Source organism: Microcoleus sp. D3_18_C2 (assembly GCF_036702395.1).
Classification (GTDB): Bacteria; Cyanobacteriota; Cyanobacteriia; order Cyanobacteriales; family Microcoleaceae; genus Microcoleus.
In genome coordinates this window covers 69,607-121,538 of the sequence record NZ_JAUBTG010000012.1, presented here as the reverse complement: position 1 = coordinate 121,538, position 51,932 = coordinate 69,607, and the positions used below count along the sequence as shown (strand labels likewise).

Here is a 51,932-nt window from a genome sequence, read left to right as displayed (position 1 = left end):
TGGTGAACCCGCCCCTACGAGGACTATGTACATGATGATTCTTAGTGGGTGGGGGCGGGTTTTTGAGATTGTCGATTTGTGGCAATTATGGTTGGTGAACCCGCCCCTACGAGGACTATGTACATGATGATTCTTAGTGGGTGGGGGCGGGTTTTTGAGATTGTCGATTATTGACGATTATGGTTGGTGAACCCGCCCGTACAGTTTCCCCGAAATCACCTGATCCGAGTAATTAACCCAACCCTTCAACTAACTGATTGCGAGCACTTTCCAAGGCTTCCTGCAACTTACTTGCATCGCGTCCCCCAGCTTGCGCCAAATTCGGTCGCCCGCCGCCTTTTCCGCCGCAAATTTGAGCAATTCCCCCGATAAACTTGCCAGCTTGCAATCCTTTCTTATTGACTTCTGGACTAAAAGCAGCCACCAAACTTACCTTATCCGGTTCAGGAATTGAGGCCAAAACAACCGCAGCATTTCCTAACTTTTGCTGCAATCTTTCCGCCGCAGTTTTCAGCGCTTCTGTATCCACATCACCCAATTGAGCTACAATGATTTTGAATTCGCCGAGCTCCTCAGCCGCACTCAGCAACTGGTCGGATTTTGCGATCGCCAATTCCGACTTCACAGCAGCCAAATGTTTCTGAGTATCCTTCAACTCATTCTGCAAATTAGTAATCCGGTTCGGCAATTCTTCAGGCTTCGCCTTAAATCGATCGCCCAAATCGCGCACCACCTTATCCCGCACATTCAAATAGTCCAAAACAGCTTGACCGGAAACCGCTTCAATCCTGCGAGTTCCCGCCGCTACCCCCGCTTCGGAAACAATCTTAAACAGCCCGATTTCTGCGGTATTGCTGACGTGAGTTCCGCCGCACAATTCCATCGAAACGCCGGGAAAATCGATAACCCGCACCACATCGCCGTACTTCTCGCCAAACATCGCAGTCGCGCCTTTTTCTCTGGCAAGGGCGATCGGCATTTCCGCAACTTCCGCAGCGTGGGCCTCAGCAATCCAACTATTAATTAAATCCTCAATTTTCTGCAACTCTTCTGCTGTGACAGCGCGCGGAGAATTGAAATCAAACCGCAATCTTTCTGACGATACCAGCGAACCAGCTTGCGAAATCGAATCGTCCACAATTTTCCGCAAAGCTGATTGTAATAAGTGAGTTGCTGTGTGGTTGGCCTGAATTCGGCGGCGACCGCTATTGTCAATCTTCGCAGTAATACTATCGCCAACTCTCAGCGTTCCCCGTTCCACAAAGCCGAAATGCACGAAGAAATCTGATTCCTTCTTCACATCATCAACTCTTACTAACAAACCATCACCATTATCTCCGCTTTTCAAATAACCTTTATCCCCAATTTGTCCGCCGGATTCTGCATAAAACGGTGTTTGGTTCAAAACAACTTGTACCTCAGTGCCTGCGGCTGCTTCTTCCACAGATTTGCCGTCAACTAAGATAACTTCCACCTCAGCTAAACTCGACAATTCAGCATAACCGACAAACTCAGTTCCCTGGATTGTTTCAGCCAACTTATCCAAAGAACCCTGCACAGTCAAATCGATTGTTTGGCGAGCATTTTTAGCGCGAGTTTGCTGTTCCTCCATCGCCGCTTCAAAGCCGTCCAAATCCACCGTAATTCCCTGTTCCTCAGCAATTTCTTGAGTCAGTTCTAAGGGAAAACCGTAGGTATCGTAAAGAGTGAAAGCATCTTGACCGCTGATTTGTTTGTTTGCTTGCTGTTTTGTGCGATCGACAATTTCCTCCAGCAGCTTCTCTCCGCGTTCCAAAGTCTTGAGAAACTGCGCCTCTTCCCTTGCCAATTCCGCCTTAATTTGAGCTTCCCGCCGCCGCACGTTCGGATAAGCTGCTTCCGAAAGGGCGATCGCACTTTCAGCTACCCGCACCGTAAATTCGCCCTGAATTCCAATCAGTCGCCCGTGGCGCACCACCCGGCGAATCAACCGCCGCAAAATGTAACCCCGACCAACATTCGACGCGCGAATTTCGTCCGCAATCATGTGCACCACAGCCCGAATGTGATCGCCAATTACTTTCAGCGAAACCTTGACTTTTTCATCGCTATTGTGGTAATCAATCCCGGCAATTTCTGCCGCCGATTGAATGATCGGAAAAATCAAATCTGTTTCGTAATTATTGGGGACTTTCTGGAGGATTTGCGCCATCCGTTCCAGTCCCAACCCAGTATCAATATTTTGATTTTGCAGCGGTGTTAAATTGCCCTCTGCATCCTTATTGTACTGCATGAAAACCAGGTTGTAGAATTCAATAAACCTGCTATCATCTTCGAGGTCAATATTGTCGCCTCTTTCTGGGTGGAAATCATAGTAAATCTCCGAACACGGGCCGCAGGGGCCTGTCGGGCCGGATTGCCAGAAATTGTCATCTTCTCCCATGCGCTGAATCCGATCGCCCGGAATACCAATTTCATCGCGCCAAATTGCAAAAGCTTCGTCATCTTCTCGGAAAACACTAACAACCAAATTCGACGCTGGTAAACCGAAAACTTCCGTGGAAAGTTCCCACGCCCAGGCGATCGCCTGTTTCTTGAAATAATCCCCGAAACTGAAGTTACCCAACATCTCAAAAAACGTGTGGTGGCGGGCGGTGCGGCCGACGTTTTCGATGTCGTTGGTGCGGATGCACTTTTGAGAAGTCGTGGCGCGCGGTGATTCGGGGGTGCGCTGTCCGAGAAATATCGGCTTGAATTGTAGCATTCCGGCGATCGTCAGCAACACTGTCGGATCTTCGGGCACCAAAGAAGCACTCGGCAATATCTTATGTCCCCGCTGGGCATAAAAGTCGAGGAATGTTTGGCGGATTTGGCTACCACTGAGAAACTTAGGAGAAATAGTCATGACAAGAACTGTTAAGAATGTAAAGATGTAGCAACAATAGAATTTATAGGACTTTTGCACGGGTGTCCAGAAACCGGGTTTTTCAACCAAAATACTTGCTTAAAATCCTCAATCTCGGTGAAAAAACCCGGTTTCTTTGTGGGCGAGTGCGTGAGTGCTAACTTACATCTATTTGGATATTCATATCATTATACTTAGTAATGTAAAGACCTATCAAGTTTTGCAAATAGTGCTTTACTCCTCGGAAAGCTCATGCTAACTTAATAATAGACACCGGGACAGGAAGAGAAAGGAGGTCGCTATATTTAGAAAGAAAGTTCGAGGATATAGACATGGTGTCTCCGGTCTAGATTCCCAGGCGCAGCAGAAATTAACCGAACACAACTTGAAATAGTGGCGAACTGCCGATCGAGCAGTCAAGCCAAACCGCAGTCGAGTCAGACGTAGTTGTAGTTGCGGATTAACAGTAAAGCTGCACAAGTTGTAAACCCTAGTAAGTAAAAGTTCTCCACCGGAAACACATCTCGTTTGTTAGAAAAAACAAAGCTCTCATATTATTGGGTCCGATCGCTGTCGATCGGGCCCTATGAATTTTTATAGGGCGATCGCAGGATTCGAGGATTCGAGGGGGAGAGCTCGGCCGAGTTCGACTTTATAAGTGCTTTCTGCTCAAAGGCAGCATCCCTCCGAGCCGATCGGCGATCGATCGGTGCAGGTTTTGAGTTATATATTATATATAATGGCACGTGGAGCGCGCCCGCCTGCTTTTTGCCGGGACTCCACCGCTGTCGTATGAGGCACTGTCAAGATGGGATATGATTGAGGATGTCAGTCAAGACATTAAAACCTACCCGCTGTGCTGTATAGCAGCAAAATCAACGCTTCTATGAGCTTGCTGCAAGCCAAGGATAGCCAACCGCCATTTTTGGTGACAAGACCAGGCTCAAAAATTTGAATCTCAGGATATTTAGAGTCAAGACTCTAAAAAATCCCATCCCCGACGCAGGGGTGAGAGTTCAAACAATAAAAGCCCGCCCACTCAAAAAAGCTAGTGCCACCAACAACGGTAGTAAATCACTAGCACAGTTCTTAAACTCACCATCTCCGGAGATTCCAGGTATTATGGCCGAAATAACTAAAGAAGAAATGCGCGAACGGCTGGGAAATATCGACCAGATTCGCGATATAATTTTCGGAGCGCAGCTTAGAGAATACGATAATCGCTTCGATAAAATAGATTCCGACTTGTCGATGATGCAGCAAGATATGCAAACTCGCATCGAACAAGTAAAAACAGTTCTTTCAGGAGAAATGAGGGCTGCAGTTGATTCGCTAGAAAAGAAAGTTAAATCGCTCACCTCAAACACCCAAGAAGAAAGCGCAGACATCCGCCAGCAAGTCGATCGCATTAACCGCAAATTCTCCAGCAGCATGGAAGCCCTCGACGAGGCTATAGACAATCAAACCAGTTCGCTGCGTGACGAACTCTCCCAAACCAGAGAGCGACTATCTGAAGAAACCCGCACTTTGAAAACACAGGTTTTTGAAGAACTCGATCGTCGCTTTTCTATGCTCAGAGATGTTAAAGTTTCTAGAGACGACATGGCAGAAATTCTGTTTGAACTCGGCATGAGGCTCAAAGGAACAGAATTTGTCCCCGAACTTAAAGGCGTTGCGGATAATAAGTTAAATACCGAGTTTCTGTTGCCGGAGCGCCACCATAACGGATAATAACGCATGGCTTTACCGAAAGAAAATCCGGCTGACGAAAATGAGTTAGAGGGTTTTGTTTCTCAACCTGACGAGTCTGCTTCCCATGCAGCAACCCAGCTAGAACCCTTGCTGAATCTGTTAGTCGATCTCAAAATTATTGCAGGCTCCAACCAGCAAAATGCAGAGCCCGAAGATGACAGCAGCGACAAAAATAATCAAGCTGGGGCCCTCGGCGGGTTGATGGATTTGTTGGGTATTTCTGAGCAAGCGCCAGAGGAAGTTGCAGCGAGTGTACCCGAAACTGGATCTCACCAACCGGAGTCTGGCGATTCGTGGGATGTTAAAGATGAGTTCAAAAGTTTGCTATTCGCTACTCAAAAACTCAACACTTCAGAACTGGAAAAAGACTATTCCTCAGCTAAAACTATAGATGTTTCCGCGATCGCCCAGCCGGATTTGGAGGAGGAATCACAGCCTGTCGAAGCATTGTCTAACTTGACAATAAAAGATTCTCTACATTACGTAGAGGCTCAAAAATCCCAGGGGTTCCATCCGCAACAAGATGTTTCCGCAACCGATTCCGAGTCAAAATCCTCGGAAATTTCCCATAATCCCATATTTTCCAAAGTCTCAGATCCACCATCAACTGCATATTTAGATCCGGTGGTTGCTTCTTCGCTTCAATCGATGCCAAACTTGGTAGAACAGCCGACAACGAGATCGCAGCCAGCAGAAATATTAGGTCAAATTAAACAGGATTTAAATGAAGCAGACAGCGCGATGGAAACGCTGCAAAATCTGATTTTTGGCTCAAAAATATCAGATATCGAGCAAGTCAAAAATCTGCTGGCAGAAAACGATTTGCCGGGTGTGCGCCACCTGATGGCAACAATCGACGATAAATTAGGAAAATTGGAGCACCAAATCTACGATCCCCAAGAGTTGATTGAGTTGATGTTACCTTGGATCGCAGAAATTCTCAGTCGCAAAGTCGCCGATTCCAGGGAAGAAGTTGTTAAGGCGATCGTGCCGATTATTGACGAAGTGATTAGGGCAAAAACTGTCGAAAACAAGTCGGCAATGAGTGCGGCAATAGCTGAGCTGCTTCCCGACGCACTTGCTCAACAAATAGTTAATTCGCCAGCGGATATTGCTAAGGCGATCGCCCCAGAAATTGGTCTGGCAATTAAAGAGCAAATTCGCCTTGACCAAGAGTCGATCGCTCAAGCCCTCGCCCCGGAAATGGGCAAAGCGATTACAGCCCAAATTGAACTCGAACGCGACGCAATGGTGGATGCCCTCTATCCCGTAATTGGCAATACTATTTCCCGATACATGGCAGAAGCTATCAAGACAATCAATGAAAAAGTGTCAAACGCCCTCAGCGTTGAAGGAGTTCAGCGCAAAATTAGATCCAAAGTACAAGGAGTCTCCGAAGCAGAATTAATCCTCAAAGAATCAATACCCTTTACCGTCCAAGCAGCATTCTTAATTCATAAAGCATCAGGCTTGATAATTTCCGAATTTCAAAACTCAGAAAGCTACCAGTTAGAATCAGAAATGGTAGCAGGAATGCTCACCGCTATTCGCAGCTTTGTTAACGAGTGCATCGTGCAGCCCGGAGAAGTTTCCGAACTAAATCAAATTGAATACGGCGACTCAAAAATTATGCTCGAAGTAGCGGGATATTGCTACATGGCAGTCGTGATTAAAGGAGAACCGCCACAGTCTTTCATCAACAAACTGCGGCAAACAGTTAGTAATCTCATCCTTAATTATGCTAAAGTAATTCACGAGTTTAACGGCGACCCCGGTACTATACCGGATTCGCTGCACCCCTGTATAAAAAGTTTATTCGACCCGCTGCAAAGGGAAAAATCAACAAAACCCCCGATCGCCCTAGCGGCTATCAGTTTAGCCGCCCTGAGCTTAATCTTAGTACCTTGGGGAATTTCTCAGTATCGCAGCAACATTTACCGTCGCCTCGAAGCAAATGCCATCGCAGCTTTAGCATCCACTCCCCAATTAGCAGTTTACCGCTTAGATGTTACAGTTGATGGCAAAACTTTAAAGCTAACCGGAAAGTTGCCAAATCAAGAATTGCGGGCACAAGCTGCAAAAATAGCCGCATCAACTGCACCGAAATTGCAATTAGATAATAGAATTCTAGCTGTAGATGTCCCCCCAGATCCAGTTTTGACGGCGGCTGAGGTACAGCGGATTACCGCTGTTTTGAATCAGAAAGAGGGCCTTTCTATTTCTACGCGGTATGGCGATCGTAAAGTGACAGTAGAGGGTAGCGTTAGAGATGGTGCAGACGCACAGAAAATAGCTCAGTCCCTGAAGCAAATTCCCGGTGTTCAATCGGTGATTAGCACAATTAAATTAGAGCCGCTGAAAATTACAAGCCGCATTTACTTCCAGCCAGGAACGGCAAAATTAGACCCTACATACGGAGAAATCATCGCCAGTGTCAAAAATTTCATGGATCAATATCCTCAAAAACATATTAAGATAATTGGGCACAGCGATCGAACTGGGGAACTTGCCACAAATCAACGGTTGTCACTCCAGCGTGCCACAGCAGTGCAAGAGGCTTTAGTGCGGCAAGGTGCTGACCCCAAGCGCCTTGTCGCGATTGGCAGCCCACATCCTCCTTCCGGCTTGGAACCCAATCAACCGCTACTTTTAAGCAGATGTGTGCTATTTGAACCAATAACTAAGACCATAAACAGCAACTAATTATGTCAGTTACTATATCTAAAAAAATGTGCATGATTGGGGATTTCGGCGTGGGTAAAACTAGCCTAATCCGCCGTTTTGTCGATCGGCAATTCAGCGACCAATACCTCTCCACAGTAGGAGTAAAAATTTCCAGCAAAATCGTAGAATTAGAAGGGATAAAACAGCGGGAAAACGTCACTGCAAAGTTGCTGATTTGGGACTTAGAAGGGCATACAAAATTCAAAGGAATAGCACCGACTTACTTGCAGGGAGCTAGCGGCGTTTTAATCGTTGCCGATGTCAGCCGCTCCGAAACAGTTGAGCGAATCTCCGAACACATTCAGCTTTTTTCTTCAGTCAATCCTAAAGGGTCAATTATCGTCGCTTTGAACAAAGTAGACTTGATTGACGAGGAAAAATTGGCGCTGCTAGTGGAAATGTCCCATTCGATAAGTCAAGACAAAGTAATAGGAGTTTACACAACATCTGCTAAAACAGGCAAAGACGTTGACGAAATTTTCTACAAACTAGCTTACACAATGGTAGAACAAGTATGAACCTCCTGTTAAGAAAGCTGTTAGGCCCGCGACAAACACAGTATTTTCTAGTAAATCACCATTTCATCATTCAGGAAACCTCCGCCGAAGTGCAGCATTATGCTGATATTCCGGACCAGGCTATACCCGGTGCAGATGCTCGCCTGAGTTTTCCCGAACTGATTGGCATTGAAAATATCCTCATGTCCATCATTATGGGACGGCTGCCCGGTTTTGAAGTCAAAGGTATCGCTCGGTTTGCCGACCCAAACCGCCCTTTATACTTTGATATGTTGGCTATCAAATATGAAGAAGAACAAGAAGATGTCCCAAGTAAATTGCTAATTTTGATTGAAGATACCACCGAAAAGATGGTCATGAAGCAATCGTTGATTCAGAGGGCGAATGAAGCTAATCTTTTGGTTAGTGCCTTAGCCGCTTCTAAAGATTATATAGATAAAGTTATTCGTTCGATGGGTGATGCTTTGTTGGTGACAACAACATTAGGAAATATCAAAAAAATCAATCAATCTGCCCAATGGTTATTTGGGTATAACGAAGCAGAATTAATCGGCAACCCCCTGTCCATAATAGTAGTCGAAGAAACATTAATTTACCAAGCTCGCCACCGATATATTTTGTCTCAAAAAGAGCTACGTAGAGAACTAGAAATAGTCTGCACTACTAAAGCAGGAGAAAAAATTTGGGTAGAATTTTCCTGTTCGGCAGTTCAGACAGAATTAGAGGGACTTTACGATTTCATTTATATAGGTAGGGACATCACAGAACGCAAACAACAAGAAATAGAAATTCGCCGCTCTTTGGCAAAAGAGCAAGAACTCAGACAGGTAAAATCTCGTTTTTTCTCGATGATTGCTCACGAATTTGGCAATCCTTTAAGTACAGTATTATTTGCTACTAAAATCCTCCAAGACTACGGCGACGATATCACCCACGCGGAAAAACAACAATACCTGCAACACGTTAAATCAGCATCTCAACAAATGGCTCAGCTATTAGATGACGTGCGGTTGCTCAGCAGCGCCGAAGCAGGAAAACTCGAATTCTATCCCGCACCAGTTGACTTAAAAAAATTTTGCAGCGAGTTAGTAGAATTCATTAAAATTAGTTATGGGAAAAATCATACAATTAACTTTATTTATCAAGAATTAGTTACGCCAGCGAAAAAAGATGATACCAACTTACAGGAAACGGAACAGTTGCCCGCACTAGATCCCAAATTGCTGCGACACATCTTGACAAATTTGCTGTCAAATGCAGTCAAATATTCGCCCCTCGACAGCAATATTTATTTTGAATTAAATTGTCAGAATAATGAAGAAGCCACATTTAAAATTAAAGACGCAGGCATTGGCATTCCTCTCGAAGACCAAGAACAACTCTTTGAATCTTATTATCGAGCCAAAAATGTCGAAAAAATACCCGGTACAGGACTGGGTTTATCCATAGTCAAGCAGTGTGTAGATTTGCATGGAGGTCAAATCGAGTTTTCCAGCGAGATAGGGCTAGGCACTACCTTTTTAGTCAGAATTCCATTTAATAAACAGAGATAAATAGATTGATTTTAGATAATTCAATCCCTAGGGCGCATTCAATAAGAAAAATCTCACATGAAAACCTTGTTAAAAAAACTGTTAGTTCCCCACCACTTGGAGTACCTAGCACTGGATAAAAACTTTTTTATCCAAGAAATCTCTCTACAAGTGCAGCAGTTTGCCGACTGTCCCGAGGAAGTAGTCGCCGGCAACGATGTTCGCATTCCCTTTCCCGAATTAGTGGGAACTGAAGAAATTTTAATCGATATTTTTGAAAAACGTTTGCCAAATTTTGAATTAAAAGCGATGACGCGACTATTAGAAAATGGTTCGCGGCTTTATTTTGATATGTATATCGTGGAGTTTAGCAATGACGAAAATTATCAGAGATTAATTATATTTTTTCAAGACGTAAGCGACAGGATGGCTTTAGAACAAACTCTAGTGCAAGCTACCAATGAAATGGATATTTTATTGAGTACCTTAGCCGCTACTAATAATTATGTTGAAAAAATTATTACTTCAATGGCCGAAGTTTTATTGGTAACAACAGCATCGGGAAAGATTAAAAAAGTCAATCAAGCGGCTCAAGATTTGTTCGGTTACAGCGAATCAGAATTAGTAGGCCAGCAAATAGACGCTCTTGCTGCTTTTGGCTCCTCTTTGCAAGCAGTTAGCCCAGATGAGCCTCAACAATCGCAAACTAATGCCGAAGTAATTTGCACGGCAAAAACCGGAGAAAAACTAACAGTTTCGTTTTCCTGTACGGCTATTTCGACTGACATTCAAGGCATTTCTAGTTCTTTGCCCACCCTTCAAGATTTCGTGTACATCGGCCGCGATGTCACAGATAAACAGCGCGCCCGCAAGCGACAAATAACTCAGTACATCGCTACTCGCATCCTGTCGGCATCCGAAACAATCAAAAAAGCTATAGCAGCAATTCTCCCTGTAATTTGCGACAGCTTGGGATGGGATACCGTCGAACTTTGGATGCCAGAATCCGGGGAAAAACTGCTGTCAGAAACTAAGAGAATAACTGCGGTTTCCGCTCCCAATTTGCTTCGCTGTGTCGCCAGTTGGACAAAACGCTCACTTTCGATCCCCAAATTTGCAGAATTTACCGAACAAATGACCTGTGCATTTGGCGAAGGATTGCCCGGTTTCGTTTGGGCTAGCGGTTCAGCTCAGTGGATTGCAGATGTCACAAAAAGTGACAGTTGTCTGCGCCGAGAAATCGCTGCTGAAGAAGGGCTGCACGGAGCTTTTGGTTTCCCAATTTTGGGTGGCTACGAGGCGGAACAATCGGCCCGGTCTGTTTTGGGCGTGATGATTTTATTCAGCAGGGAAGTGCAGTGTTTTGATGAAGAATTGCTCCAAACCATGGCAACAATCGGTAGCCAAATTGGTCAATTCATTAAGCGCAAGCAAGCTGAAATAGCTTTGCGGGAAAGCGAAGAACAACTGCGAGACTTATTTGAAAATGCTACTGACTTAATTCAAAGTATAGGAGCGGACGGTCATTTTTTGTATGTAAATCGGGCTTGGCGGGAAACTCTGGGCTACACCGAAGCAGAAATTGCTCAAATGACTGTTTTTGATATCATTCATCCGAACAGCTCGCCTGAGTCTCTGGATATATTCTATAAAGCTATTACCAAAAAAACGGTCAATGAAAATACATTGTATCCTGACTCTATTCAAACAATATTTATTACTAAAAATCACGAACAAATTTTGCTAGAAGGCAGCATAAGCTGTAAATTTGCGGAAGGTTCGCTAGTAGCGATTCGCGCTATTTTGCGAGACATTACTGCTCGAAAAATGGCCGAAGACGCCCTAGCAAAATCTGTATCCCTGCTGCAAGCAACTTTTGATTCTACTGCTGACGGTATTTTAGCTACTGACAGGAGCGGAAAAATAGTCACTTTCAATCGAGAATTTGTGGAAATGTGGGGCCTACCTAACGAAGTGATGGCACTCCGAAATGACGCCACAACGATCGCCTTTTTCCTGAATCAACTCAAAGACGCCCAAACATTTCAAGAGAGAATAGAATCGCTTTACGATCAGCCAGAAGCCGAAAGTTACGACTTGTTGGAATTTCAGGACGGCAGATTTTTTGAACGCTATTCGCAACCGCAGCGGTTGGGAGATAAAATTATCGGCCGAGTCTGGAGTTACCATGACATTACGGAACGCAAGCAAGCAGAAGATGCCCTGCGGGAAGAACAAGAAAAATCAGAAAAGCTGCTGTTAAATATCTTGCCCAAGGCAATAGCAGAACGCCTCAAGCAAAACGAAACTACTATTGCCGAATACTTTCCAGAAGTGACTGTTTTGTTCGCTGACATTGTGGGGTTTACTGCTTTGTCTGCCGTCATGAATCCGATCGAACTGGTGGATCTTCTGAATCAGATTTTTTCAGGATTTGACCTTTTGTGCGAACGGCATGGGTTAGAGAAAATCAAGACCATCGGCGACGCATACATGGCGGTTGGAGGGCTCCCTGAACCCAGGGCAGACCACGCAGAGGCGATCGCCCAAATGGCGCTAGATATGCAAGCAGAAATAGCCCGATTTAATGCTAGCCATAATAAATATTTTAGCATCCGCATCGGCATTCACAGCGGCCCGGTTGTGGCTGGAGTAATTGGCATAAAAAAGTTTATTTACGATTTGTGGGGCGACACAGTAAATATTGCTTCCCGCATGGAATCTCACGGTTTGCCTTGGCGGATTCAAGTGAGCGAAACTACTTATAAGTTATTGGAACACAAATATGTATTTCAGGAGCGGGGAACTATTGAAGTTAAGGGCAAAGGGGCAATGAAAACTTATCTGCTCCTTGGCCGAATATAAGGCAGGTCATCGGTCATCAGTCATCAGTCATCTGGCTGATGACTACAAGTGTTGCTAAAGTTAATTAACAATACTTTTTCACCAAGACTAATGGAACTTGCTAATTTGTCGGTCAATTTACGATCGCCCGACGAAGCTGTCGATCGCCATCCTGTGATGGTTGGGCCCTCAACTTCGCTCCCAGAGGCGATCGCCCTGATGCGTCGGACGAACAACCATTGCCCACTGCCTAATTCACCTGCATTTCCCGACTCAAACGAAACTGTAAAAGCATTTATTAGTTGCGTCTTAGTTGTCGATAAAAATCAGCTAGTCGGACTGCTAAGCCCGGAAGATGTGCTCAACTTAGCTGCGACCGAATATGGATGGCAAGGCATGAAAGTTGCCGACGCAATGACGCGGAATTTAATTGTTTTAAAAGAATCAGAATTTACAGATATTACTACCGCATTCAAGCTATTTTGTCAATACTCGATTGATTGCTTGCCAATTGTAGATGAACTGGGTCAGCCAGTAGGTTTAATCAGTGAAAAAAGTATTCGTCCAGCAATGTATAGCTGGAGCGAGGCACTGCACCAAGAAGTGGCAAAACTCCAGGAACAATGCGAACTGTTAGAGGGCAATTGTGAACTAGAAAAAGTCAGCGATCGCCAAAATGCCGAAAATACCCTGCGGCAGAGCGAGGCGCGCTACCTGGCGATTGTGGAAGACCAAACCGAACTGATTTGCAGCTACCTCCCAGACGGTAAAATAACTTTTGTCAATCAAGCTTATTGCCGTTATTTCGGCGTGCAGCCGATCGACTTACTAGGCAAATGCTTCATGTCGCTGCTGCCAGAAGCAGACCGAGAATTTTTTCAACAGCAATATACTTCTGTGTCTCCCGACAACCCTATTTTTACCTGCGAGCACCAAGTAATTTTGCCGAGCGGGGAAATTCGCTGGCACCAGTGGATCGATCGGGCTATATTTGACGAGAGCGGACAAATCGTCGAGTATCAAGCTGCAGGCAGGGATGTCACGGATCGCAAACAAGCAGAAATCGCTTTGCAGCAGCTCAATGCAGAGTTAGAACTGAGAGTGCAGCAGCGGACACAATGGTACGAACTGGCAGTATCGGCCGGCAAAGTGGGGGTTTGGGACTGGAATTTGCAAACCGATGAAATCTACATTGCTCCCTCTTTGAAAGCTTTGTTGGGCTATCAAGACACAGAGATTCCTAACCGCATGGAAAATTGGGCATCTCACGTTCATCCCGACGATCGAGTTGCCGTCGCCCAAGCAGTAAATGCTTATTTAGAAGGTTTGACAGAAATTTATGAAGTAGAACACCGGATGGTGCGTAAAGACGGCAGCACCTGCTGGATACTAGCCCGCGGCAGCGCGATTCGATCGGCTTCTGGCAGGGCTTTCCGCCTGACTGGCACTGACACTGACATTACCGATCGCAAATTGACCGAAGAAAAACTCCAAAACTCCGAAGCCGAACTGGTGGCGCTGTTTAACGCCATGACGGATATCGTGCTGGTTTTCGACACAAGCGGCCGCTACCTCAAAATCGCCCCCACGGCTCCCGAACTGCTGTATAAACCGGCTCCTGAAGTGCTGGGGAAAACCCTCGCCGAAATCTTCCCAGAAGCGGAAGCTAATTTTGCCCTAGCCCACATTCGCCAAACATTGGCATCTGGGCAAACCCACAGAGTTGAATACAGCATGGAAATTGGCTGCAAATTATTTTGGTTTGATGCGAGTATTTCGCCACTCGATTGCGATCGGGTGATGTGGGTAGCCCGAGACATTACCGCCCGCAAACACGCAGAAGCTGCACTGCAAAAGAGCGAGGAAAAGTTTCGCAACTTATTTGACGATGCTCCGATCGCGCTTGGTTTGGCAAGCGTGCGCGACTTCCGCACGATCAAAGTGAATGAAGCTCACCGCCAGATGTTGGGCTACAGCGATTCGGAGTTGGCTAGCATGACTTTTAGTGAACTCACGCATCCAGAAGATTTACACGCAGATGTAGAGGAAGTCAAGCAGTTGATCTGTGGCAAAATTTCTCGCTTCCAAAGGGAAAAACGCTTGATTAAGAAGAATGGCGAGCTGATGTGGGCAAACTTGACGGTGACGCTGATCCGCGATCGCGAGGGCATTCCTCTCTACAGCATGGGGGCGATCGAAGATATCAGTTATCGTAAGCGAGCAGAAATGGAATTTCAGCAGTTAAAAGAACGCCTGCAATTTTTACTGGGTTCTAATCCGGCGGTAATTTTTACAGCCGCACCGATGGGGGACTTTTGTACTACTTACATCAGCGACAACGTTCAGACAATCGTTGGCTACGACCCCCAAGAATTGTTAGCAGATTGTAAATTTTGGTCGAGCCGGATTCATCCTGAAGATCGGCCACAATTTTTAGTAAATTTTTCGGATTTGTCTGAGGAAAAAAATTGCATTTGCGAGTATCGTTTTCTACACCAAGACGGAAGTTACCGCTGGCTAAGGACGGAACTCAAACTATTGGTTGATAGCAGAGGTGTTCCGATCGAAATTATTGGTTATGCCGCGGATATCAGCAATTCTAAATATGCCGAACTCGCTAGGGGGCAGCAGTTCGAGCAAGAAAGGCTTGTGGAGGCGATCGCCCGTCGTGTGCGCCAGTCTTTGCAATTAGAGGAAATTCTCAACACTACCGTTGCCGAACTCCAGCAAGTATTATTAGCCGATCGAGTTTTGGTTTATCAACTTTTACCCGAAAATGGCGGGCGAGTCATTGCTGAAGCCGTTGCAGAAGGATGCAGCCAACTGGTGGATAAATGTTTTGGCGAAGAGGTTTTTCCGACCCAAAGTTCTCAGCTTTATTTGCAGGGGCGAATTTGTGCGATCTCCCAACTAGATGATCCCTCCCTTACACCTTGTATGGCCCAGTTTATGACACAGATTCAAGTTAGGGCAAAGTTAGTAGTGCCGATTATTCAGCACAGCAAACTTTGGGGATTGCTAATAGCCCACCAATGCGATCGCCCTCGTGAGTGGCAAGAATCGGAAATCAATTTATTTCAGCAGTTGGTAAATCAATTGGCGATCGCGATTCAGCAATCTCTACTTTACCAGCAACTGCAAGCTGAACTGAGCGATCGCAAACAAGCAGAAGCAAATTTGAAAAACTCCCTCAGAGAAAAAGAAATTTTGCTCAAAGAAATTCACCACCGCGTCAAAAACAACCTCTGTGTAGTTGCCAGTCTGTTAGAATTGCAATCGAACACAGTTGCCGACCCCCAAGTCAGCAAAATGTTTGAAGAAAGTCAGAATCGCCTTTATTCTATGGCTCTGATTCACGAAAAACTGTACCGTTCGACTAACCTAGCGCAAATTAATTTTGGCGAATATCTCGAAGACTTGGTAAGTAACTTGTTTCACTCTTACAATATTAGCAACAACCGAATTCAGTTGCAGGTATTAGCTGAGCCAATATCCCTAAATCTTGAAACTGCTACTCCCTGCGGTTTAATTGCCAATGAATTGGTTTCAAATACGCTGAAACACGCTTTTCCTGATGGCACAACAGGTACAGTTAGTGTAGAATGCTATCAAACGGGCGATCGAGAAATCAACCTTTTAGTTAAGGACAACGGCATTGGCTTTCCTCAAAACTTAGATTTTCGGAAAACTCACTCGATGGGGTTTCAAGTTGTCTGCACTTTAACCGAGCAGTTAGAAGGAACAATCGAAATATCCAGAGAAGTTGGTACATCCTTTCACTTAAAATTTAACGAGTTAAACTACTTTCAAAGATTGTAACAATATGAGCTTGGTCGAAAAACCAATTAAGATTTTGATTGTCGAAGACGAACTGTTAATTGCTAAAAACTTATCCCCTAAATTAGAAAAATTGGGATATCAAATTGCCGATATCGTTTCTTCTGGAGCGGATGCCATCCAGCGCGCCCGCGAACTAAGACCAGATTTAATTTTAATGGACATAGTTATCAAAGGCGACATTGACGGCATAGAAACAGCAGCAATAATTAATCAAGAATTAGATATACCAATTATCTATACAACTGCCTATGCTGACGACGAAACTTTGCAGCGAGCCGAAAATACGGGTTCTTACGGCTACCTGCTCAAACCTTTTAAAGAAAGAGAAATGCACGCCACTATCAAGATAGCACTGAGCAAACATCAAGAAGCAGTGAGTTTGAAAAATTTAATGGCGTTAGCAGCAGAAAAAAGCGAAAATAGAGCCCGCTTTATTTCAATGGCTTACCACGATTTAAGCACTCCTTTAACTACCATACAATTATCGGCGGAAATGCTAGAAGATAGCGACTTGCAGAGAAGCGCCGGAACCACCCATAAAAATGTCGATCGCATAAAAAAAGCCGTCAGTAATATGAGTGGGTTGCTGGAAGATATTTTAATGCTTAGCAAAGCCGAATCAGGCAAAATTTCCTTAAATTTAAATCCGATTAATGCGACGGATTTATGCAATTCTATTTTAGAAGAACTGCAACCTATCGTCACCGACAAACACCTAATACATTTCCGCAGTCACACAAATCCGCTGCACGCCAATCTTGACGCCAAACTACTGCACCACCTTCTGACTAATTTGCTTTCCAACGCCATTAAATATTCTCCAAACGGTGGCAATGTCAGTTTAGAGTTAAGCTGCGAAAACCAACAAATAATTTTGTGCGTTCGAGATGAGGGAATTGGGATGACAGCGGAATATCAAGAAAAACTATTTCAGCAGTTTGAACGGGGTGCTAATGTAGGCAACATTAAAGGATCGGGTTTGGGACTCTGCATTGTCAAACACATAGTTGACCTGCACGGCGGTACAATAAGTGTGGAAAGTGCGATCGACAAAGGTACTACATTTATTGTCACTCTGCCTTTTTTAGTTAGTAGTCAGTAGTCCGTAGTCAGTCGTCAGTAGTCATTAGTCATGTCCGGTAAAATAAGCACAATACTTGTAGGGGCGGGTTTCACCAAAAATCTATCATCCAGACTAACAATCTACATAAACCCGCCCCCACCACGCGACAGAATTTCATCGCGGACAATTCAACGGAGAGGAGATAAAAGTATCGGGGGGGCGGGTTTATGAGATTGTAGATTATAGGCAATTATTGTTAGTGAACCCGCCCCTACAAAATTCATACAAGTCTCAATCAGGCCGGACATGATATCATTTTTAAGCAAATCGATCGGGAGACAAAAGCTCGATCGCCCTATCTTCTTCTCCCCCCGCCCAATTAGCAAATCGCTCAGCCAAAGCAGGTACAATAGCCAAAGGATTGCTGAGACCCGAAAAAACGTTCAATCCAGGGCGATCGGCGATCGGCCCCACTACAGGCAAATTATCAGCGCTAAATGCCACACTACACTCGTGCCAAGTTGCAGGTAAACCTGCCAAATCAGGCAAAACCTTGCCGATTCCTGCACGAATTGCCGTTTCGCTGGTTTCTCGATCGACTTTAGCATTCAAATCGCTCAAAGTGCGCGACAATTGCCCGATCCGCAAACTGCCATCATTAAATTGAATGGCACCCGAATCTAAAATCGGTGACAGCAACTCTTTACCAGGTTCATCCCAAAGAAAATCCACCTCATTTCTACTCGATTCAGCTTCCAATTCAAAACGTTTTAATACCGCAGGCATCACCAAAGTTCTGAGTTTCAAATCCACAGGTGCAGTTTCCAAAATCTCCGTGCGAGTAAAATAAACTCCCACAGAAACACCAGCGGCTTTCAGTAAACTCCGACTCCAACCTCCAGCACAAATAACCGTATTTTCGCAGGCATAACTTTCCTGTACCGTCTTAACTCCCGAAATCCGATTTCCCTCTTCTATAAACCCAATTACTTCAGCAAATTCTATAGTTCCTCCCAACCGCAGAAACCCTTGACAATAAGCTTTATTTGTGGCAGTCGGCGAAATGTGACCGTGACGCACAGTCAGAGCTCCGGCGATCGCACTTTTATTCAACAAAGGTTCCAACTCGCCAGCTTCTGCAACACTCAAAAGCTGCGGAACGATCGCAAATTGCGCGTAATTAGCCGCCACTTTTTCTACATCATTGCCCGCATCAATTGTCAGCAACAAATCTAACTCGCGAAACTCAGTATCAGCATCTAATTGGGCCGATAAATGGCGGTGGCGTTCGATACCTTCCCGACACAATTGCCGAGTTAAATCAGTCGTTCCCGACCAATAAGCCAAGCCGCCATAACTAAAACGAGTAGCATTTTGCATGGTAGCATCTCGTTCCAAAAGCAGCACAGCAAAACCTTTTTTTGCCAGTTCGTAACTCAGTGACGCACCCGTAATGCCACCGCCGACAACAATCCAATCGTAACTTTTCATGGGCAACTCAAAGGGAAGGAAAATATCATGCTTAGATTTTAGCTTAGTTTTTTCGGAACAAATCGAAAAACCTCTACCTACAGGAAGAGGCTGTCTGCGATCGCCCTAACTGAAACTTCCACCCGTCGGGAGATGTTTGCGTAGAGATATTTTTCGTTCAATAGTAGGAATTAGAGTCAGCAAAAAATTAGAAATACCAGAGAGGTTTTTATGAGTATCGACAAACCAGGCAAAGATATGGAGCGCACGGTCAATCCGGGCGATCGTATTTCCGACCAACCGCAAACCATTGAAGAAAAAGCCCAGCAACTAGCGGTAGACCACGTACCCGACATCGTGGGAGATACAGTTACAGTTCCAACTTATGTAATCGTCGAAGAACCAGACGGGGAAAAGAAAGCTTTGCACCACGTCAAAGACGCCGACGAAATTTCTGACGTAATTCGGCAGGCCCGCGTTGACGAAAATGGCGAACGGGTTTGGGATTAAGTTCAATCCAATAAAAACGGGTTTTTTTGTACAAAAGTTATCGTAGAAATCATGGAAACAAATCCCAGAAATAGTACGCCCTATCCCAATCTTCCGCCGATTCTAGAAAGTCACGATACAGAGTACCGCGACGCCGGTATTACGAGTACGCTTTCAGTTGCAGGCCATCCCATCCACCCCATCATCGTCATCTTTCCGGTAGCCTTTTTAGTAGGAGCCGCCGGCACGGACATCGGTTATTGGCTGACAAGCGATCCGTTTTGGGCGAGAGCTTCGGTTTGGCTGATGGGTGTGGGTTTCGCTGCGGGGATTTTGGCCGCAATCACGGGCTTTTTAGATTTTTTCAAAGTTAAAAGAGTGCGCGATCGCAGTGCCGGTTGGTTGCACATGGGCGGCAATGTGGCGGTTATGGTACTTACCCTGATTAACTTGCTATTGCGACAAGAAAATCCGGCGGAGCCGATCGTATACACAGGTTTAGCAATATCGATCGTCGTAGCAACTTTGCTGGGCGTTACAGGCTGGTTCGGCGGCGAACTAAGTTTTCGCCACAAAATCGGCGTCATCGGCCCTACCAGTCATAATTCCTAGGTTTCTGACCATTTTTAGTAGGGAATTCCGTCCCTCTTCATTGGATAATTTAGGACTAAAATCTTGACTACAAACTTAAAGATTGTCCCAGCCAATTGAGATAAGCATCGCTGCCAGCGATAATAGGAATAGCAATAATTTCGGGAACTTCATAGGAATGGAGTTCCTGAACTTTTGTTTTTAAAGCCTCAAATTTAGCCAAATCAGTTTTAATCAGCAACTGCCACTCTGACTCGGAATGAATCTCGCCTTGCCAACTATAAATCGAGCGAATTGGTGACAAACTCACACAAGCAGCCAGCTTGTTTTCAATTAGAGATTTCGCGAGATTCTCCGCTTCCGCCTCCGATGCCGCAGTTACCAGCACCACCCCAAAATTAATTGTCATAGTAATCAGTGAACAGTCAATCGATTTTAGATTTTAGATTTTAGATTTTCGATTTTCGATTTTAGCATTGACTTGCGCGAGATAAATTCGGGGGATCCTTTATCGGATACAGGTTTTTTATTTCTGGACAGATGAATCACGTGGCGGGTATCCTGGATGCGGGAATTGTCAACAGTCAACAGTCAACAGTCAACAATCAACCGTTAATCTCATTAACTTCCCAAGAATTGACTCTGCCAGCCCCAGCTAAGGAAAAATAGCGCCTAGTAGATTCCGGCAAAATAGCTCCCGTCAACAAAGCATTATCTAAATTAGTTCCTATTAACGTCGCCTCGCTCAAATCTGCCGCCATCAAATCTGCTTGAGACAACTTTGCCCAATTCAGATTTGCCCCTCTCAAACAACTTCCCCTCAACTTAGCCCCGGTTAAGTTTGCACCCGCCAACTTCACCCCACGCAACTGAGCCGCGCTGAAATTCGCCCCCGCCAAATTCGAGCCTTCCAAATTAGCTCCCATGAGTTTAGCTTCGCTCACGTTGACGCCGCTCAAATCTACACCGCAAAGATTCACCCCTGTCAACTGCGCTCGTCGCAGACTGACTCCGGTTAATTGAGCTCCAAAAAGTTTTGCACTATTGAGCCTTGCACCGTAAAGGTTGGCCCACTTAAAATTAGCTCCCGTCAGATTCGCGCCCAGCAAGTTAACTAATTGCAAGTCGGCGCTGCACAAATTGGCATTCCACAACACAGCACCCCGCAGGTTTGCGCCAGTTAAAGTTGCGCCGCTTAACTTTACCTTGGGCATTTTTGCTTTTACCAAAAAAGCTCCACTCAAATTAGCTTTTGTCAAATCTGCACCAGAGAGTTGGGTTTCACCCATTTTGGCAAAACTCAGATTTGTTCTGTGCATCTGTGCATCTTTGAGTGTTGCTTTGGTGAGAAACGCCCTACTGAGGTTCGCCCCGGAAAGATTAGCTCGCGAAAGGTTGACTCCGATTAAGATTGCTCCGCTGAGGTCTTTCCCGCTGAGGTCGGCTCCAGTAAAGTCTCTTTCTCCTTTTTCGTAATTGTTGAGCAGTTCGCTAACTTCCATAGGGCATCATACCTTCTATGATTGGGGGGTTTCGATCCAGAAATCTTTACTGTTAAGGTTGTTTCAGAAAGGAAACTGTTTCAGAAAGGAAACTGTTTTAGCGTTTGCCTCAAACGGTATAAATTTCATTAACATCACTTTCTGTTTAAAGGCAATCTCTTAATAAAGATTTTATATCTTCCTCGCGGTAGCGATCCCAGTTTCGGTATTTTTGAATTAAAAATTAATGTTTCTTGACATAGATAGTCATTCCTTAACGATCGCCTGTAATTCGCAACTTCAGGCGCAGCGTGCCCTTGAATCCTGCAGGAGGTTGCCAGGAACTCAAGGCCCTCTTGAGAGTTTCTACGGCGTCTGTTGCTTGCAGCGTCGAGGTTTTAGTGTCGAGCGCCAATCGGGCAACGCGGCCGTCTTGTACCAATAACTTCCACACCGTTTCACCGCTAACCCCCGCCGGGAGATTAACAGATTGCAGGTATTGACTCAAAGCCGCGATCGCCCCGGCATCCAACCCTTCGACGCTAACTACTTGGAGGCGAGAAGCCAAAGGCTTCGGGCGTTGCAACTCACCGTAACCTTGCTGCGGCGCCATAGCAGGAGCTGGACTCACCGGTGCCGAGTTGCGAGTCGAGGTAACGCTGCGAGTGCCGCCCCTAGTTGGCTCTTCCCCTCCCGACTCGAAAATACCCTCGTAGCTGACACCCTGCGGCAATTCTACAGGCACTTGCACGCGGCGACGAGATCCATCTGGTTCCACTCGCACTTCTTCGCTCACAGCCACAAAAGCCGTGTATTCCGACAGCAAGCGATAAGTCAGAGCAGTATTAGTCACAGCTTCCACCAGAGATTTAGTCTCGCCACCAAACATTTGATTCATTAAATCTTTAATGCGCGATCGCCCCCAAAGTTGAGCTACCGCCGGATTGCCAAAATCCGTAGCGGTTGCTGCGACGGAAGTAGACTCTCGCTGCCGCCCGCCGGATTGAGCAAAATTAACCGGTAAAACTTGCTCGTAAGCTTTGCCGCCCGCCAGAGTGCCGCGGATGCGAAGTTGGCCGTTAGTTCGATCGGCCTTTTTGCCAAACAAAACCAGTGGCCCACTCGCAAACAAGTCTGGGGGCGCGATCGGATAAATCTCCGGTTTTTCCCCCACTCCTTCCCAACTAATTTGAATATTAGTCAATACCGGACGATTAATTTCACGAAAAAACTTTTCTGTCGCTTCTGCCGACGGTTCATCTTGACGAATTACTTGAGAAGTGCCTCTTCCCACTTCCGCCAAACGGTTGAGCAAAAACCGATTCACCGAACCGCCAACACCAAAACTATAAAGTCGATTTCCTGGTTTCAGACTCTGCTGAACCAGAGCCAGCACTTCATTTTCATTACCAATGTAACCATCCGTAATTAATACAATACTCCGCAGCCTTCCCGTAGCCGCCGCCGGAAAATTCATCACTGCTTGAAGGCCGTTAAGCAGTTCACTGCCACCGTTAGCCTGCAACTTTTCGATATAATTAATTGCGCTTTGTCGATTTTCTGCCGTATTCGCTAAAGGAGTAGTTGAAAGCGCTTGCGTAGTGTTGGCAAAATCAATAATAGTAAAAGTATCGTTGGAATTCAACCCTTGAATAAAGCGGCGCATCAACTCCTTAGATTTTGCTAGTGGCTCGCCCTTTTGAGAACCGGAAGTATCCATCAGAAACACGACATCTTTAGGTACAATTTCATTATTTTTGTAATTTAATGCCGGAATTAAATAAGTAGCAAAATGACCGCCCCGCTGGTCGGATTGAGTCAAGACAGTTGCGCGCGTATTTTCGCCCGCCACTCGATAGCGCAAAATTAAATCTTTATTGGGAATTGTGTCAGAATTGGCTAATTGGACTTGCACAATATTTCCCCTGCGGTCAGTTGTAATTTGATGGGAAGTAGAGCGGACATCGCCGATCGCAACTCCAGCATCTATTTCTACCGAAACAGCGATATTGTGACCCGATCGCGCTCCCGGAGGCAAAACAGGCGGGTTAATGCGATCGGCATCGGTCGAATTTCCCGAAATATAGCGAGGCCCTACCACCATTGGAAACACAAATTCGTAATCGCCGCCGACAAATTTGAGACTTTCGGTGTAGCGAATCGTAACTTCAATTTTTTCTCCCGGTTTGATATTAGCCAGAGACTGAGTAAAAATATTGGATCGTTCTTGTTCCAACAAACCTGCACTCCGGCCTTGCTTTCTGGCTTGTTCGTACATTTCCAAAGCTTCCTCCCGGCGTTTGATATCAGCTTTAATAGTTCGTGAGCCTATTTTAATTTCCATATCGTCCACCGCTGCTTCGTCGGGCAAAGGAAATACATAAACAGCTTCTATAGATTCGGGAAAAGGATTTTCAAACTTCTGAACAACTTCGACGCGGGAGATATTGCCAGCTATTTTGGCTTTAACTTCAGTCTGTTTCAGAGGAAAGACTTGTTCTGGCGTCGTGTTGGGAGTTTTGACGAACAAACCGCCGACTGGACAGGGAGTTTCGGGCGATCGTCCGCCATTGCAATTAACATCGTTACTAGCGAGGATTTTCGGCGACACAGACGAATAATTTTCCCCAAGAGCATTTGCCCGCGCCCCATTGGGAGCGAGCCACACGCCACACTCGATGGCTGCGAGCAATGCGATACCAGTACAAAGCAACCGTTGAGGGGATAGAACGCAGACAAACTTCATAGCTGTTTTTTTTTAGCAGACTTGAGGTGCTTTGTTTACCATGACTTTACCATTGCCGAAACGTTCCTCAGTTAGCTTTTTGGGAAAAATGACTGAGCGCGTAGGGCTGATTTTAGATTTTAGATTTTAGATTAACTCTACAGGCGCTCATGGGGGAGTGGAACTTTTGTCTAGACTGCTGTGGGCTTGCATCCGTATTTGGGTGAAGTCGGTTGGGGCGATCGTCCGCGAACCCAACCTAGAAGATTGTATGATAGTTAAATAATTAAATAACTCTAACCTCAACCTCTCAATCTCTAATAAATTGAAAAAGCCATGAATTTTATTAACCCCAAAACCGACTTTGCATTTAAAAAAATCTTCGGCTCGGCTGACAGCAAAGACATTTTGATTAGCTTCTTAAATGCCATCCTCTACGAAGCGCAGCCAGTTATCGAAGATTTAGAAATTCTTGACCCTTATTTAGCGCCCAAAATCAAAGGAGTCAAAGATACTTACTTGGATGTTAAAGCAAAAATTGGTGGCAGCAAAACTGCGATCGTTGAAATGCAGGTATTGAATGTAGAATCCTTTGAGAAACGGATTTTATACAATGCTACCAAAGCTTACTCAGTGCAATTAAAAAGCGGAGAAAACTACAACCTGTTAAATCCCGTGATTGCCTTGACGATTACAGATTTCCAAATGTTTGAGCATCTGGAAACAGTAATTTCGCGGTTTTGTATCAAAGAAAAAAACAACTTAGTCGAGTATTTGGCGGATGAATTAGAATTTGTCTTTGTTGAGTTGCCCAAATTTGACAAGACTTTAGCAGAATTAGAGACTCTGACTGACAAGTGGATATATTTCATGAAAACCGCTCGCACGTTAAGGTCTGTGCCGGAAGAGTTGGGAAATGTACCGGAACTCCGCAAAGCTTTTACAATTGCCAATGAAGCAAATCTCGATCCTGATGAATTGGAGGATTTAGAAAGGCGAGAAATTTTTATTCAAGACCAGCGCGGTGCAATTACCAAAGCTACCAGAATCGGGATAGAACAAGGAATCAGACAAGGCATCGAACAAGGCATCGAACAAGGCATCGAACAAGGCATTGAACAAGGCATCGAACAAGGCATCGAACAAGGCATCAAACAAGGAAATATGACATTAATTGTTCGTCAGTTGGAGCGCAGTGTCGGCGTGCTGTCGCCGGAGTTCAAAACCAGCATAGCTCAGTTATCCGCTCAGCAATTAGAGAATCTAGGAGAGGCACTATTAGACTTTGCCAGTTTGTCAGATTTGACAACTTGGTTGCAAGCACATAACAATCGTCAATAATTTGGTCAAATGGGTGTAGGGGGCAATCCCCCGTGGTTGCCCTTATGGATTACCAAAAACTTGGGTCTAAAGCCCCATCCTTTTAGAACGGCTTAGTGTTAGTATCTTAGCGTAGCGATTTTCCACGTAAGATGTTCGTTCTAGAATTCAAGGCGAAAGGAAAACCAAATCAGTACGCAGCAATAGACGAGGCAATTAGGACTGCTCAGTTCGTTCGGAATAAGTGCATCCGTTTCTGGATGGATAACCGAGGTGTTGGGCAAAAAGACTTGTATCGGCACAGCACTGCGCTCAGAGAAGAGTTTCCTTTCGTCAAAACCTTGAATTCTAGTGCTTGCCAAGCGTCAGTCGAGAGAGCTTATTCTGCAATTGCTCGGTTTTACGACAACTGCAAGAAAGCTCTTCCCGGAAAGAAAGGTTATCCGACTTTTAAGAAAAACTGTCGCTCAGTTGAATATAAAGTGAGCGGCTGGAAACTTTCAGAAACCCGCAAGCAAATCACTTTCACTGACAAGAAAGGAATTGGTAAGCTCAAACTAAAAGGAACGTGGGATCTAAACTTCTACCAGCTCGATCAAATAAAACGGGTACGCTTGATCCGTCGCGCTGACGGTTACTACGTTCAGTTTTTGATCGGTGCTGAAAACGAAGTAGATACGACGCCGACTGGTAAAACACTCGGTTTGGACGTAGGGCTCAAAGAGTTTTATACAGACTCTAACGGTCACTCTGAACCAAACCCCCAGTTTTATCGAACCACTGAGAAACGGTTAAAGTTTCGACAGCGCCGCGTTTCTCGTAAAAAGAAAGGCTCTGCCAACCGCAAGAAAGCAATTAATCGATTAGGAAGAGTACACCTCAAAATAAGTAGGCAACGTGAAGAACACGCTAAGAGACTGGCGCGTTGCGTAATCCGATCTAACGATTTGGTCGCCTACGAAGATTTGAGGATTAAAAACTTAGTAAAGAATCACTGTCTCGCCAAATCGATCAATGATGCGGGTTGGTATCTATTCAGGAAGTGGCTGGAGTATTTTGGAGTAAAATTTGACCGGGTGACGGTTGCCGTCAATCCAGCATATACTTCGCAAAAATGTTCTAACTGCGGTGCAATCGTAAAAAAAACCCTATCCGTAAGAACCCATGTTTGTGAATGCGGGTTCGTTATGGATAGGGATTGGAATGCTGCGATTAATATCCTGAAATTAGCCTTGAGTACGGTAGGGCATACCGGAACTTGGGTCAAAGACCCGAACGCTTTGGGAGATTCGACCTCTACTTTGGCTGGAGAAATCCTGTCGCAAGCAAGTTGAGTCTACGAACAAAGAATCCCCGCTGCTTTAGCACCGGGAGTGTCAACTATGTCACATTTGAGTCTGACCTGACATTGAAACATCTAAAGTCGAAAATCCTATGAGCAAATTTGTGTTTGTGACTGGTGGCGTGGTTTCCAGCATCGGCAAGGGAATTGTCGGTGCTTCCTTGGGCCGCCTATTAAAGTCGCGGGACTATTCAGTCTCGATTTTGAAGCTAGACCCCTATATTAACGTTGACCCCGGCACTCTGAGCCCGTTTCAGCACGGAGAAGTCTTTGTCACGCAAGATGGTGCGGAAACTGACTTGGATTTGGGGCACTACGAGCGTTTTACCGACACTTCCATGTCTCGCCTCAATAGCGTCACCACGGGTTCCATTTATCAAGCGGTGATTAACAAAGAACGCCGCGGTGAGTATCAGGGGAGCACGGTGCAGGTGATTCCGCACATTACTAACGAGATTAAAGATCGAATTCACCGGGTAGCAAAAAATACCAATCCCGATGTGGTGATTACGGAAATCGGCGGAACGGTGGGAGATATTGAATCTTTGCCGTTTTTGGAGGCAATTCGCCAGTTTCGCAAGGATGTCGGTCGGCAAAATGTTGTGTATATGCACGTCACGCTGATACCTTGGATTCCTTCGGCTGGGGAGATGAAAACTAAACCGACTCAGCATTCGGTGAAGGAATTGCGGTCGATCGGCATTCAACCAGATATTTTAGTCTGTCGGTGCGATCGCCCGCTGTCTTTGGGCATGAAACAGAAATTGTCGGAATTCTGCAACGTCCCCGAAGAATGTGTCATCACCGCTCAAGATGCTAAAAGTATCTACGAAGTGCCGCTGATGATGGAACAGGAAGGTTTGGCGGAACAAACGCTCAATTTGCTGCAACTCGAACATCGCCAGCCAGATTTGCATCAGTGGCAAACTTTAGTCAACAGGCTTTACAGTCCCAATCACAAAATTGATATTGCTTTAGTTGGCAAATACGTGCGGTTGAACGATGCTTATCTTTCGGTGGTCGAAGCTTTGCGGCACGCGGCAATTGCGATCGGCTGCGACCTGAATTTACACTGGATTAACTCAGAAGATTTAGAATCGGGAAACCTCGATAATTATCTCAAAGGTATCAACGGCATTCTTGTACCCGGAGGTTTTGGGGTTCGGGGAGTTGACGGCAAAATAGCGGCGATCGAATATGCTAAACACCACAAAATTCCATTTTTGGGATTGTGTTTGGGGATGCAGTGTGCTGTGATTGAATGGGCGCGCAACATCGCTCAACTAGAGGATGCCAACAGCGCTGAATTTAACCCAGATACAGCGAATCCGGTAATTAATTTATTGCCAGAACAGCAAGATGTAGTCGATTTGGGCGGTACAATGCGACTGGGTTTGTATCCGTGCCGTGTCAACCCAGACACGCTAGCTTTCAAACTTTATCAGAAAGAAGTGATTTACGAGCGGCACCGCCATCGGTACGAATTTAACAACGCCTACCGCAATCTTTTCTTAGAATCAGGTTATGCAGTCTCCGGTACATCTCCAGACGGCCGCTTGGTAGAAATGATCGAATTTCCCAACCATCCCTTTTTCATAGCCTGCCAATTTCACCCCGAATTCCAATCTCGACCTAGCGCCCCCCACCCCTTGTTTCAAGGGTTTATCCAGGCCGCTAGCATCCAGGGAAAGCAGGATGTTTTAGAAGATGAGGATCGCGACTTGGTGGCCGAGAAAGTTGCAGCAAACTGATCTCATATCATGTGCGATCGATTAGTTCTGATATATTAGATGTCTGTAGGGGCGGTTCAGAGTACACAATATTCAAATCGCCCCGGCAATCGACATTACAAAACCCGCCCAACAGACCAATAGGATTTGATAGGGGTTGCACTTATCGGACTAGATATCGGGCAGCATTCTCAACGAGTGAAAAACCTCCCCCCCAACCCCTATGCTAGGGCTGGGGGGCTAGTACCACAAGGGAGAAGGCAGAAGGTAAAAATGCAATACGGTTCAGTTAAGCTCGATCCCCTGGCGCCTAGGGCGGGCACAGGGGCACCGCCCCTACAAAGGGGAGTAGGGGGTGGGACAAGAACTTACTCTTGCGTCCCCCTTGGGAAGGGGGATTTAGGGGGATCTCGCCCGGAATAAATAGTTTTAACCCAAGCGTATTGGGTAAAAATGCTGATATTTTTACTTAACTTTTTAGCTTGGATTTCAATGGTGATACCAGTAAAAAAAAATGTAACTTTAGGCAACTTCCCAACCCCGATAGTCATCAGTCATGCCCAATCTAAAATCTAAAATCTAAAATCTAAAATGGTATGAGTTGTCAAACTATCCTAAAATACCAGGAAACACAGGTTTGAGGAGGCTTTGTGGCTTATTGGAGCAAAATTACTTATGAGAAAAGTACATACATAATTGACCTTGACACTATTAGTGCTTTTTCTAGCGAACTGGATAACAAGCGTCTCACCTTTTGGCTGCCTAATAGCAGTCAGCCGATTATCCTCAATCCCCAAGGCAATTCTGAGGCTTACAAGCAAGTTCTCGATTACCTCAAAAAAACCATCGATCGCAATTCGAGAGGTTCGTGGATTAAAATTCATTATGACCGCAAAGAATTTGCGATCGATATGAGTCGAATTAGCTCTTTTGCTTGCGAACAGAACGGTCGGCTAAGCTTTTGCCTGCCGGACAGCGCAACTAATATTATTATCCTGCGCCAAAACAACCCGGAAACTTATCAAGAAATTCAGGAATACATTAAAAATACCACTGGACAATCTCTGCCATGAAGCAGTCATTAGTCATTAGTTGTTAGTCATTAGTCATTAGTCGTTAGTTGTTAGTCATTAGTCATTAGTCATTAGTCATTAGTCATTAGTTATAAGTATGAACAATGAAGGAGGAAGGAAGACTATTTTTAGTAAATCCTAACATTCATTTTATTTTTTTTTGGGGTAAGGTGCTTAGGTTGCACCCTAAGTTTAGATATGAAAAAAGCGCAATAAACTGCGCTGCTTTTTGAAATTTTAACTATTGAACAAGCTGCCAAGCTAATTTTGCTGCCCCTACAATGCCTGCTTGATTGCCCAATTCAGCCACCAATAACTGTAAATCCTCGCGAGAACTCGGCAGTACACGTTGCTCAATTTCTTGTCGAACCTTCGGCAAGAAAAATTCTGCACCTGCACTAATTCCACCGCCGATAATAATAGCTTCCGGCGTCAAAATATAAATGAGACTTGCCAAACCGATACCCAGATAGCGCCCGTAATTTTGCCAAAATTCTAAAGCTTTGGCATCTTCCGACTTAGCTAGATTTGCTAATTCTAGCGGTTCCAAACCCGTTTCGCGGCGAATTGCTTGCACCGAAACGTACTGTTCTAAAGAACCGCGATTGCCGCTGTTGCACTCCGGGCCGTCGGGATTTATAGTAATCAATCCTAGTTCTCCGGCCGCGCCTTGATGACCTACAAATAGTTTGCCGTCTAGGATAACTGCACCGCCGACTCCTGTACCTAAAGTTATTAAAATTAGGTCTTTAAAGTGCCTTCCTGCGCCCAACCAAGCTTCTCCCAATCCGGCACAGTTGGCATCATTTGCTAATATTGTCGGCAGTCCGGTTTTAGCTTCCAACCAGTCAGCGAGGGGGACGTTATGCCAGTTTTTGAGGTTAATTGCTACTCTGGCTATGCGGCCGGCGGCGTCTGCAGGGCCTGGAGTGCCGATGCCGATCGCACTTACAGCATTTTCCACCGGATTCAGTTGTAAAATAGGATCGGTCATCGCAGCTAAAACGGCTTCTGGCGTTGCCGGTTGAGGAGTTGGAACAGTTAAGGATTGGTGACAAATGCCGTCTTCGCTAAATCTGCCGAGTTTAATTGCGGTTCCGCCTAAGTCAATGCCGATTACTTGTGTCATTCGATTTGAGTTTTGGATGCAAGGATTTGGGATTAATCCTCATAGGATAAACATATTTTAAGGTGCGGACTGTACACATTACCAAGTAAGTTTGTAGTGATAATTTAAATCCTCCAACTCCTATTTTAGTCTATAATACTTAGCGACAAAAAATGGGTTAATTATTAATACTATCATACCGATCGCAATTCCTAGCAAAAATTATGGATACCAGCGAGTTCGCCTATTTAATTTCGCCTAACTTACGTTGCGCTACCTCTCGGTTGTGCAAAGCATCGTGATAGTCTGGTTGGAGAGCAATTGCCTGGGTATAAGATGCGATCGCATCTTCAAATCTTCCTAAATTATACTGCTCATTCCCTCGATCGCACCACGCTTTCGCCTCTACATTAACTTCCGATTCTGCCTCCGCAGCCTCAGCGCCTCTGCGGTTCCCTTCCCCAGAAAAACCCAAACCATCCCCAACAAACACCGCCTCAATTACCATCCCCTTTGTCTCCTCCTCCTCAACCTCCGGCAGCGGAAACCGTGTCAATATCTCCCGCCCAATTCTCCTCGCCACCTCTGACAATTCCCCGCTGCCAATTCTACCTAACAAAACCAGCCGCTGCGCCAATTCCTGAAGCGATGCCACCGCATCCGTAGGGGCGGTGCCCCCGTGCCCGCCCTGCAGGTTTTCCCCCTCTAACAATCGAGTCCCAAACCGTCGCAGCCAAGCAGCCAATTCACCATCTTTAAGGCGTTTTGCGATTAAGAATCCCGCTACATCTCCTCGACTCCAACCGACATTCACCCCTTCCAGGATTTCCATGAATTTCGACTCGTATTCCGCGTCAGTTTGGGTGGGGCGGGGCGCAGGTGGTGGCGGCGGTGGTGGGGGTGCGGTTCCTAATAGGCGCTGGATGAGTCGTTTGAGGAATTGCCAAATTTTGTTTAGCATTTGTGGGGATGGGTTGGGTTGTTTCTATTTTATACGAATGCGGACAGGTTTGTCGGTATCTGCGATGGGAAAGGGGCGGGTGTTTGAGTATCTGGGATGGGTGGGTGCGGGTTGATGAATTATGCTATTTGATGATATAAATTTCGGCTAACCCGCCCTACCAATTTTGCTATTTTAGATGTATTATTTTATTATCAAATACCGTAGGGGCGGGTTCGCCCACAATCTATAATTCCCATCCCAAATATTGATAAACCCGCCCCTACCCAACCAACTAACCCATATTACCAAATACCTAGATAGAGTGAATATCGAAGAAACCGGGTTTTTTCCTAATCTGCGGATTATCGCGAATATTTTTTGTAAAAACCCGGTTTCTGGCCACTCGCTTTGTTCCTACTTTAAAAGCGGATAATACAGTTCTCCTGTTGAGTTGATATAACCGGCCCTATCGCCCGCTAAATCCCCCGTTCCCATAAATACGTCAACTCTCCCCGCACCTTTGATTGCACCGCCAGTATCTTGATCCAAAACGTACCGATTCACGGCATTTTGTTCGAGTTGTCCTGCCGCATTCGGATAAGGGAGTTTTGTACTAATTAATGCTAGTGCGCCGGGGGGCATTAAGGCTTTGTCGGTGGCGATCGACCTTTCGGCAGTTACTGGCACTCCAATGCTTCCTGTGGCTGGAGCTCCATTACTATCCCGGAAGAATACAAAGCTTTCATTTTTTGGCAAATATTTGTTCATATCTGCGGGAAAGTTGGTAAAATATTCCCTTAGTTTCGGCAAAGTTAACTCTTCTAAAGTAAACTTTCCGTCTTTAACTAATTCTCGTCCAACTCCTGTATAACTGTGACTGGTTTTGCCTGCAAAACCGACGGTCATCTCGCTACCATCTGTTAGCTGCAATCTCGCAGAACCTTGGACGTGCACGAGAAATGCTTGGAATCGATCGCGCAACCAAACTAATTCTAATCCTCGCAGCAATCCTTTACTTCCCTGCAAAGCATCTGCGCCTTCTAATTGCAATCTTGTCGGGTGAGGTTTCGGCCAAGAGGCCATGTTTGGCGGCATCCGGTACAGGGGATAACGGTATTCGGAATTCGGCGTGCGAGAGGCTGCGTAAGTCGGCTCGAAATAACCTGTAAATGCTACTGTTCCTTTGCCGTCTTTGCCCGTGGATTTGTAAAATACAAATTCGCGCTTGACAGATTCCTGAAGTTGTGCTGGGGTTGTGGAACTGACAACTAATTGGCGGAATCGATCGAGGGAACGGCGGACTCGATCGCGCGTAACTCCTGCGACTGGATAGCGGCTGTAAGCGCTGGCGGCGGCTGATGTATTGAGATAGCGGAGGCTGTGGTCGATCGACCTTAACAGCAATTCTTTATCGCCCGGTTTGCCATTTTCGCCCCAGATTTGAGCGTCAAAGGCGATCGACTCCAACTCACTCGCTTGTAATTGATTTACACTCATTGGTTGCAGCGATGGAACTGCAACGGCGGGCACCGAAAAAGCGATCGCCAAAACGCAACAGGCGATCGCTAATAGCTGATAGCGAAAAATCTTGCTCAATTTCCAATCTTCCCTACTGAATTGATTATTTTCCTTATTCATCGTATCGTTCGACGCTAGAAGTAAATATCGGTTCTACGCGAATTGCGAGAACACTGGTAGGCCGAACTACCATGTATTCGCCTTGAATATTTTTAATCGGGACGTTAAGAAATTCTCTTGAATCTTGTTTCGGCACCAGCGTACTGCTGTACCATTTTTGAAAATCTTGCAGGGTTGCGAAACGCACTTCTTCGCGGTGCCCGCCCTCAAGCAGCAGGTGCACGGAATATTCGCTGGGAGTTCTAGGCATAGGAGATGGGGAGAGTTGTTGGAGGACAATTTAAAATCTAAAATCTAAAATTGATGTGGCTGCCCTCAAGCAGCAGGTGCACGGAATATTCGCACTTGTGTTCTAGGCATATCTGTATTTTAGATTTTTGATTTTAAGCTTTTGGAACGATTCCATATTTTACCTCTTCCTCGGCGCATTCCCTCATTTAGTAGGTTGGATTGAGGGAGGGGGAGAGACTGGGAGAAGGAGAGAGTGGGAGAGGGGGAGAGTGGGAAAAGGGGAGGGTGGGAGAGACCGGAGAGTTGTTGCAGGAAAATCTCAATCTAAAATCTAAAATCGATAAAGTTGTTGCAGGAAAACCCCAATCTAAAATCTAAAATCTAAAATCGCGCAATCGATTGACGGCGGCCCCCATCTGCGGCTACGCTGTGAAATTAAGGTTGCTTTGCTTGCAGAGGAAGCGGCCCGCGTCGCCCAAAAATCTAGTTGCACTGCCCAAAGCTGTTACCAGCAGCAATGGACAGCTACCGCCAAACTGAGTAAGCAGTATGGAGGCTGATTGAGAATTCTAACATTCTCTGTAGCCGCCCTGCTCTGTGTTAACGTGCGGGGCGGCTGGGTTTTTGGGTTTTCCTAGAAAACCAAAAACCAGGAGATCATATTATGTCACAGGAATTCGTGCCTGACGATAACTTTTCCGCGCGTCCAAATGACGACTCAGCAGTATCCGAACAGGAAGTCGTGCGGATAACGGTTGTCGGTTCCCGCGCCGCCGTGTTAGAAACCATCCACACCTTGTACCGACTGGGATTTGCCGCCGTCGGGGATTGGAGTCCGCCCCAGCGAGGCGCACAGCCGGGACAAGTTATAAGCGTACTCATTCGCCGATCGCGCAAAGCCTAAAAATAGGGTGAAATACGGTAGGGAAACCGTGTCTTTCGTTGTGTCAACAATCGCCTGAAACCATTGATAAATCTAGGTTTTAGCTAAGTCTAGATCCCCCTAAATCCCCCTGATTGTTGGGGAGTAGGGGTTGACTTTGAGAAGACTCTTGTCCCCCCCTTCTTAAGGGGAGTAGGGGTTGGCTAGGGGGGATCTAGATTTAATACTCAAACAACAGTCTGTGATTGGGTTTGACGTTAAGTTGACACCAATGGCTTCTTGGAGTGTCCCTACAATGATTAATCTGGCGGAATAAATGGATTGTGTATTTTAGAACACGATTTGACCGCAACACTTAAAATAGTCTTGATTTACCGATCGACTGCACCCTTTTCTCATCAATATTTCTGGTTAGCTGGGGGTGTCTGTGGGCCGGAGTTGCTAGGTTCTGCTTCCAAAAGGCTGAGAATGGTGCACAATTTCAAATTAACAACAAAACTTGCACTTTTTTGAGTAAGCTTTTGGGGGAACAGCTTAGAAAGCCTGTTTCTAAGACTGATGCAAAATATCAAATTAATCCTCAACCTTGTCCAATTACTAATTACGAACCTATGCCCCGTCGTCAAGACTTAAAAAAGATTCTTCTCATTGGTTCCGGCCCAATTGTTATCGGTCAAGCGTGCGAATTTGACTATTCAGGGACACAAGCTTGCAAAGCTTTGCGAGAAGAAGGTTTTGAAGTAGTGTTGGTGAATTCCAACCCGGCAACGATTATGACCGATCCGGAAACTGCCGATCGCATTTACATCGAACCTCTAACGCCGGCCATCCTCGAACAAATCATCGCTAAAGAAAGACCTCAAGCAATTTTACCGACTATGGGCGGTCAAACGGCGCTAAATTTAGCAGTTGCCGTCGCTAAAAATGGCGTTTTAGAAAAATACAACGTCGAGTTGATTGGTGCTAAATTGCCAGCAATTGAAATGGCAGAAGATCGGCTATTATTTAAGGAAGCGATGGCGCGAATTGGTGTCGCCGTTTGCCCTTCGGGAATTGCCAACACTCTCGACGAAGCCAAAGCCATTGGTCACCAAATCGGCAGTTATCCGTTAATTATTCGTCCTGCTTTTACAATGGGCGGCACGGGAGGCGGCATTTCTTACAATCAAGAAGAGTTTGAAGAAATGGCACAAGGCGGGATTGATGCCAGTCCAGTATCCCAAATTTTGATCGAACAATCTTTGATTGGTTGGAAAGAGTACGAACTCGAAGTAATGCGAGATTTGGCAGATAATGTAGTGATTATTTGTTCGATCGAGAATCTCGACCCGATGGGCGTCCACACCGGCGATTCGATCACCGTCGCCCCGGCGCAAACTCTCACAGACAAAGAATATCAGCGCCTGCGAGATGCTTCGGTGAAAATTATTCGCGAAATCGGAGTTGAAACCGGCGGTTCCAACATTCAATTTGCCGTCAATCCAGTCAACGGAGATTTCATCGTTATTGAAATGAACCCTAGGGTTTCCCGTTCCTCCGCCTTGGCCTCGAAAGCAACTGGTTTCCCTATTGCCAAAATGGCGGCAAAATTAGCGGTAGGTTACAGCCTAGACGAAATTTCCAACGATATCACCAAGAAAACTCCGGCGTCTTTTGAGCCGACAATTGACTACGTGGTGACGAAGATTCCCCGATTTGCCTTTGAAAAGTTCCCCGGTTCCGAACCGACTCTGACAACGCAAATGAAGTCAGTTGGGGAGGTAATGGCGATCGGGCGCAGCTTCAACGAATCCTTCCAAAAAGCCCTGCGGGGATTGGAAACAGGCCGCGCGGGTTTCGGCTGCGACAAACCGGAAAAGTTGCCGAGTTTGGAACAAATTCGCGCCGGATTGCGGACGCCAAATCCCGATCGCATTTTTACAGTTCGCCACGCGATGATGATGGGAATGTCGGTGGAAGATATCTTCGAGTTTACAGGAATCGATCCTTGGTTTTTGGATAAAATGCAGGAATTGCTGGAAACTGAGAAGTTCTTGAAACGAACGCGGTTGGAACAGTTGACAAAAGAGACAATGTTTGAAGTAAAGCAGTTGGGTTTTAGCGATCGCCAAATTGCTTACGCCACCAAAACATCGGAAGATCAAGTTCGCGCTTACCGCAAACAGTTAGGCGTCATTCCGATTTACAAAACAGTCGATACCTGTGCCGCTGAATTTGAAGCGTTTACACCGTATTATTATTCCACCTACGAAGCGGGTGCGGCTATTTGGGAATTGGGCGATGAAGAAAAGAAAGTTTCGCCTGTGGGCCACAGTCTCGCGCCGGAGTCGGAAGTTTTGCCTTCTACCAAGCGAAAAGTGATGATTTTAGGTGGCGGGCCCAACCGGATCGGACAGGGAATTGAGTTTGATTACTGCTGTTGTCACGCTTCCTATTCCCTAGGAGAAGATGGCTTTGAGACAATTATGGTCAACTCGAACCCGGAAACGGTTTCGACGGATTACGATACGAGCGATCGCCTGTATTTTGAACCGCTAACAAAAGAAGATGTTCTCAACATCATCGAAGCCGAAAATCCAGAGGGAATAATTATTCAGTTTGGCGGACAAACCCCACTGAAATTAGCGCTTCCTTTACAAAAAGCCCTCGAAAATCACCCCGATGTACAAACAAAAATTTGGGGTACTTCGCCGGATTCCATTGATACTGCTGAAGACAGGGAGCGATTTGAAAAGATTCTGCGCGAGTTGGATATTCAGCAAGCTGCTAACGGTTTGGCCCGTAGTTTTGAGGATGCTTTAATAGTAGCTCAACGCATAGGTTATCCGGTAGTGGTGCGACCGAGTTACGTATTAGGCGGCCGAGCCATGGAAATTGTTTATTCCGATACGGAATTGGAACGTTACATGACCTATGCCGTGCTGGTAGAACCCGATCATCCGATTTTAATTGATAAGTTTTTGGAGAATGCGATCGAGGTTGATGTCGATGCGATCGCCGATGTTACTGGCAATGTGACGATCGGCGGTATTATGGAGCACATTGAGGAAGCGGGAATCCACTCCGGCGACTCTGCTTGTTCTATCCCTTACCAAACACTTTCTGATGCAGCTTTGGTAACAATCCGTCGCTGGACTGTAGAATTAGCAAAATCCCTGAAAGTAATCGGGTTGATGAATATTCAATTTGCCGTTCAAGGGGAAGAAGTTTTCATTTTGGAAGCTAACCCGCGCGCTTCTCGAACAGTGCCTTTTGTCTCCAAGGCGATCGGAGTTCCCTTAGCAAAAATGGCCTCGCGAGTCATGTCTGGCAAAACTCTAGAAGCTTTGGGTTTTACTGAAGAGATTATACCCACTCATGTTTCGGTAAAAGAAGCTGTATTGCCCTTTGCTAAGTTCCCAGGAACTGATACCTTGTTAGGGCCAGAAATGCGATCGACCGGCGAAGTCATGGGAATTGACACCGATTTTGGTAAAGCATTTGCCAAAGCTCAATTAGGTGCTGGACAAATGATGCCGCTGTTTGGAACCGTGTTGGTTTCGATGCGCGATCGGGACAAACTAGCAGTTGTACCCGTTGTCAAGGAATTCTTAGAATTGGGTTTCCGAGTAGTCGCAACTCACGGGACACGCAAAGTTTTGCGAGAGCAAGGTTTAGAGGTAGATTTGGAATTGAAACTGCACGAAGGGCGGCCGAATTTGTTGGATTCGATCAAAAATGAGAAAATTCAACTAATTATCACCACACCTTCCGGCGAAGAATCCCGGGCCGACGGAATCTTTATCCGCCGCACAGCTTTGACTTACAAAATCCCGATTATTACCACAATAGCCGGTGCCAAAGCGACAGCAGCGGGAATTCGATCGCTCAAATCCCACCCGATGGAAGTAAAAGCAATTCAAGACTATTACCCGCAAGCCTAGACTGGGAAACACTCAAAGGTAGGGTGTGCAGGGCGCACTATTAGTGTCAACTGAAGCTTTTAGTCCGCCAGTCCTCCGGCTCACCCGGCAGTCCGCCAGGGAATGAATTCCCTGTCTGATAGCGAAAGTCCTCTCAAAGAGGACTGAAGAACTCATTAGTCTTCATAGCGAGGACTTTCGCTTTGAGGCTGTTGTTTCAAACCCTGCCGGACTGAGGGTTTAACGTTAAGTTCACACCAATGACCGCGCACCTTACCCTAAACATAAGGTGCGCGTCACCAAAACCTAATCTGCATCGGAATCCAAAACTCCGCTAGACAGCATCAACCTCGGCCAAACTAACAAGAAAAAGCCCATCCAAGCTAATAAAGGAATCGCGACTAAAACCGTTATCCAAACAGTTTTTAATAAAAACCAACTACCGCTAATCAGGCTAGTACCAGTTAAAAGAATCGACCAAGGCTGACACCACCAAGGTTTGTAACTCCAAGGACTAATAGCTTTTTGATTAGAAAGTTTATTATCAGAAATAGATTTCATATTTTTAGTAATTTTTTAGGGATAATAGTCTGGGTAGCTGGATTAACCGAAGTTAAACATTCATCACTTCTTCTGCTGTCAGCGTTAATTCTGGAAAAGTCCGCGACACAATTCGTTCGCTGCCTTTAAACGCGCTTCTTTGATAATTGCCATCTGCATCCAAAAGGTGAACCAATACAGTTGGAATTTTGGGATTTCCCAGAAATTCCCTGCTGCCAATTGCTAAATAATCGACAATCCAATACTCAGGAATTCCGAGGCGCCGATATTCGTCCAATTTGTCTATATAATCGTCCTCCCAATTTGTTGATGTTACTTCCACTGCCAGTTGAATTGGTTCCCGCATTGCAGCATAAGCAGAACGGTTCGATCGCCACAAATCGCGATCGATGACGCTGACATCCGGTCTCCGCCCTTGTTCGATGCCGGCTTTACTTACAGTTCTGATAACGGCTGTAGTGTTGACTACATAATTCAAATTTAGTCGCCGGATTTCATCGTTGAAGCCAAATAACAGGAAATTAGCAACATCATCATGATTTCTTGTGGAATTCATCTCTACTATTTCTCCATTTACCAGTTCATAACGTCCATCTTCTGGACATTCTACAAGGAATTGGTCAAAGGTTAATTGCTGTGTGACTGTTGCAATCATAAGATTTATCCTTATTTTGCAGTAATACTATTAGCCTATATTACCACAGGCAGGAAGAATTTTGTTTTTTTGACGGCAGACATCCAATTCTAAAATCTAAAATATACAATCAAAAATCAAAAATCGATTCACGTAAATGGTAAAATGCGATCGCCAGCGGGCAGATTGAGTTAAATATGTCACCTACTTGCTAGGGTAGAAAGTAACAAACCTAGAAATCGAGCCACTCCCAGGTCAACCCCGAACCATGAGACTAGACGAAGCCGTAGAATTTGCCGAAAACCCAGAGCCGCGCTGTCCCTGCGTCCTCCTGCTGGACACCTCCGGCTCCATGCAAGGCGCACCCATAGATGCCTTGAATGAGGGGCTGGAAATTTTTAGGAATGACCTAATTAAAGACGAACTAGCTAAAAAGCGAGTCGAAGTCGCGATTATTTCATTTGACAATCAAATCAAAATCGTGCAAGACTTCGTTACCGCCGACCAGTTCGAGACGCCACTGCTGACAGCTCAAGGACAAACCCACATGGGCGCCGGCATTCAGCTAGCATTAGATACCATTGCGGCCCGCAAATCGGAATACCGCAACAACGGCATTACCTACTACCGCCCGTGGGTATTTATGATTACTGACGGCGAACCTCAAGGTGAATCCGACGATGTTGTGGAAATAGCAGCACAGCGGATTAAAGAGGAAGAAATTAACAAGCGCGTGGCATTTTTTGCAGTCGGAGTGGAAGGTGCTAATATTCCTCGTCTCGCGCAAATTGTCGAGCGCACGCCTGTAAAATTGAGAGGATTAGACTTTAGAGAGATGTTCATCTGGCTGTCGGCTAGTATGCAGAGAGTTTCTCACTCAAAAATTGATGAACAAGTAGCACTGCCCCCACCCGGATGGGGAACTGTTTAGTCATTAGTCATTGGTCATTGGTCATTGGTCATTGGTCATTGGTCATTGGTCATTGGTCATTAGTATGTGACAAGCGGTAATGTGTGGTGTACATCGCCCTACCAAATTAGTAAAGTGTGGTGTGCATCGCCCTACCTAATTAGGGATAAATAAACCCGTCCAGACTTTGCATAGTTGTGAATTTACGAAGTTTTGAGTTAAAGAGTTATTAATGCAGAATTCATCCTTTAATTGGCAAGTTGTAGCGGCATCGGTGATAGGTACGAGCCACGAAAAACGATCGCAGCCTTGTCAAGATGCCCACTGCTGGCGTCTCTTGCCAAACGGTGTTTTAGCGGCAGCGGTTGCCGACGGTGCGGGCTCGGCAGCACTCGCAGAAGTTGGGGCAAAAATTGCTGTGGAAGCGGTTGTCGAAACGATTTGCCAGCAACAGGAAAGGCTGCCTCAAAATGACGATGAATGGCAGGTATTCTTGACAGCATCACTGCAAGTTGCGCGGGCGCAGGTGGAAGCAGAAGCGGCAGTGCGGGAAGTGGCTGCGAGAGATTTAGCCTGCACTTTAATTGCTGTTGTTGCTACGCCGGAATTAATCGCCGTTGCTCAAATCGGCGACGGTGCGGCGGTAGCAGGTGATAGTGCAGGAAATGCGATCGCCCTGACTGTACCCCCCTGCGGCGAATACATCAACGAAACTATCTTTTTGATTTCGCCGAATGCGATCGAAACAGCGCAATTTCAGGTACTCCGGGAAAAACTGCGGCACTTAGCCGTTTTTTCCGACGGCTTGCAAATGCTAGCTCTCAAAATCCCAGAAGGCACGCCACACAAGCCGTTTTTTGCGCCTTTGTTTCGGTTTTCTGGCGAGTGGAAAGAAGAGGAAGATGCGAAACAGCAGTTAGAGTCATTTTTGCGATCGCCCCGCGTTTCCGAACGCACCGATGATGACTTAACATTATTGCTAGCAACTTTTTCGAGTTCGGAGGCACAGGACAATTAAAAATAAACATTTTGCCACAGCCAATACCCATCTGGGTGAATTGGCGTCGATCTGCGGTTAAAAATTTCCGATTCTGAATTTTGCAACAAGTCTAATGCGTTCAACCTCATCAGCGGTGAAAATTTGGCGCGGTTCTATAATAAAATCGAGGTGTCAACAATTCTGCTTTAGTCTGTACAGTAGGTCGTCGTTTGCAAGCACAAGAGATTAAGGATAAGCTCAACTCCCTAATTAGCGCCGCAGATCCAATAGATCCGAGTTTGGCGAGAAGATTGGATGAAATCAATCGCTGGCTGAAAGATGTTAAACCCGGTTCGCTAACTGCTAAAAAATTTGTGATGGCTTTTTTGCTGCAGCTTATCCGAGATTCTCAGGTTTGGCTGGCAGTTCAATCTCTACCTTCGGAAAGAGAACAGCAAGCCGCGTTTGAGTTAATGACGCCGGGGGAAAGGTATTGGTACAGCTATCTATTTCCTAAATGGCTGAGCGAAAACGATCGCAAATTTTACATCTGGAAACAAAAACTCAAGGCCGGCCAATTCGATCCGGGTGATGATATCGTGATTCGTGCGATCGCAGCCCGAATAGTCGATCGCCAAGGCACTGTTTTGTATCGATATGTTGCAGATCTTTCTATGGCAACCGATTCGATCGTTAGTAGCCGCCAACAGCAGCCCCTCTGCATTCAAGTCACAACTCTTTCGGATGAATTCTCTGAACAAAAATATCATAATTGGCAACAAACTCTTCAAGATTGGGGGATTGACAGAGGATTATTTTTAAGTTATGATAAAAACGATGCAAATTTCCTGAATCAGTTAGTTAATATAGCATTATATAATAGTGATAATTTGCCCGCAGGTCGTTACCTCAAGTTCCCGTAAATCAAGCATATCTGCTGCTGAGAATAGTTCGACTGCTCCAAACTCTGTGAAAAAAAATTTGACTAACTCACATATTGCACAATTTTCGAGAAGGGCAACAGCCTAGTCCCCAGACAGATTCTGGAAAAGGGAAAACAGAGCAAGATTTTTCCTCCCCTTTTCTGTCTCCGGGAGGGGTTTGCCAGACACAGGCAAGAGGTGCTTGATACGAAGGCTAAGCAATGGGAACATTTACCGCAGCAATCAATCGGGTGAAATAACTAGCAAGTCTGCCTAAATTGAATTGAGATTTGATTTAATTGCGGTGAAATTGTTGGAAATAAAATCTAATTACATCAAAATCAAATACTATGACATTACAAGGTACACATACCGTTGAAAATAACTTGCAAAAAGTCTGGGAAGAACTGGAAGCAGCCAGAAAAATGCAGGATGAATGGATGAATTACGGGGTAGATTTTGTGGATTTGTATGTGGAAGATGCGGGCGGTGATTGGTTGGAAAAGTGGGGAAAATGTGAAGAAGAATTAGAGCTAATAAAAAATAAAAAGGTAGATATTGAAGCAGTCAAAGCAGCGATCGACATTTCCAGCTTTCAGCAGACAAAACTGCTGGAAATTGCCTTAAATTGCCGTTACTCTACCAGCTATTACTCCGATCGCCCGGAGGAGTCTCCCGCTTGGCAAGAGGTTAAGTACCAACGCCTGTCACTCCTAGGGGGAGCGATTTTCGGTGCTATTGTTACCGATTACCTCTACCGCGAATATCCAGAACTAGATCCCGATGCTATCTCAACCTTAAAAGCTCGTTTAGCAGAACCCAAAAAACTTGCGGATTTTGCACAAAATCTGAAATTCAACGAACTCAGTTGGCGCGTATGGAATGGGAGAGAAACAGAAGAAAGCGATCGCAATAGAGTTTTTTCTGAGACTTGTGAAGCTTTGTTTGGCGCGATTTACTTAGAATTCGATCGCGATTTTTTTCGTGCAGAAAACTGGCTGATTCAGCACTTGATTGAACCAAATGTTTGCCAGCATGGGGAGATAACTCAGCGGCGACAAACAGGGCCAGAAAACGAGGTGAAACGCCGGGAAATCCTGGGGGCGGATATTCTAGATGCGATCGCGATCGACTATTTGTACAACCGCTTTCCCGAACGCAACGCCAGCCAGCTAACTCGCTGGAAAAATATGTTAGTGGCCAAAGAGATTTTCCCCAAAGACTTTAAGGCAAAACTAGGCAGTCAGTACCTGGAGTTGAGAAGCAATTTCTCGCGTACCCGCGACTGGTTGGTGGATAACTTTATCCAAACCGCAGTTGACGAACTGGAAGAGGAAACAGGCGATCGACTGAAATAAAATCAAATTGTCAAAAAAATTGGGGAAACAGCAATGGTTACACAACTGCAATCTCCCGAAAAATCAAATATCATCTACCCCGACGATAACGGCGAACCGATGTCAAACAATACGGATCAGTTTCGATTAATTGTTTGGATTAAAGAAAACTTAGAATTGCTGTTTGCCGATGATCCAAATGTTTTTGTAGCAGGTGACTTGCTTTGGTATCCGGTGGAAGGCAATAACAAACTGTCTCAAGCACCAGATGTAATGGCAGTTTTTGGCATCCCCAAAGGATATCGAGGTTCCTATCAACAGTGGTATGAAAATGATATTGCGCCACAAGTCGCATTTGAAATTTGGTCGCGGGGAAATCGTCTGACTCCGATGATGCAAAAATTTCAATTTTACGAACGCTATGGTGTGGAAGAATACTATTTGTACGATCCCGAAAAATTGGAACTGATAGGATGGTTGCGGGCTGAGGGAAAATTAGAACCGATCGAACAAATTGATGGTTGGGTAAGTCCGAGACTGGGAGTGCGGTTTCAATTATCAGAAACAGGACTCGAAATGTTCGGGCCCTCTGGAGAACCGTTTAGAAGTTTTGTGGAACTCGATCGACAGATCCAGCAAGCCGAGGCGCGGGCCGAACAGGCAGAAATGCTGCTGGAACAAGAACGATCGCGATCGCAAGCTTTGGAAGCAAGACTCCGAGAAATGGGCATCGATCCCAATCAATTGTAAGCACAACTGCAAAATTGAACTATTGTGGAACAGGCCCTCGTAGCCTGTTGCTGAATTTTCCAGGGCGGGTTCTCCTGCCCAACCCCTACTCCCCACAATAAAATTGAACTATTGTGGAACAGGCCCTCCTAGCCTGTTGCTGAGTTTTCCAGGGCGGGCTCTCCTGCCCAACCCACAATAAAATAGAATTATCGTGGAACAGTCCCTCGTAGCCTGTTGCTGAATTTTCCAGGGCGGGCTCTCCTGCCCAACCCCTACTCCCCACAATAAAATAGAATTACGGATTTATCAGTGGGGTAGCTTTCTTTAATCTAAAATCCAAAATCTCAAATCTAAAATCGATTGATGCCCCCATACCCTAAGCGAATTCTATGCAGTTGCAGCGCCAATTTAGCGGACAACTGATTGCGATCGACACCAAAAACGCGATCGCCAGTGGGGGTGAAGGTCGCATCTACCCGATCGCCCAAGACTCGTCCCTTGTAGCAAAAATCTACCACAAACCGACAGACGAAGACGGCGACAAACTCACAGTCATGTTCAGTATGCCGCCGGATGCGCCGATCGCGGAACCCGGGCACGCTTCCATTGCTTGGCCGATCGATTTGCTGCATACTGTCGGCGGGCGAGAAAAAATCGTCGGTTTTGTGATGCCGCGCGTCAACAAAGTGATGCCGGTACACACTTTCTACACACCCAAAACCAGGCGCGAACAAAAACCGCTATTTAGCTATCTTTACCTCCACCGTACCGCCAGAAATCTCGCTTCGGCTGTAAATGCCCTCCACGTCAGGGGTTACGTCATCGGCGATGTAAACGAGTCGAACATTCTCGTGACGGATACGGCGCTGGTAACGCTGGTGGACACGGATTCGTTTCAAGTCCGCGATCCTTATACGGGTTACGTTTATCGGTGTCCCGTGGGGAAACCGGAGTTTACGCCGCCGGAGTTGCAGGGGCAGACTTTCCGCGATATCGATCGATCTCCAGAGCACGATTTGTTCGGTTTAGCGGTATTAATTTTTCAATTGCTGATGGAAGGTACGCATCCGTTTGCGGGAGTTTATCTCGGTAGCGATGAACCGCCGTCTTTGGAAGCGAGAATTCGATCGGGCCATTTCCCCACAGGTACGAAACGGATTCCCTACCGCCCGATGCCCGCTGCGCCTCCTTTTGAGATGCTGCATCCCCGACTGCGGCAGATGTTTATCCGCTGTTTTGAGGAAGGGCACGGCAATCCTGCGGCGCGCCCGGATGCGAAAACTTGGGTGAATGCGATTCGGGAAGCGGAAGATGCTTTAGTTACTTGCAGCAAAAACAGTCAGCATAAATACGGAAATCATCTCAGTCGGTGCCCTTGGTGCGATCGGGCAAAACTCCTGAAAGGGCGCGATCCGTTTCCTTCGCGGCAAGCAATCAGCCACGGATTGCACTTGCAGCCCGCGAAAACCAAGCGTAAAAAGCCCCAACCACCGCCTGTCGTGCCCAAGCCCGCAGTGCGTCGGCAACAGCCCGCCACGGGCCTGTCGCGCCCCATGGGCCAGTACGCAGTGCCGTTGCTACCGATGCCGATGTCTTCTCGGAGTCGGACTCCTGCGCCTCGGGTTCCCCTGGGCAAGTTTGAGCGCATTATTCAGGATGCTGCTTGGGGAGGTGTTTGGGGTAGTTTGTGTTTGGCGGCGATCGGGGGGATTTATTCGGCAATAGCTGAGGGCGGCAGTGCTATTTTGGGGGCGATTTTTGTTGGTTCGATTTGGGGCTGTTTTTTTGGGGTGATGTGGGGGGTTTTTACTTTGTCGCCGAATCAAATTTGGCGGAAGTGGGGGGGAGTTTTGGTGGGGGCGGCTTGGGGGGCTTTTTTGTTGGCGGCGATCGGCGGTGCGGTGTTTGGGGCGATTAATAGCACTCCGGGGATCGGGGAGAGGATTTTGGCTGGGGCGGGGGTTGGTGCTGTCTGGGGCTGTGTTTGGGCGAGTTTTCAGCCTCCTCTGGCGCTGCCGGTGGGGAGGGTGTGGGGCCGGCGGGGAGGGTATTTGGGGGCGGTCTGGGGCTCGTTTGTGGGGACTCTGGCTGGTGTTTTTTTGGGGGCTGGGCTGGTGGTTTGGCAGCAGTACGGTGTCCAGATGCGGCCGGTGGATGAGTTTGCGCGTTTGCTGCTGGGTGTGGCGATCGTGGCGGCTGGTGTCGGTTCTGTTGGAGGTGTGGTTTCTGGCGGTTTGTTGGGTTTTTGCGGGTTTGCGCCGAAGTTGCCGATTTCGTTTCAGCCTTCGGGTGTAAGTGGTGGGAGTTTGGGGGCGATTTGGGGTAGTTTTTTGGGGACTTTTGCGGGTGCTGTGTTGGGTGCGGGGGTGTCTGCGATGTTTCCGGCTGTTAGCGCTGGGGTGCCGGTGGAGTTGGGGCCTGTGGCGGGGGCGATCGTGGGGGCTGGTTTGGGGGCGATTTGGGGGGTGGTTTCGGGTACTGTTTGGGGGGCTTTGGGTAAGTGGTGATCGGTTGATGTCTGTTTTTGGGTGGAAAATGCGTCTATGAGTAGGTGTAAAAATCGAGGTGTTAAATTGGGGGGCTATAATGTAGATGCTGTAAGGGTTAGAGGCCCTTCAAGCAATAAAATGGTAGACGCAATCGCTGAAATCTATGCGGGACAAGGGTTTGAGGGCTGTCTGAAAAGTTGGGTATTGACAAGTCGAAGGCTGAAATGGTACTTTTGTTTTATGCAGACGCAAATGAACCTTGAAAACCAAATACAGCAAAGCCTCTGGAACGGGCGGCCGCAATTAACCAAACTCCCTATCAGGGATTGAAACACGCTTTTGGATCTACCTCAAGAACTCTCTTACTAGCCGCAATTAACCAAACTCCCTATCAGGGATTGAAACTTGATTTGTGCCAGCGCCACGAAAGGCACATCGAAATCGCCGCAATTAACCAAACTCCCTATCAGGGATTGAAACAAAGGTTACGACGAGCGCGGTCTAATAGTGAACGAGCCGCAATTAACCAAACTCCCTATCAGGGATTGAAACTGGATGACCTGATCCAGAAAAAAGGGATAGAAGCTTTCCGCAAGCCGCAATTAACCAAACTCCCTATCAGGGATTGAAACCGTCTAGATCGTGGAGGCCGGTGAAGTATCCGGGCGGGCCGCAATTAACCAAACTCCCTATCAGGGATTGAAACAACCGTCTGCCACCCTTCTTGATCGACCGCAAGGGCAACTTGGCCGCAATTAACCAAACTCCCTATCAGGGATTGAAACGTTTGCTCGAAAATTGCCAGATAGTCGATAAGCCGCAATTAACCAAACTCCCTATCAGGGATTGAAACATTGACATAAGTGCTGATGCGTTCACATATACTTCGGGCCGCAATTAACCAAACTCCCTATCAGGGATTGAAACTTTAGATTCCATACACTCTGTGGCTCCCATCAAGCCGCAATTAACCAAACTCCCTATCAGGGATTGAAACTGAGCAAGTCAGAAATTGAAAGCGATGTTACTTTGAGCCGCAATTAACCAAACTCCCTATCAGGGATTGAAACCAGAAAGCATTGCTGAACTTGCTCGAATAACCGGGAAAGCCGCAATTAACCAAACTCCCTATCAGGGATTGAAACTCGGAAGGAGGCGTCCCTCATGTATTTAGCGGAGGCTCGGTCAGGCCGCAATTAACCAAACTCCCTATCAGGGATTGAAACATCATCCGATTTAGACTTACTCGCACTGTCGGACGCGCCGCAATTAACCAAACTCCCTATCAGGGATTGAAACACCTCGACATTCCCGACTTGGCGGCTATTTTCAAAGGCCGCAATTAACCAAACTCCCTATCAGGGATTGAAACAGTCAAACCGGCTTGATCCAAACTGTCGATAACGGCCGCAATTAACCAAACTCCCTATCAGGGATTGAAACCACATTTATTAGCTTGGTTACATGGTACAGATAGCCAGCCGCAATTAACCAAACTCCCTATCAGGGATTGAAACCGAAGGATTATCGAAAAAAATCTTAGTTGTCATAGTGCCGCAATTAACCAAACTCCCTATCAGGGATTGAAACAATAATCCACTCGTAGCCCAAGCGATAATCTTTAAGCCGCAATTAACCAAACTCCCTATCAGGGATTGAAACCTTCCGAAGACGGAAACCAAGTTGCGGCACCATTTGCCGCAATTAACCAAACTCCCTATCAGGGATTGAAACCTTCGATCGCACTTTCTAAAGATTTGTGCCCAGCGCCGCAATTAACCAAACTCCCTATCAGGGATTGAAACAAAAAATGGCTGCCTAACACTAAGTATTACTTTGCCGCAATTAACCAAACTCCCTATCAGGGATTGAAACTGGCGATGAAGCTCGACTGCAGCAACTGCTGGAACTTGGCCGCAATTAACCAAACTCCCTATCAGGGATTGAAACACTGGATTAACGACCACCCCTACTTACTCATATCGCCGCAATTAACCAAACTCCCTATCAGGGATTGAAACCGATGTAACTAGCAAGTAAAATAATAGCAGAAACGGGCCGCAATTAACCAAACTCCCTATCAGGGATTGAAACCAAGATTAATCTTAACGATTTCGGCGGAACCGACTACAGCCGCAATTAACCAAACTCCCTATCAGGGATTGAAACCTAAGAATTTAAAAGCATGAAGTATATGGTCTACAGCCGCAATTAACCAAACTCCCTATCAGGGATTGAAACAATCCCGCCCCTAGCTGAAACCGGGCCGGCACCAAGCCGCAATTAACCAAACTCCCTATCAGGGATTGAAACATATCCTGTCTTAGGGAAGTATGGCATTGTAGGGCCGCAATTAACCAAACTCCCTATCAGGGATTGAAACTCGATCTGCTAGAAATGTTGATCGACTGGATGGCTGCGACCAGCCGCAATTAACCAAACTCCCTATCAGGGATTGAAACTACCGTTATTAAGATCGAAGAAGGCTTGTCGTCTGCCGCAATTAACCAAACTCCCTATCAGGGATTGAAACAATAAATTTCCCTGTCGTAGAGGAGACTTCGTTTGGCCGCAATTAACCAAACTCCCTATCAGGGATTGAAACCTTCACCCAATTGCCTGAAATCGCCGTGAATTGCAGCCGCAATTAACCAAACTCCCTATCAGGGATTGAAACCCGTTTGAAAAGTGGGCTTGGCAGCGAATCGCGCCGCAATTAACCAAACTCCCTATCAGGGATTGAAACGCAATTGAAGCAATCGAGTAAGACAGCCTCAGCCTCTTGCCGCAATTAACCAAACTCCCTATCAGGGATTGAAACGAAGTGCCACTCGGCATCTCGCCAGATGGCAAAGCCGCAATTAACCAAACTCCCTATCAGGGATTGAAACCGATCGCTATTCACGCGGGACGCAAACCCAAGGGCCGCAATTAACCAAACTCCCTATCAGGGATTGAAACGCAATGATTTGACCCGCAGATACTATGCTTCCTACCGCCGCAATTAACCAAACTCCCTATCAGGGATTGAAACAATACCAAAACCGCCACATAAAACGGCAACTGAAGCCGCAATTAACCAAACTCCCTATCAGGGATTGAAACTATATAACTTGCCGTCTATTCTTCTGTAACCGTACCAGGCCGCAATTAACCAAACTCCCTATCAGGGATTGAAACTGCTACTTTAGATTCTCCTGATTTCGTCAATCCTGATGCCGCAATTAACCAAACTCCCTATCAGGGATTGAAACGGATGAACTTTGTTGAAATTTGCAGCTAAGCAATTTTGCCGCAATTAACCAAACTCCCTATCAGGGATTGAAACTAGAGAAGCATTGAGTACACCCTCTCTACTTTCAAGCCGCAATTAACCAAACTCCCTATCAGGGATTGAAACTTCTTCAGTGGCGTGAGGATTGGCTACTTTTTCTAGTGCCGCAATTAACCAAACTCCCTATCAGGGATTGAAACACAAGCACCCGGCAGACGCCCCGAAGGGCGTTTCGGGCCGCAATTAACCAAACTCCCTATCAGGGATTGAAACGGGGATTGGGGGGGAAAGAGGGAGTGCAGAGGTTGGGCCGCAATTAACCAAACTCCCTATCAGGGATTGAAACTTCCGGCAACCATACCTGCACGTCGCCATTTTCCGGCCGCAATTAACCAAACTCCCTATCAGGGATTGAAACTTATAATTTCATCTAGTAACTGTCCCATTGTTACGCCGCAATTAACCAAACTCCCTATCAGGGATTAAAACCTCTGAAAGAGCAAAATACAAATTAAGTCACAACCAACCTAAATCCCATCTTTACTTAAGATGACAGTGACAATTCGGCTTTTCAATCAAAGACTCAACCAAAGCATTCAAAGCAACCGCCGCCAACAATCCGCCGCCAAAAGTTCCCACAGTCGTAATATAAGCAACGCCCGATCGCACTAACCGCCGTTTCGCCACCGGAGAATGACTAAAACCGATCGGCATTCCAACTACCAAAGCCGGTTGCAATTGCCCACACTCGATCGCCTCGCAAACCGCCATCAGCACAGACGGCGCATATCCTATCACCAATATACATCCTTTTTCCAGTTTCAACAACTTATCAAACCACTCACGCTGCTGCCAGAATTCCTGTTCCGCTTCCGCCGCAGCATTGATGTGCGGGTCATCAATTAAAGTTGCAATACTTGTTCCCAAATGCGCCAATCTTGTCCGATCCAAAGCAGCAAAAACAGGCGGCACATCAGCCACAATTTGACACTGATTTTTCAAAGCATCCCGCGCCGATTTAATCGCCGTTTCGCTCAACTTCACAAACGGCAGCAGCGAACAATCTCCGCAAGCTAACACCAGTTTAGAAAGCAAGTCTACCTCAATTTCCGAGCGATCGGCCAAATCCGGCAACAAAAGCTGCAACGACTCCCCAAAATCCTCCGGGTGAGTGTGCGCCCCCGCATCCCAACCCTCCCAAAATTGTTCCAACTCATCCCACCCCCCCTCAGTTTCCGCCTGCAACAGCCTTAATTGCGCCAATGCGTCCGCTTGCACCGCTTGACAGGAAATATCCCGTCCCAGCAATCCTTCCAGCGCCGAAGCCGTTTCTCTGAGGCGAACAATTTGCTGAATAACCGACAGATATTGCCGTTGCAGAGTCGCCATCAGCGCGTCAGGCGAAGCATCCGCATCAGTTTCTAACAGTTTGCGGATGTGAGACAGTTGAAAGCCTTGCTGCTTGAGTGCCACTATTCTTTGCAGCCTTTGCACATCGCTGCGGGTATACAATCTATAGTTAGAAGTCGATCGTACCGCCGGAGATAGCAGCCCCAAAGCGTGATAGTGTCGCACCATCCGAGGGGTAATTGTGCCTTTTACCGCTTCTGTAAGTTGTTTGATTGTCAGGTATTGTTGCATGGGATTTTGGGAATTTTGGGATTGTATATTTGATTCTCGAATTCACCCAGAGTCCGCTGGGGAATCAATTCCCACGCATTCACCCAGAGTCCGCCGGGGAATGAATTCCCCGCCTCATAGCAGAAGTCGGTTAAAACCGACTAAAACATTAAATTCAATTCTCAGCCATCTTCAGTCCTCTTCCAGAGGACTTGCGCTATGAGACAGGGAATTCATTCCCTGTCGGACTGTCGGACTCAACTATTCTTATTGCATGGGATTTTGGGATTTTGATTGTATATTTGATTCTCGAATTCACCCAGAGTCCGCCGGGGAATGAATTCCCCGCCTCATAGCAGAAGTCGGTTAAAACCGACTAAAACATTAAAT

General features: G+C 46.2%; 33 protein-coding genes and 1 CRISPR repeat array. Of the genes, 21 read left to right on the top strand and 12 right to left on the bottom strand.

Going from position 1 to position 51,932, the window contains the following annotated elements; translation table 11 throughout:
• Window positions 1-232: 232 nt before the first annotated feature.
• Window positions 233-2,884 carry an alanine--tRNA ligase gene (alaS, locus tag QUA88_RS10735; RefSeq protein WP_333271645.1) on the bottom strand — a complete coding sequence of 884 codons (2,652 nt, stop codon included), beginning with the start codon at window positions 2,882-2,884 and terminating at the stop codon, window positions 233-235.
• Between the two features lie 1,122 nt (window positions 2,885-4,006).
• On the opposite strand from alaS, the gene QUA88_RS10730 reads away from it, so the two are divergent.
• The 7 genes from QUA88_RS10730 (at window position 4,007) to QUA88_RS10700 (ending at window position 17,196) form a co-directional block, all read left to right on the top strand.
• Complete coding sequence (locus QUA88_RS10730; RefSeq protein ID WP_333054328.1) at window positions 4,007-4,615, top strand: hypothetical protein; 609 nt, start codon at window positions 4,007-4,009, stop codon at window positions 4,613-4,615.
• Between the two features lie 6 nt (window positions 4,616-4,621).
• Window positions 4,622-7,339: an OmpA family protein gene (locus QUA88_RS10725; RefSeq protein ID WP_333259505.1), complete on the top strand. Its 2,718-nt coding sequence runs from the start codon at window positions 4,622-4,624 to the stop codon at window positions 7,337-7,339.
• A gap of 2 nt (window positions 7,340-7,341) precedes the next feature.
• Window positions 7,342-7,878, top strand: coding sequence for a Rab family GTPase (locus tag QUA88_RS10720; RefSeq protein ID WP_333054326.1), 537 nt, complete (start codon window positions 7,342-7,344; stop codon window positions 7,876-7,878).
• The gene (locus tag QUA88_RS10715; RefSeq protein WP_333232921.1) at window positions 7,875-9,431 is read left to right on the top strand and encodes a PAS domain-containing sensor histidine kinase; all 1,557 of its coding nucleotides are present in this window, start codon (window positions 7,875-7,877) and stop codon (window positions 9,429-9,431) included. Before QUA88_RS10720 ends, QUA88_RS10715 begins: the two co-directional genes overlap by 4 nt.
• A 57-nt stretch (window positions 9,432-9,488) precedes the next feature.
• Complete coding sequence (locus tag QUA88_RS10710; RefSeq protein WP_333054324.1) at window positions 9,489-12,275, top strand: adenylate/guanylate cyclase domain-containing protein; 2,787 nt, start codon at window positions 9,489-9,491, stop codon at window positions 12,273-12,275.
• Window positions 12,276-12,365: 90 nt separating this feature from the next.
• Window positions 12,366-16,073 (top strand): PAS domain S-box protein, encoded by a 3,708-nt coding sequence (locus QUA88_RS10705; protein ID WP_333271642.1) that lies wholly within the window; start codon window positions 12,366-12,368, stop codon window positions 16,071-16,073.
• Window positions 16,074-16,077: 4 nt separating this feature from the next.
• Complete coding sequence (locus tag QUA88_RS10700; RefSeq protein ID WP_333054320.1) at window positions 16,078-17,196, top strand: ATP-binding protein; 1,119 nt, start codon at window positions 16,078-16,080, stop codon at window positions 17,194-17,196.
• 279 nt (window positions 17,197-17,475) lie between these two features.
• On the opposite strand, the gene QUA88_RS10695 is transcribed toward QUA88_RS10700, so the two are convergent.
• Window positions 17,476-18,648, bottom strand: coding sequence for an FAD-binding oxidoreductase (locus tag QUA88_RS10695; protein ID WP_333207930.1), 1,173 nt, complete (start codon window positions 18,646-18,648; stop codon window positions 17,476-17,478).
• 210 nt (window positions 18,649-18,858) lie between these two features.
• Between QUA88_RS10695 and QUA88_RS10690 the strand changes: the two genes are divergently transcribed.
• Together QUA88_RS10690 and QUA88_RS10685 are read left to right on the top strand one after the other, a co-directional pair.
• The gene (locus QUA88_RS10690) at window positions 18,859-19,137 is read left to right on the top strand and encodes a hypothetical protein (protein WP_333207928.1); all 279 of its coding nucleotides are present in this window, start codon (window positions 18,859-18,861) and stop codon (window positions 19,135-19,137) included.
• Between the two features lie 51 nt (window positions 19,138-19,188).
• Complete coding sequence (locus QUA88_RS10685; protein ID WP_333207926.1) at window positions 19,189-19,728, top strand: DUF2231 domain-containing protein; 540 nt, start codon at window positions 19,189-19,191, stop codon at window positions 19,726-19,728.
• 67 nt (window positions 19,729-19,795) lie between these two features.
• Here the strand turns inward: QUA88_RS10685 and cutA are convergent, their stop codons facing one another.
• The 3 genes from cutA to QUA88_RS10670 all read right to left on the bottom strand — a co-directional run bounded on the left by cutA (window position 19,796) and on the right by QUA88_RS10670 (window position 23,934).
• The gene (cutA, locus tag QUA88_RS10680; protein WP_333207924.1) at window positions 19,796-20,116 is read right to left on the bottom strand and encodes a divalent-cation tolerance protein CutA; all 321 of its coding nucleotides are present in this window, start codon (window positions 20,114-20,116) and stop codon (window positions 19,796-19,798) included.
• Between the two features lie 196 nt (window positions 20,117-20,312).
• Complete coding sequence (locus QUA88_RS10675; RefSeq protein ID WP_333054310.1) at window positions 20,313-21,209, bottom strand: pentapeptide repeat-containing protein; 897 nt, start codon at window positions 21,207-21,209, stop codon at window positions 20,313-20,315.
• 253 nt (window positions 21,210-21,462) lie between these two features.
• Window positions 21,463-23,934: a VIT domain-containing protein gene (locus QUA88_RS10670; RefSeq protein WP_333207922.1), complete on the bottom strand. Its 2,472-nt coding sequence runs from the start codon at window positions 23,932-23,934 to the stop codon at window positions 21,463-21,465.
• Between the two features lie 315 nt (window positions 23,935-24,249).
• Between QUA88_RS10670 and QUA88_RS10665 the strand changes: the two genes are divergently transcribed.
• From QUA88_RS10665 to QUA88_RS10650, 4 genes are all read left to right on the top strand, one after another.
• The gene (locus QUA88_RS10665) at window positions 24,250-25,254 is read left to right on the top strand and encodes an Rpn family recombination-promoting nuclease/putative transposase (RefSeq protein WP_333054306.1); all 1,005 of its coding nucleotides are present in this window, start codon (window positions 24,250-24,252) and stop codon (window positions 25,252-25,254) included.
• A 131-nt stretch (window positions 25,255-25,385) separates the two neighbouring features.
• Window positions 25,386-26,567, top strand: a complete 1,182-nt coding sequence (locus QUA88_RS10660) for a transposase (RefSeq protein ID WP_333054304.1) — start codon at window positions 25,386-25,388, stop codon at window positions 26,565-26,567.
• A gap of 100 nt (window positions 26,568-26,667) precedes the next feature.
• Window positions 26,668-28,326, top strand: coding sequence for a CTP synthase (locus QUA88_RS10655; RefSeq protein ID WP_333207921.1), 1,659 nt, complete (start codon window positions 26,668-26,670; stop codon window positions 28,324-28,326).
• A 629-nt stretch (window positions 28,327-28,955) separates the two neighbouring features.
• Window positions 28,956-29,378: a hypothetical protein gene (locus QUA88_RS10650; protein WP_333149438.1), complete on the top strand. Its 423-nt coding sequence runs from the start codon at window positions 28,956-28,958 to the stop codon at window positions 29,376-29,378.
• 241 nt (window positions 29,379-29,619) lie between these two features.
• On the opposite strand, the gene QUA88_RS10645 is transcribed toward QUA88_RS10650, so the two are convergent.
• The 4 genes from QUA88_RS10645 to QUA88_RS10630 form a co-directional block, all read right to left on the bottom strand.
• A complete protein-coding gene (locus QUA88_RS10645) occupies window positions 29,620-30,507 on the bottom strand; it encodes an ROK family protein (protein ID WP_333271635.1) in 888 nt (295 codons plus the stop codon).
• A gap of 223 nt (window positions 30,508-30,730) precedes the next feature.
• Window positions 30,731-31,447, bottom strand: a complete 717-nt coding sequence (locus QUA88_RS10640) for a tetratricopeptide repeat protein (RefSeq protein WP_333207920.1) — start codon at window positions 31,445-31,447, stop codon at window positions 30,731-30,733.
• A 396-nt stretch (window positions 31,448-31,843) separates the two neighbouring features.
• Window positions 31,844-33,067 (bottom strand): murein transglycosylase A, encoded by a 1,224-nt coding sequence (locus tag QUA88_RS10635; protein WP_333271630.1) that lies wholly within the window; start codon window positions 33,065-33,067, stop codon window positions 31,844-31,846.
• A complete protein-coding gene (locus tag QUA88_RS10630; RefSeq protein WP_172192361.1) occupies window positions 33,060-33,317 on the bottom strand; it encodes a hypothetical protein in 258 nt (85 codons plus the stop codon). The genes QUA88_RS10635 and QUA88_RS10630 overlap by 8 nt, the downstream gene beginning before the upstream one ends.
• A 645-nt stretch (window positions 33,318-33,962) precedes the next feature.
• On the opposite strand from QUA88_RS10630, the gene QUA88_RS10625 reads away from it, so the two are divergent.
• Window positions 33,963-34,202: a hypothetical protein gene (locus QUA88_RS10625; protein ID WP_333054294.1), complete on the top strand. Its 240-nt coding sequence runs from the start codon at window positions 33,963-33,965 to the stop codon at window positions 34,200-34,202.
• A 590-nt stretch (window positions 34,203-34,792) separates the two neighbouring features.
• Window positions 34,793-38,104 carry a carbamoyl-phosphate synthase large subunit gene (gene carB, locus QUA88_RS10620; RefSeq protein WP_333054411.1) on the top strand — a complete coding sequence of 1,104 codons (3,312 nt, stop codon included), beginning with the start codon at window positions 34,793-34,795 and terminating at the stop codon, window positions 38,102-38,104.
• A gap of 285 nt (window positions 38,105-38,389) precedes the next feature.
• Here carB and QUA88_RS10615 read toward each other — a convergent pair whose 3' ends face one another.
• Together QUA88_RS10615 and QUA88_RS10610 are read right to left on the bottom strand one after the other, a co-directional pair.
• The gene (locus QUA88_RS10615) at window positions 38,390-38,644 is read right to left on the bottom strand and encodes a DUF6737 family protein (RefSeq protein WP_333054293.1); all 255 of its coding nucleotides are present in this window, start codon (window positions 38,642-38,644) and stop codon (window positions 38,390-38,392) included.
• A 52-nt stretch (window positions 38,645-38,696) separates the two neighbouring features.
• Window positions 38,697-39,299 carry a Uma2 family endonuclease gene (locus QUA88_RS10610; protein ID WP_333207916.1) on the bottom strand — a complete coding sequence of 201 codons (603 nt, stop codon included), beginning with the start codon at window positions 39,297-39,299 and terminating at the stop codon, window positions 38,697-38,699.
• 247 nt (window positions 39,300-39,546) lie between these two features.
• Here QUA88_RS10610 and QUA88_RS10605 point away from each other — a divergent pair, with 247 nt between their 5' ends.
• The 6 genes from QUA88_RS10605 (at window position 39,547) to QUA88_RS10580 (ending at window position 46,666) form a co-directional block, all read left to right on the top strand.
• The gene (locus QUA88_RS10605; protein WP_333054290.1) at window positions 39,547-40,209 is read left to right on the top strand and encodes a VWA domain-containing protein; all 663 of its coding nucleotides are present in this window, start codon (window positions 39,547-39,549) and stop codon (window positions 40,207-40,209) included.
• A 211-nt stretch (window positions 40,210-40,420) separates the two neighbouring features.
• Window positions 40,421-41,206 carry a PP2C family serine/threonine-protein phosphatase gene (locus QUA88_RS10600; protein WP_333054289.1) on the top strand — a complete coding sequence of 262 codons (786 nt, stop codon included), beginning with the start codon at window positions 40,421-40,423 and terminating at the stop codon, window positions 41,204-41,206.
• 191 nt (window positions 41,207-41,397) lie between these two features.
• On the top strand, window positions 41,398-42,090 hold the full coding sequence (locus tag QUA88_RS10595) for a hypothetical protein (RefSeq protein WP_333232934.1): 693 nt from the start codon (window positions 41,398-41,400) through the stop codon (window positions 42,088-42,090).
• A gap of 350 nt (window positions 42,091-42,440) precedes the next feature.
• Window positions 42,441-43,448 carry a ribonuclease III domain-containing protein gene (locus tag QUA88_RS10590; RefSeq protein WP_333232936.1) on the top strand — a complete coding sequence of 336 codons (1,008 nt, stop codon included), beginning with the start codon at window positions 42,441-42,443 and terminating at the stop codon, window positions 43,446-43,448.
• A 33-nt stretch (window positions 43,449-43,481) separates the two neighbouring features.
• Entirely contained in the window at window positions 43,482-44,177 is a 696-nt protein-coding gene (locus QUA88_RS10585; RefSeq protein ID WP_333054285.1) for a Uma2 family endonuclease, read from the top strand.
• A gap of 371 nt (window positions 44,178-44,548) precedes the next feature.
• Window positions 44,549-46,666: a DNA-binding protein gene (locus QUA88_RS10580; RefSeq protein ID WP_333054284.1), complete on the top strand. Its 2,118-nt coding sequence runs from the start codon at window positions 44,549-44,551 to the stop codon at window positions 46,664-46,666.
• 278 nt (window positions 46,667-46,944) lie between these two features.
• Window positions 46,945-50,411: a CRISPR direct-repeat array (repeat unit 37 nt; unit sequence GCCGCAATTAACCAAACTCCCTATCAGGGATTGAAAC).
• Window positions 50,412-50,462: 51 nt separating this feature from the next.
• Here QUA88_RS10580 and QUA88_RS10575 read toward each other — a convergent pair.
• On the bottom strand, window positions 50,463-51,563 hold the full coding sequence (locus tag QUA88_RS10575; protein WP_333054282.1) for a precorrin-8X methylmutase: 1,101 nt from the start codon (window positions 51,561-51,563) through the stop codon (window positions 50,463-50,465).
• Between the last annotated feature and the right edge of the window lie 369 nt (window positions 51,564-51,932).

Coding starts and splice junctions, on each gene's coding strand:
- QUA88_RS10665 (WP_333054306.1), top strand. CDS start 24,250: ATGAATTTTATTAACCCCAAAACCGACTTTGCATTTAAAAAAATCTTC.
- QUA88_RS10610 (WP_333207916.1), bottom strand. CDS start 39,299: ATGATTGCAACAGTCACACAGCAATTAACCTTTGACCAATTCCTTGTA.
- QUA88_RS10615 (WP_333054293.1), bottom strand. CDS start 38,644: ATGAAATCTATTTCTGATAATAAACTTTCTAATCAAAAAGCTATTAGT.
- QUA88_RS10580 (WP_333054284.1), top strand. CDS start 44,549: ATGCAGTTGCAGCGCCAATTTAGCGGACAACTGATTGCGATCGACACC.
- QUA88_RS10655 (WP_333207921.1), top strand. CDS start 26,668: ATGAGCAAATTTGTGTTTGTGACTGGTGGCGTGGTTTCCAGCATCGGC.
- QUA88_RS10625 (WP_333054294.1), top strand. CDS start 33,963: ATGTCACAGGAATTCGTGCCTGACGATAACTTTTCCGCGCGTCCAAAT.
- QUA88_RS10660 (WP_333054304.1), top strand. CDS start 25,386: ATGTTCGTTCTAGAATTCAAGGCGAAAGGAAAACCAAATCAGTACGCA.
- QUA88_RS10640 (WP_333207920.1), bottom strand. CDS start 31,447: ATGCTAAACAAAATTTGGCAATTCCTCAAACGACTCATCCAGCGCCTA.
- QUA88_RS10585 (WP_333054285.1), top strand. CDS start 43,482: ATGGTTACACAACTGCAATCTCCCGAAAAATCAAATATCATCTACCCC.
- QUA88_RS10720 (WP_333054326.1), top strand. CDS start 7,342: ATGTCAGTTACTATATCTAAAAAAATGTGCATGATTGGGGATTTCGGC.
- QUA88_RS10645 (WP_333271635.1), bottom strand. CDS start 30,507: ATGACACAAGTAATCGGCATTGACTTAGGCGGAACCGCAATTAAACTC.
- QUA88_RS10715 (WP_333232921.1), top strand. CDS start 7,875: ATGAACCTCCTGTTAAGAAAGCTGTTAGGCCCGCGACAAACACAGTAT.
- alaS (WP_333271645.1), bottom strand. CDS start 2,884: ATGACTATTTCTCCTAAGTTTCTCAGTGGTAGCCAAATCCGCCAAACA.
- QUA88_RS10600 (WP_333054289.1), top strand. CDS start 40,421: ATGCAGAATTCATCCTTTAATTGGCAAGTTGTAGCGGCATCGGTGATA.
- QUA88_RS10670 (WP_333207922.1), bottom strand. CDS start 23,934: ATGAAGTTTGTCTGCGTTCTATCCCCTCAACGGTTGCTTTGTACTGGT.
- cutA (WP_333207924.1), bottom strand. CDS start 20,116: ATGACAATTAATTTTGGGGTGGTGCTGGTAACTGCGGCATCGGAGGCG.
- QUA88_RS10695 (WP_333207930.1), bottom strand. CDS start 18,648: ATGAAAAGTTACGATTGGATTGTTGTCGGCGGTGGCATTACGGGTGCG.
- QUA88_RS10710 (WP_333054324.1), top strand. CDS start 9,489: ATGAAAACCTTGTTAAAAAAACTGTTAGTTCCCCACCACTTGGAGTAC.
- QUA88_RS10605 (WP_333054290.1), top strand. CDS start 39,547: ATGAGACTAGACGAAGCCGTAGAATTTGCCGAAAACCCAGAGCCGCGC.
- carB (WP_333054411.1), top strand. CDS start 34,793: ATGCCCCGTCGTCAAGACTTAAAAAAGATTCTTCTCATTGGTTCCGGC.
- QUA88_RS10675 (WP_333054310.1), bottom strand. CDS start 21,209: ATGGAAGTTAGCGAACTGCTCAACAATTACGAAAAAGGAGAAAGAGAC.
- QUA88_RS10590 (WP_333232936.1), top strand. CDS start 42,441: ATGACATTACAAGGTACACATACCGTTGAAAATAACTTGCAAAAAGTC.
- QUA88_RS10730 (WP_333054328.1), top strand. CDS start 4,007: ATGGCCGAAATAACTAAAGAAGAAATGCGCGAACGGCTGGGAAATATC.
- QUA88_RS10575 (WP_333054282.1), bottom strand. CDS start 51,563: ATGCAACAATACCTGACAATCAAACAACTTACAGAAGCGGTAAAAGGC.
- QUA88_RS10630 (WP_172192361.1), bottom strand. CDS start 33,317: ATGCCTAGAACTCCCAGCGAATATTCCGTGCACCTGCTGCTTGAGGGC.
- QUA88_RS10725 (WP_333259505.1), top strand. CDS start 4,622: ATGGCTTTACCGAAAGAAAATCCGGCTGACGAAAATGAGTTAGAGGGT.
- QUA88_RS10700 (WP_333054320.1), top strand. CDS start 16,078: ATGAGCTTGGTCGAAAAACCAATTAAGATTTTGATTGTCGAAGACGAA.
- QUA88_RS10690 (WP_333207928.1), top strand. CDS start 18,859: ATGAGTATCGACAAACCAGGCAAAGATATGGAGCGCACGGTCAATCCG.
- QUA88_RS10635 (WP_333271630.1), bottom strand. CDS start 33,067: ATGAATAAGGAAAATAATCAATTCAGTAGGGAAGATTGGAAATTGAGC.
- QUA88_RS10685 (WP_333207926.1), top strand. CDS start 19,189: ATGGAAACAAATCCCAGAAATAGTACGCCCTATCCCAATCTTCCGCCG.
- QUA88_RS10705 (WP_333271642.1), top strand. CDS start 12,366: ATGGAACTTGCTAATTTGTCGGTCAATTTACGATCGCCCGACGAAGCT.